At 38.0% G+C, this 57,671-nt stretch carries 49 protein-coding genes, 1 rRNA gene and 3 riboswitches; of the genes, 45 read left to right on the plus strand and 5 right to left on the minus strand.

What is annotated here, in order from left to right; all coding sequences use genetic code 11:
* Positions 1-323 precede the first annotated feature (323 nt).
* The 14 genes from rrf (at position 324) to purD (ending at position 14,543) form a co-directional block, all read left to right on the plus strand.
* A 5S ribosomal RNA gene (gene rrf, locus FC748_RS18515) occupies positions 324-439 on the plus strand.
* Positions 440-662: 223 nt separating this feature from the next.
* Complete coding sequence (locus FC748_RS18520; RefSeq protein ID WP_024364453.1) at positions 663-857, plus strand: NETI motif-containing protein; 195 nt, start codon at positions 663-665, stop codon at positions 855-857.
* A gap of 92 nt (positions 858-949) precedes the next feature.
* A riboswitch (purine riboswitch) is annotated at positions 950-1,048 on the plus strand.
* Positions 1,049-1,260: 212 nt separating this feature from the next.
* Entirely contained in the window at positions 1,261-1,749 is a 489-nt protein-coding gene (gene purE / locus FC748_RS18525) for a 5-(carboxyamino)imidazole ribonucleotide mutase (RefSeq protein WP_024364454.1), read from the plus strand.
* Entirely contained in the window at positions 1,746-2,870 is a 1,125-nt protein-coding gene (gene purK, locus FC748_RS18530) for a 5-(carboxyamino)imidazole ribonucleotide synthase (protein ID WP_024364455.1), read from the plus strand. Before purE ends, purK begins: the two co-directional genes overlap by 4 nt.
* A gap of 13 nt (positions 2,871-2,883) precedes the next feature.
* Positions 2,884-4,179 carry an adenylosuccinate lyase gene (purB, locus tag FC748_RS18535; RefSeq protein WP_024364456.1) on the plus strand — a complete coding sequence of 432 codons (1,296 nt, stop codon included), beginning with the start codon at positions 2,884-2,886 and terminating at the stop codon, positions 4,177-4,179.
* Positions 4,180-4,307: 128 nt separating this feature from the next.
* Positions 4,308-5,018, plus strand: coding sequence for a phosphoribosylaminoimidazolesuccinocarboxamide synthase (purC, locus tag FC748_RS18540; protein WP_024364457.1), 711 nt, complete (start codon positions 4,308-4,310; stop codon positions 5,016-5,018).
* Positions 5,019-5,020: 2 nt separating this feature from the next.
* Positions 5,021-5,269: a phosphoribosylformylglycinamidine synthase subunit PurS gene (gene purS, locus FC748_RS18545; RefSeq protein ID WP_024364458.1), complete on the plus strand. Its 249-nt coding sequence runs from the start codon at positions 5,021-5,023 to the stop codon at positions 5,267-5,269.
* Between the two features lie 2 nt (positions 5,270-5,271).
* Complete coding sequence (gene purQ, locus FC748_RS18550; protein WP_025220660.1) at positions 5,272-5,955, plus strand: phosphoribosylformylglycinamidine synthase subunit PurQ; 684 nt, start codon at positions 5,272-5,274, stop codon at positions 5,953-5,955.
* Positions 5,942-8,176 carry a phosphoribosylformylglycinamidine synthase subunit PurL gene (gene purL, locus FC748_RS18555; RefSeq protein WP_108031143.1) on the plus strand — a complete coding sequence of 745 codons (2,235 nt, stop codon included), beginning with the start codon at positions 5,942-5,944 and terminating at the stop codon, positions 8,174-8,176. The genes purQ and purL overlap by 14 nt, the downstream gene beginning before the upstream one ends.
* Positions 8,152-9,576 (plus strand): amidophosphoribosyltransferase, encoded by a 1,425-nt coding sequence (purF, locus tag FC748_RS18560; protein ID WP_024364461.1) that lies wholly within the window; start codon positions 8,152-8,154, stop codon positions 9,574-9,576. The genes purL and purF overlap by 25 nt, the downstream gene beginning before the upstream one ends.
* A gap of 187 nt (positions 9,577-9,763) precedes the next feature.
* A complete protein-coding gene (purM, locus tag FC748_RS18565; RefSeq protein ID WP_024364462.1) occupies positions 9,764-10,819 on the plus strand; it encodes a phosphoribosylformylglycinamidine cyclo-ligase in 1,056 nt (351 codons plus the stop codon).
* Entirely contained in the window at positions 10,819-11,388 is a 570-nt protein-coding gene (purN, locus tag FC748_RS18570; RefSeq protein WP_025220658.1) for a phosphoribosylglycinamide formyltransferase, read from the plus strand. Before purM ends, purN begins: the two co-directional genes overlap by 1 nt.
* A 187-nt stretch (positions 11,389-11,575) precedes the next feature.
* Positions 11,576-13,102, plus strand: a complete 1,527-nt coding sequence (purH, locus tag FC748_RS18575) for a bifunctional phosphoribosylaminoimidazolecarboxamide formyltransferase/IMP cyclohydrolase (protein WP_024364464.1) — start codon at positions 11,576-11,578, stop codon at positions 13,100-13,102.
* 184 nt (positions 13,103-13,286) lie between these two features.
* A complete protein-coding gene (purD, locus tag FC748_RS18580) occupies positions 13,287-14,543 on the plus strand; it encodes a phosphoribosylamine--glycine ligase (protein WP_108031142.1) in 1,257 nt (418 codons plus the stop codon).
* Positions 14,544-14,627: 84 nt separating this feature from the next.
* On the opposite strand, the gene FC748_RS18585 is transcribed toward purD, so the two are convergent.
* On the minus strand, positions 14,628-15,071 hold the full coding sequence (locus FC748_RS18585) for a YgaP-like transmembrane domain (protein WP_025220655.1): 444 nt from the start codon (positions 15,069-15,071) through the stop codon (positions 14,628-14,630).
* A gap of 311 nt (positions 15,072-15,382) precedes the next feature.
* On the opposite strand from FC748_RS18585, the gene FC748_RS18590 reads away from it, so the two are divergent.
* The 17 genes from FC748_RS18590 to FC748_RS18665 all read left to right on the plus strand — a co-directional run bounded on the left by FC748_RS18590 (position 15,383) and on the right by FC748_RS18665 (position 35,986).
* Complete coding sequence (locus FC748_RS18590) at positions 15,383-17,104, plus strand: adenine deaminase C-terminal domain-containing protein (protein WP_108031141.1); 1,722 nt, start codon at positions 15,383-15,385, stop codon at positions 17,102-17,104.
* Positions 17,105-17,190: 86 nt separating this feature from the next.
* Positions 17,191-18,243, plus strand: a complete 1,053-nt coding sequence (locus FC748_RS18595) for a DUF3048 domain-containing protein (RefSeq protein ID WP_024364468.1) — start codon at positions 17,191-17,193, stop codon at positions 18,241-18,243.
* Between the two features lie 16 nt (positions 18,244-18,259).
* Positions 18,260-18,580, plus strand: a complete 321-nt coding sequence (locus FC748_RS18600; protein WP_004225717.1) for a YerC/YecD family TrpR-related protein — start codon at positions 18,260-18,262, stop codon at positions 18,578-18,580.
* A 109-nt stretch (positions 18,581-18,689) separates the two neighbouring features.
* Entirely contained in the window at positions 18,690-19,379 is a 690-nt protein-coding gene (gene pcrB / locus FC748_RS18605; RefSeq protein WP_108031140.1) for a heptaprenylglyceryl phosphate synthase, read from the plus strand.
* Between the two features lie 31 nt (positions 19,380-19,410).
* Positions 19,411-21,663: a DNA helicase PcrA gene (pcrA, locus tag FC748_RS18610; protein ID WP_108031139.1), complete on the plus strand. Its 2,253-nt coding sequence runs from the start codon at positions 19,411-19,413 to the stop codon at positions 21,661-21,663.
* 14 nt (positions 21,664-21,677) lie between these two features.
* Complete coding sequence (gene ligA, locus FC748_RS18615) at positions 21,678-23,675, plus strand: NAD-dependent DNA ligase LigA (RefSeq protein ID WP_108031138.1); 1,998 nt, start codon at positions 21,678-21,680, stop codon at positions 23,673-23,675.
* Positions 23,676-23,805: 130 nt separating this feature from the next.
* Positions 23,806-24,942 (plus strand): CamS family sex pheromone protein, encoded by a 1,137-nt coding sequence (locus FC748_RS18620; RefSeq protein ID WP_024364472.1) that lies wholly within the window; start codon positions 23,806-23,808, stop codon positions 24,940-24,942.
* Between the two features lie 286 nt (positions 24,943-25,228).
* Positions 25,229-25,516: an Asp-tRNA(Asn)/Glu-tRNA(Gln) amidotransferase subunit GatC gene (gene gatC / locus FC748_RS18625; protein ID WP_024364473.1), complete on the plus strand. Its 288-nt coding sequence runs from the start codon at positions 25,229-25,231 to the stop codon at positions 25,514-25,516.
* A 24-nt stretch (positions 25,517-25,540) separates the two neighbouring features.
* Positions 25,541-27,004, plus strand: a complete 1,464-nt coding sequence (gatA, locus tag FC748_RS18630; protein WP_024364474.1) for an Asp-tRNA(Asn)/Glu-tRNA(Gln) amidotransferase subunit GatA — start codon at positions 25,541-25,543, stop codon at positions 27,002-27,004.
* A gap of 1 nt (position 27,005) precedes the next feature.
* Positions 27,006-28,433 carry an Asp-tRNA(Asn)/Glu-tRNA(Gln) amidotransferase subunit GatB gene (gene gatB / locus FC748_RS18635; protein WP_024364475.1) on the plus strand — a complete coding sequence of 476 codons (1,428 nt, stop codon included), beginning with the start codon at positions 27,006-27,008 and terminating at the stop codon, positions 28,431-28,433.
* A 167-nt stretch (positions 28,434-28,600) separates the two neighbouring features.
* A complete protein-coding gene (locus FC748_RS18640) occupies positions 28,601-29,164 on the plus strand; it encodes a thioredoxin family protein (protein WP_108031137.1) in 564 nt (187 codons plus the stop codon).
* A 112-nt stretch (positions 29,165-29,276) separates the two neighbouring features.
* Entirely contained in the window at positions 29,277-30,191 is a 915-nt protein-coding gene (locus FC748_RS18645; protein WP_024364477.1) for a diacylglycerol kinase, read from the plus strand.
* Between the two features lie 338 nt (positions 30,192-30,529).
* Positions 30,530-31,876: a cytochrome ubiquinol oxidase subunit I gene (locus FC748_RS18650; RefSeq protein WP_024364478.1), complete on the plus strand. Its 1,347-nt coding sequence runs from the start codon at positions 30,530-30,532 to the stop codon at positions 31,874-31,876.
* The gene (locus FC748_RS18655; RefSeq protein ID WP_024364479.1) at positions 31,873-32,898 is read left to right on the plus strand and encodes a cytochrome d ubiquinol oxidase subunit II; all 1,026 of its coding nucleotides are present in this window, start codon (positions 31,873-31,875) and stop codon (positions 32,896-32,898) included. The genes FC748_RS18650 and FC748_RS18655 overlap by 4 nt, the downstream gene beginning before the upstream one ends.
* Positions 32,899-32,910: 12 nt before the next feature.
* Positions 32,911-33,033, plus strand: coding sequence for a cytochrome bd oxidase small subunit CydS family protein (gene cydS, locus FC748_RS22490; RefSeq protein ID WP_274519755.1), 123 nt, complete (start codon positions 32,911-32,913; stop codon positions 33,031-33,033).
* A gap of 107 nt (positions 33,034-33,140) precedes the next feature.
* A complete protein-coding gene (gene rlmD / locus FC748_RS18660; protein ID WP_108031146.1) occupies positions 33,141-34,505 on the plus strand; it encodes a 23S rRNA (uracil(1939)-C(5))-methyltransferase RlmD in 1,365 nt (454 codons plus the stop codon).
* Positions 34,506-35,131: 626 nt separating this feature from the next.
* Positions 35,132-35,986 (plus strand): malate synthase, encoded by an 855-nt coding sequence (locus tag FC748_RS18665; RefSeq protein ID WP_108031136.1) that lies wholly within the window; start codon positions 35,132-35,134, stop codon positions 35,984-35,986.
* A gap of 203 nt (positions 35,987-36,189) precedes the next feature.
* Here the strand turns inward: FC748_RS18665 and FC748_RS18670 are convergent, their stop codons facing one another.
* Complete coding sequence (locus tag FC748_RS18670) at positions 36,190-36,915, minus strand: FadR/GntR family transcriptional regulator (protein ID WP_108031135.1); 726 nt, start codon at positions 36,913-36,915, stop codon at positions 36,190-36,192.
* Positions 36,916-37,145: 230 nt separating this feature from the next.
* On the opposite strand from FC748_RS18670, the gene FC748_RS18675 reads away from it, so the two are divergent.
* The 8 genes from FC748_RS18675 to FC748_RS18710 all read left to right on the plus strand — a co-directional run bounded on the left by FC748_RS18675 (position 37,146) and on the right by FC748_RS18710 (position 47,089).
* The gene (locus tag FC748_RS18675; RefSeq protein ID WP_108031145.1) at positions 37,146-38,534 is read left to right on the plus strand and encodes an FAD-binding oxidoreductase; all 1,389 of its coding nucleotides are present in this window, start codon (positions 37,146-37,148) and stop codon (positions 38,532-38,534) included.
* Between the two features lie 11 nt (positions 38,535-38,545).
* Positions 38,546-39,529, plus strand: a complete 984-nt coding sequence (locus FC748_RS18680; protein ID WP_108031134.1) for a bile acid:sodium symporter family protein — start codon at positions 38,546-38,548, stop codon at positions 39,527-39,529.
* 372 nt (positions 39,530-39,901) lie between these two features.
* On the plus strand, positions 39,902-41,854 hold the full coding sequence (ltaS, locus tag FC748_RS18685; protein WP_108031133.1) for a lipoteichoic acid synthase: 1,953 nt from the start codon (positions 39,902-39,904) through the stop codon (positions 41,852-41,854).
* A gap of 321 nt (positions 41,855-42,175) precedes the next feature.
* Positions 42,176-43,129, plus strand: a complete 954-nt coding sequence (locus FC748_RS18690) for a tRNA dihydrouridine synthase (RefSeq protein ID WP_029747424.1) — start codon at positions 42,176-42,178, stop codon at positions 43,127-43,129.
* 182 nt (positions 43,130-43,311) lie between these two features.
* Positions 43,312-43,399, plus strand: a riboswitch (cyclic di-GMP riboswitch).
* 148 nt (positions 43,400-43,547) lie between these two features.
* Positions 43,548-43,922, plus strand: a complete 375-nt coding sequence (locus FC748_RS18695; RefSeq protein WP_024364486.1) for a hypothetical protein — start codon at positions 43,548-43,550, stop codon at positions 43,920-43,922.
* Positions 43,923-43,960: 38 nt separating this feature from the next.
* Positions 43,961-44,674, plus strand: coding sequence for a hypothetical protein (locus FC748_RS18700; RefSeq protein WP_024364487.1), 714 nt, complete (start codon positions 43,961-43,963; stop codon positions 44,672-44,674).
* Between the two features lie 37 nt (positions 44,675-44,711).
* Complete coding sequence (locus FC748_RS18705) at positions 44,712-45,746, plus strand: methyl-accepting chemotaxis protein (protein ID WP_024364488.1); 1,035 nt, start codon at positions 44,712-44,714, stop codon at positions 45,744-45,746.
* A gap of 95 nt (positions 45,747-45,841) precedes the next feature.
* Positions 45,842-47,089 (plus strand): MFS transporter, encoded by a 1,248-nt coding sequence (locus FC748_RS18710; RefSeq protein ID WP_108031132.1) that lies wholly within the window; start codon positions 45,842-45,844, stop codon positions 47,087-47,089.
* Between the two features lie 402 nt (positions 47,090-47,491).
* Here FC748_RS18710 and FC748_RS18715 read toward each other — a convergent pair whose 3' ends face one another.
* Complete coding sequence (locus FC748_RS18715) at positions 47,492-47,686, minus strand: alpha/beta-type small acid-soluble spore protein (RefSeq protein ID WP_029747426.1); 195 nt, start codon at positions 47,684-47,686, stop codon at positions 47,492-47,494.
* Positions 47,687-47,880: 194 nt separating this feature from the next.
* On the opposite strand from FC748_RS18715, the gene FC748_RS18720 reads away from it, so the two are divergent.
* From FC748_RS18720 to FC748_RS18745, 6 genes are all read left to right on the plus strand, one after another.
* Entirely contained in the window at positions 47,881-48,378 is a 498-nt protein-coding gene (locus FC748_RS18720; protein WP_025220640.1) for a YehS family protein, read from the plus strand.
* 233 nt (positions 48,379-48,611) lie between these two features.
* On the plus strand, positions 48,612-48,806 hold the full coding sequence (locus FC748_RS18725; RefSeq protein ID WP_024364491.1) for a hypothetical protein: 195 nt from the start codon (positions 48,612-48,614) through the stop codon (positions 48,804-48,806).
* A 223-nt stretch (positions 48,807-49,029) separates the two neighbouring features.
* A riboswitch (cyclic di-GMP riboswitch) is annotated at positions 49,030-49,115 on the plus strand.
* Positions 49,116-49,222: 107 nt separating this feature from the next.
* The gene (locus FC748_RS18730) at positions 49,223-50,971 is read left to right on the plus strand and encodes a methyl-accepting chemotaxis protein (protein WP_024364492.1); all 1,749 of its coding nucleotides are present in this window, start codon (positions 49,223-49,225) and stop codon (positions 50,969-50,971) included.
* Positions 50,961-51,713 (plus strand): SDR family NAD(P)-dependent oxidoreductase, encoded by a 753-nt coding sequence (locus FC748_RS18735; protein WP_025220639.1) that lies wholly within the window; start codon positions 50,961-50,963, stop codon positions 51,711-51,713. Before FC748_RS18730 ends, FC748_RS18735 begins: the two co-directional genes overlap by 11 nt.
* Positions 51,714-51,737: 24 nt before the next feature.
* Positions 51,738-53,237, plus strand: coding sequence for a sodium:solute symporter family protein (locus FC748_RS18740; RefSeq protein WP_108031131.1), 1,500 nt, complete (start codon positions 51,738-51,740; stop codon positions 53,235-53,237).
* 173 nt (positions 53,238-53,410) lie between these two features.
* Entirely contained in the window at positions 53,411-54,103 is a 693-nt protein-coding gene (locus FC748_RS18745; protein ID WP_108031130.1) for a hypothetical protein, read from the plus strand.
* Between the two features lie 71 nt (positions 54,104-54,174).
* Here FC748_RS18745 and FC748_RS18750 read toward each other — a convergent pair whose 3' ends face one another.
* Positions 54,175-55,869, minus strand: coding sequence for a methyl-accepting chemotaxis protein (locus FC748_RS18750; RefSeq protein WP_108031129.1), 1,695 nt, complete (start codon positions 55,867-55,869; stop codon positions 54,175-54,177).
* Positions 55,870-56,517: 648 nt separating this feature from the next.
* Positions 56,518-57,513, minus strand: coding sequence for a M23 family metallopeptidase (locus FC748_RS18755; protein WP_108031128.1), 996 nt, complete (start codon positions 57,511-57,513; stop codon positions 56,518-56,520).
* Positions 57,514-57,671: the final 158 nt, after the last annotated feature.

Below are 57,671 nucleotides of genomic sequence, written 5' to 3' on the forward strand. Positions count from 1 at the left end.
TCGAGGACTTAACCAAAAAAGTTTGAAACATTCAATGCACTGTTTATCCAGTTTTGAAAGAACAACCTTTCATAAAAGGGTTTCAAGATACGAGTAGTTCGCGGAAGCGATTGAGAGAAGGAAGGAGCGTACGTCTGTACGTGACTGACTGAACGAATGAAGCTGACAAAGAAATACGATGTATATTGAAAGCCTTGAGAGCTTCAAGACACAAGTAGAACAAGGAAGCAAACGAGTGATTGAAGGAGCGTACCTTTGTACGTGACTGATTGAACGAGAGAAGCTGACGCAGTAATACGCCGTGTATTGGAGGTCGAATATAGTCTAGTGATGATGGCAAAGAGGTCACACCCGTTCCCATACCGAACACGGAAGTTAAGCTCTTTAGCGCCGATGGTAGTTGGGGGCTTCCCCCTGTGAGAGTAGGACGTCGCTAGGCAAGTTTAAAAGCCAAGGATATATTCCTTGGCTTTTTTTGTTTTTTGCATAATGTTTTGTGTAAAGGTACCGGATATACGATTGAGAAGCTTGAAATAGGGATATAAAACGCTGCTATCATTATGAATTGTTACAATTTCGTGCATTCTTGAAGTGCCATATCGGGTATAATGGATTACAAGTAAGGAAGAATAATCATGACATGGATTGGAAGGAAGAACATTTTGGGCAAAAAGCAAATTTGGTATGAAGTAGAAGAAAATGAAACAATCGAACAATGTTTAGAGAGAATGCGTCAAGATGGATATATGGCGATGGGACGGAAGGAAGAGCCTATTTTTCATCTAGTAAATGGCGAACCAACGTATTTGCGTCAAAAAATACAATTTAAAGCGATGTTATGTCAAGATTCTGACTAAATATGACTTAAAACCGAACGATATTTAGTGGTGAAAATAAAATGTTCGCATTTTTGCATTGACGATAGTGTTTTCACTTGTTAAAATGTGATAAGGAAAACAATTAAATCCCTCATATATGCTAGAGAATTGGCTCTAGTGTCTCTACCCGGCACCGTAAATGCTGGACTATGCGGGAAAGCAACTTTTGGCATGTTACGGGAAGGTGTGTGTACAGATGTCTAAATCTGCATATTCTTTTCATAATAAGTCCTCAAGTAAGCTGCTTTCACGTGTATGGTAGAGAGTAGCTTATTTGAGGATTTTCTTTGTTCAAAAAGTAAAGAAATGCAGTGACTATTGAATAATAGAGGCTTGCACAATAATCGATCATTTTTCTATCGTTTAAAAGGAGCGACAATTCATGAATCCGAAAATCGGTGTCATTATGGGTAGTTCAAGTGACTGGGAAACTATGAAACATGCGTGTGATATTTTAGATGAATTACAAGTACCGTACGAGAAAAAAGTAGTATCAGCACATCGTACGCCTGATTTAATGTTTGAGTACGCTGAAGCAGCACGTGGGCGAGGTATTCAAGTGATTATTGCAGGTGCTGGAGGTGCAGCACATTTACCAGGTATGGTAGCAGCTAAAACAACATTACCTGTTATTGGCGTGCCAGTACAATCTCGTGCACTTAATGGTCTTGATTCACTGTTATCAATTGTACAAATGCCAGGTGGTGTACCTGTAGCAACTGTCGCAATCGGAAAAGCAGGTGCAACAAATGCAGGCTTGCTTGCAGCGCAAATTTTGTCGACAACAGACATAGAGCTTGCTAATAAACTAGATGCTAGACGCGAGGCGACGAAGCAACAAGTATTGGAAAGCACAGGTGACTTAGTGTGACGAAAATTATTTATCCAGGACAAACGATAGGTATTATCGGAGGAGGACAGCTTGGCCGTATGATGGCACTTGCTGCAAAGGAAGCAGGATTTAAAATAGCTGTTCTTGAGCCGACAATGGATTCACCATGTGGACAGGTTGCAGATATCCGAATTGTGGCACCTTATGATGATGAAGCTGCATTAGAGGAACTTGCAGAAGTCAGTGACGTTATTACGTATGAGTTTGAAAATATCGATTACGATGGTTTAAAACGATTAACTCAAATGGCTTACGTACCACAAGGAGCTGAATTAGTACGCATTACACAAAACCGCGTGACTGAGAAGGAAGCAATTGTGAAAGCTGGCTGTCCAGTAGCTCCTTATATAGTAGCTAATACATACGAGGAATTGGTCGCGAGTATTGACAAGATCAGTTATCCGTGTATCGTAAAAACTGCAAGAGGTGGCTATGATGGCAAAGGGCAGCAGCTTCTAAATTCAGCAGCGGATTTACCATTAGCAGAAGGGCTTTTCGCTCATTCACAATGTATTGCTGAAGGGTTTGTACCTTTTGTGAAAGAAGTATCAGTTATTGTACAGCGAAACGGTGACGGAGAATTATATTGTCAGCCTGTTGGTGAAAATATTCATGTTCATCATATTTTACACGAAACAATTGTACCTGCTCGTATCGAAAAGATGACAGCACAGTCTGCTGAGCAAGAGGCTATAAAAATAGCTGATTACTTAAATTTAGTAGGGACGCTGGCGGTAGAAATGTTCGTTTTAGAAAACGGCGAAATTATTATTAATGAACTAGCACCGAGACCACATAATTCTGGTCACTATTCAATAGAGGCATGTAATATATCACAATTCCATCAGCATATCCGTGCTATTTGTGGTTGGCCATTGCGCAAACCGCAACTTTGGGCACCATCAATAATGGTGAATGTATTAGGGCAGCATGTTATGCCACTTAGTAACTCAATTGCAAAATATCCTGAATGGTCATTGCATCTTTATGGGAAAGCTGAAGCTAAGGTGAACCGTAAGATGGGCCACGTAACGATTATGACAAAAGATTTAGAAGCAACATTACAACAAATCGAAAGTTCTGGCATTTGGTCAGAATAGAAGGAGATACGCAATGATTGAACGTTACACAAGACCCGAGATGGGCGCAATTTGGACAGAACAAAATAAATACCAAGCTTGGTTAGAGGTTGAAATTTTAGCATGTGAAGCTTGGGCGGAGATTGGCGATATTCCAAAAGAAGATGTAGCTAAAATTCGTGAAAATGCTTCATTTGATGTAAATCGTATTTTAGAAATTGAGAAAGAAACACGTCATGACGTAGTGGCATTTACACGTGCTGTATCTGAAACACTTGGCGAAGAGCGTAAATGGGTGCACTACGGTTTAACTTCAACAGACGTGGTTGACACAGCCCTTTCTTATTTGATTAAACAAGCGAATGATATTTTACGAAAAGATATTGTGAATTTTATTGATATTATTGCAGCAAAAGCGAAAGAGCATAAACATACAGTTATGATGGGTCGTACACATGGTGTACATGCTGAACCAACAACGTTCGGTTTAAAATTAGGCTTATGGTATGAAGAAATGAAACGTAACTTAGAACGCTTTGAAGCAGCTGCTCAAGTGATTGAAACAGGTAAAATGTCTGGTGCAGTTGGCACATATGCAAATATCGATCCACGCGTTGAACAATACGTATGTGACAAATTAGGGCTCGCAGCATCACCTATTTCTACACAAACATTACAGCGTGACCGCCATGCACAATATTTAGGCGCTCTTGCATTAATTGCAACATCAATTGAAAAATTCGCAACTGAAATTCGTGGATTGCAAAAATCAGAAACACGAGAAGTAGAGGAAGCCTTTGCAAAAGGACAAAAAGGTTCATCTGCTATGCCGCATAAACGCAATCCAATCGGCTCTGAAAACATGGTTGGTATGTCACGTTTAATGCGTGGTTACATGGTAACAGCTTACGAAAACGTAGCACTATGGCATGAGCGTGATATTTCACATTCATCTGCGGAACGAGTTATTTTACCGGATGCAACGATTACACTGAACTATATGTTAAATCGCTTCGGTAACATCGTAAAAAATTTAACAGTATTCCCTGAAAACATGAAACGTAATATGGGTCGTACATTTGGACTGATTTACTCACAAAGAATTTTATTAGCACTAATCGATAAAGGGTTAGTACGTGAGGAAGCGTATGATACAGTTCAACCGTTAGCGATGCAGGCGTGGGACGAGCAAGTACAATTCCGTACGTTAGTTGATGCAAGTGAAAAAATCACTTCTTATTTAACGAAGGAAGAGTTAGATCATTGCTTTGATTACAACTACCACTTACAGCATGTAGATATGATTTTTGAACGTCTTGGACTTAACTAACAGTATTGAATCGATAGACAGTTAGTGCCACGACGGATGTTACGGGTTTTGAATCATACTTCAAGATTCAAAATCCATAACATCAATACGTCGAGGCGTATTTCATAATAATCTGGGGGAATGACGAAATGACGAAAGACCAACTTTTGTATGAAGGTAAAGCAAAAAAATTATATGCAACAGAAGATCCTACAATACTTTTAGTTGAATATAAGGATAGTGCAACAGCATTTAACGGTGAGAAAAAAGAGGAAATTGACGGGAAAGGCGTTTTAAATAATCGCATTACCTCATTAATTTTCGAAAAATTAAAAGCTAACGGAATTGCGTCACATTTCGTAAAACAATTGTCTGCTACAGAACAACTAGTGAAAAAGGTTGAAATCATTCCAATTGAAGTTGTTGTTCGTAACATAGCTGCAGGTAGCTTAGCAAAACGCCTTGGTTTAGAAGAAGGCACACCATTAAAACGCTCAATCGTAGAATTCTATTACAAGGATGATGCATTAGGCGATCCATTTATCACAACGGAGCATATTGATGTACTTGACCTTGCAACACCAGAAGAAGTAACAGCGATGTATGACGGTGCATTAGCTGTGAACAAAGTACTCCAACCAATTTTTGCTGATGTGGATGTCACGCTAATTGACTTTAAACTTGAATTTGGCCGTGATACGAACGGAGATGTATTATTGGCTGATGAAATCTCACCAGATACATGCAGACTTTGGGATACAAAAACAAAGCAAAAGTTGGACAAAGATGTCTTTCGTCGAGACCTTGGTAATTTAACTGAAGTATACACTATTATTCTTTCTAGACTCGGAGGCAAATAACAATGAAAAAAGTTAAAATTTACGTAACATTACGTGAGAGTATTCTAGATCCACAAGGTTCAGCAGTACAAGGTTCTTTAGCGAAAATGGGCTACGGTGAAGTAGAAGATTTACGTATCGGTAAATATCTTGAACTAACTGTCGGAGATTCTGCGCGCGATATTGATACTCTAGTAAAAGAAATGTGTGAAAAAGTTTTAACAAATGTAGTAATTGAGGACTACCGTTACGAAGTCGAGGAGGCTAACTAATCATGAAATTCGCAGTACTCGTATTCCCTGGGTCAAACTGTGACATCGATATGTATCATGCGATTAAAGACGAACTAGGTGAAGAAGTAGAATATGTATGGCACGCAGAAACAGATTTAAGTGGCTTTGACGGTATTCTAGTACCAGGCGGCTTCTCTTATGGTGACTATTTACGTTGTGGCGCTATGGCAAACCAATCCAATATTATGGCAGAAGTAAAAAAAGCAGCAGATGCGGGTAAGCCAGTCTTGGGTGTTTGTAACGGGTTCCAAATTCTAACAGAAGCAGGCTTATTACCAGGTGCTTTACTACGTAATAAAAACCTAAAATTCATGTGTCGTACAATACAGCTTAAAGTTGAAAACAACAATACATTATTCACAAATCAATATGAGCAAGGTCAAGTAATCAATATTCCAATCGCACACGGTGAAGGTAACTATTATTGTGACGAGGAAACATTACAAAAACTAAAAGATAACAATCAAATTGTGTTCACATACTCAGGAGAAAATCCAAACGGTTCTTTAGAAGATATCGCAGGGATTATTAACGAGCGCGGAAATGTATTAGGAATGATGCCTCACCCAGAACGAGCTGTCGATGCACTTGTGGGCGGAGCCGATGGTCTAGCAGTATTCAAATCAATTGTGAAGCAGTGGAGGGAAAATCATGTCAACAACTAAGTTTGAGCCAACAGCACAGCAAATTAAAGATGAAAAGCTATACGCTGGAATGGGGATGTCAGACGAAGAATTTGCAATGGTAGAAGGTATTCTAGGTCGCCTACCAAACTGGACAGAGACAGGTCTTTTCTCAGTAATGTGGTCTGAACACTGCTCATATAAAAATTCAAAACCAGTATTACGTAAATTCCCAACAAAAGGGCCACAAGTATTACAAGGTCCTGGTGAAGGTGCAGGGATTGTAGATATTGGTGATGAGCAAGCCGTTGTATTTAAAATGGAATCACATAACCACCCTTCGGCAATCGAGCCGTATCAAGGTGCAGCAACAGGTGTTGGCGGTATTATTCGCGATGTATTCTCAATGGGTGCACGTCCAATTGCGATGCTAAACTCATTACGCTTCGGAGAGTTAAAATCAGCACGTGGTAAATATTTATTCGAAGAAGTAGTTGCTGGTATTGCTGGCTATGGTAACTGTATCGGGATTCCAACTGTTGGTGGCGAAATTCAATTCGACCCTTGCTACGAAGGTAATCCATTAGTAAACGCAATGTGTGTTGGGCTAATTGATCACAAGGATATTCAACGTGGTATTGCTGCGGGTGTAGGAAATACAGTGATGTACGTAGGAGCAAAAACAGGTCGTGATGGTATCCATGGAGCGACGTTTGCCTCTGAAGAATTAACAGAGGAATCAGAAAATCAACGTCCAGCTGTGCAAGTAGGTGACCCATTTATGGAAAAACTACTACTTGAAGCTTGTTTAGAAGTTGTAAAATCTGATGCGCTAGTTGGTATTCAAGATATGGGTGCTGCGGGTCTTACTTCATCTTCAGCAGAGATGGCTTCTAAAGCTGGATCTGGTGTAGAAATGAACCTAGATTTAGTACCACAACGTGAAACAGGTATGACTGCATATGAGATGATGTTATCTGAATCTCAAGAACGTATGTTATTAGTTGTGAAAAAAGGTCGCGAAGATGAAATTAAAGCGATTTTCGATAAATATGATTTAGATGCAGTAGCAATTGGTGTTGTAACAGATGATAAAATGTTGCGTTTACTGCACAAAGGTGAAGTTGTGGCAAATGTACCAGCAGATGCATTAGCAGAAGATGCGCCAGTTTATCATAAGCCATCTGCTGAGCCTGCATACTACGCACAGTTCCAAGCAATGGACAATGCAGAACCAGTTGTAACAGATTATAAAGAAACGTTAAACGCATTGTTAAAAGCACCTACGATTGCTTCAAAAGAATGGGTTTACGATCAATACGATTATCAAGTTCGTACATCAACAGTTGTAGCACCTGGTTCAGATGCTGCAGTTATCCGTGTACGTGGCACAAATAAAGGTCTTGCGATGACTACAGACTGTAACTCTCGCTATATTTACCTTGATCCTGAAGTGGGCGGCGCGATTGCAGTAGCAGAAGCAGCGCGTAATATTGTCGCAACGGGTGGTACACCACTTGCTATTACAGACTGCTTAAACTTTGGTAATCCAGAGAAACCAGAAATTTTCTGGCAAATTGAAAAATCTGCCGATGGTATTTCAGCAGCATGTACTGCACTCAATGCACCAGTAATCGGTGGTAACGTTTCTTTATACAATGAACGTTCCGGCGAAGCCGTTTATCCAACACCAACAATCGGTATGGTAGGTCTAATCGAAGACTTAGCACATGTAACAACGCAAGATGTGAAAGCAGCTGGCGATGTAGTATTTGTTATCGGTGAAACGAATACTGAATTTGGTGGTTCAGAACTTCAAAAATTATTAAATAACGGTGTCATCTCAGGAAAAGCACCTGCTATTAACCTAGAAGTAGAAGCAGCTCGTCAACAAGCATTGTTGAAAGCAATTAAAGCTGGACTTGTACAATCTGCACATGACGTAGCAGAGGGTGGTCTTGCTGTAGCACTTGCAGAAACGACATTTGGTGCACAAGGCTTAGGCATTGATGTGACACTAACAGGCTCTGCAACAACGGCTTTATTCAGTGAAACACAATCCCGTTTCGTTGTAACAGTCAAAGAAGAAAATGCAACTGCATTTGTAGAAACTGTAAAAGATGCACAAAAAATCGGTGTCGTAACAAACGATGCGCTTGTTAAAATCAACGGTGACAACGGTGTGCTTGTAGAAGGTACAGTGGAGGAATTCCGTTCTAATTGGAAAGGAGCAATCCCATGCTTGCTGAACTCAGAGGCTTAAACGAAGAATGTGGGGTGTTTGGTATTTGGGGTAACCCAAATCCAGCACACCTTAGTTATTACGGGCTTCATGCTCTTCAACACCGTGGACAAGAAGGTGCTGGTATCGTCGTTTCTGACGGTCTACACCTGCGCGCGGTGAAAGGCGAAGGATTAGTAAATGATGTTTTCAACGAAGAGAAATTAAAAGCAGTGGACGGAAAAGCGGCAATTGCCCATGTTCGTTATACGACTGCTGGCGGTGGCGGAATCGAAAATGTACAGCCATTACTATTTCATTCATCAACAGGTAGCCTTTCAATTGCTCATAACGGTAACTTAGTCAATGCGACACACTTAAAACAGTATTTAGAGCGTCAAGGTAGTATTTTCCACTCTAGCTCAGATACAGAAGTGTTAGCGCATCTTATTAAGAAAAGCTCGCATTCACCATTCCGAGCAAAGGTGAAAAATGCCCTTTCGTTATTAAAGGGAGCATATTCATTCTTAATTATGACCAAAGATGAAATGCTTGTTGCACGTGATCCACATGGTCTACGTCCTCTATCTCTTGGAAAACTAGGAGACGGTTGGGTTGTTGCTTCTGAAACTTGTGCTTTTGATTTAATAGGAGCAGAGTTTATACGTTCTGTGGAACCAGGGGAATTATTAATAATAAACGATGAAGGTGTAAAATCAGATCGTTTTGCAGATATGGAAAATCGCGCAATGTGTGCGATGGAGTATGTATACTTAGCACGTCCTGATTCCGATATTGATGGCATTAATGTGCATATGGCACGTAAACGTATGGGGAAACAACTCGCACGTGAATGCGCACATATTGAAGCGGATGTCGTAACTGGTGTACCTGACTCAAGTATTTCAGCAGCAATTGGCTTTGCTGAAGAAAGCGGTATTCCATATGAGCTAGGGTTAATAAAAAACCGCTATGTTGGTCGTACATTTATTCAACCGACCCAAGAATTGCGTGAACGTGGTGTAAAAATGAAGCTGTCACCTGTTGTGCAAGTTGTCAAAGGGAAACGCGTTGTAATGGTGGATGATTCAATTGTTCGTGGTACAACATCACGCCGTATTGTCAAAATGCTAAAGGATGCAGGTGCAGCAGAGGTGCATGTTGTGATTTCTTCTCCACCAATGACAGATCCTTGTTATTACGGTATTGATACTTCAACACATGAAGAGTTGATTGCTTCGAGCCATAGTGTGGATGAAATAAGAGACGCAATTGGTGCTGATTCACTAACATTCCTTTCAGTTGAAGGCATGGTCGAAACGATTGCACGTCCATTTGAGGATGAAAATAAAGGTCTTTGCTTAGCATGTTTTACAAGCAAATACCCAACAGAAATCTTCCCGGATACAATCTTACCACACGAAAAAGAACTGTTACGCTAAGTGTATGTTAATCAATAAAGCCTTGTGGAGTACCCACATTCAAACGATGTTGGGTATCCTCTAAAGGTGAAAATGACATTGAGTTAGGATGGATATTCCCAGCATGATGTTGAACATAATTTTGTACGACTCTCTATATGTAAAAGTTAGGGTTTTGTGCTGAATTAATTTAAAGGAGGATCTCTGCATGTCAAAAGCATATGAACAAGCAGGTGTAAATATTGAAGCGGGCTACGAAGCTGTTAAACGAATGAAGTCTCACGTTGAACGTACGAATCGACTAGGCGTGATGGGTACATTTGGAGGCTTTGGTGGTATGTTTGACTTGTCAGAACTAAATCTTAAAGAACCTGTTTTAATTTCAGGGACAGATGGTGTTGGGACAAAATTAAAATTAGCTTTCATGGTAGACAAGCACGATACAATTGGCGTGGACTGTGTTGCTATGTGTGTAAACGATATTGTAGCGCAAGGTGCAGAACCACTTTACTTTTTAGATTACGTGGCACTTGGTAAAGCAGAACCAGCGAAAATTGAACAAATTGTCAAAGGTGTTGCAGATGGCTGTGTGCAATCTGGTGCTGCTTTAATCGGTGGTGAGACTGCGGAAATGCCAGGTCTTTATGAAGAAGATGAGTATGATTTAGCAGGATTTGCTGTAGGCGCTTGTGAAAAATCAGCAATCGTAACAGGTGAAAAAATTGTTGAAGGTGATGTGCTTATTGGATTAGCGTCAAGCGGCGTCCATTCGAACGGCTATTCATTAGTGCGTAAAATCGTGTTTGCTGACAACGGCTATGCAGTGGATGCAGTTGTTGAAGGCTTCGAAGATTTAGGCCCAATTGGTGAAGCACTGTTAGTCCCAACTAAATTATATGCAAAACCAGTTCTTGCAACATTAAAAGCGGCTGATGTGCATGGTTGTGCACATGTAACGGGTGGCGGTTTCTATGAGAACTTACCACGTATGATGCCAGAAGGCTTAGCAACAGAAATTGACCTAGGTTCTTGGCCGGTTCTTCGTATTTTCGAATTTTTAAAAGAAAAAGGTCAGCTTGAAGATAAAGATTTGTATAATGTCTTCAATATGGGCATTGGTTTCGTATTGGCTGTACCAGCAGCAGAAGCAGATAAAGTTATTGCTACAGCAGAAGCGAATGGTGAAAAAGCATACAAAATCGGTCGCGTTGTGAAAGGCGAGGGCGTTGTATTTAACGGCTCACATGATGGGAGCTTAGTGTAATGACTGCACCAGTAAAAATTGCCGTCTTTGCTTCAGGAAGCGGCAGTAATTTCCAAGCGATTCAAGAAGCGATTGAACGTGGCGAACTACATGCTAAAGTGGAGCTTGTTGTGACAGATAAGCCTGCTGCATTTGTTGTGACGCGTGCAGAAAAATTTGGTATCCCCGTCCTAGCTTTAAATCCAAAAGAATTTGCATCGAAAGCAGACTACGAAACTGCGATTATTGAAGCCTTACGTGAATGTGGTGTGCAGTGGATTGTACTTGCAGGGTATATGCGTTTAATTAGCGAAGTATTATTGGCGGCATATCCACAGCGTATTGTGAATATCCACCCTTCACTGTTACCATCCTTCCCAGGCAAAGATGCTATTGGACAAGCAATTGCACATGGTGTGAAAGTGACGGGTGTTACGGTGCATTTTGTAGATGAAGGCATGGATACAGGGCCTATTATTGCACAAGCTGCAGTTGCTGTTATCGAAGGTGATCGTGAGGCAACTGAAATGGCCATTCATCAGCAAGAGCATGTGTTATATACAAAAGCATTACAACAATTATTAAAGTAATGGATTGGTAGGTAGTTAGGTTTGGCTCATTGTAACAGGAAACGCTAATTACTCCTGTAAGATTCGCTCAAATCATGATGAACTCCGCTCAAGTAGAACGAGTCGTTCAATAAGCACCTAACGCCGCTAAATCAAGATGGATAGATAATTCGTGGCTTTACACGAGACAAATTAGGAGGATTTCGTTGTGACAAAACGTGCATTAATCAGTGTTTCCAATAAAGATGGTATTTTAGAATTTGCCAAAGAATTAGTGGCATTAGGTTATGAAATTTTATCAACTGGTGGTACAAAAAAAATGTTACAGGACAATAATGTCGCAGTAACAGCAGTGGATGAAGTAACAAAATTCCCAGAAATTTTAGATGGGCGTGTAAAAACTTTAAATCCAATGATCCACGGTGGACTATTAGGGAAATTCGATGATGCTTCTCATCAAGCGCAAATGAATGAGCATGGAATTGAACCAATTGAAATTGTTTGTGTTAATCTTTATCCGTTTGTTGAAACAATTTCAAAGCCTAATGTAACATGGGATGATGCCATCGAAAATATCGATATTGGTGGTCCAACAATGCTACGTTCAGCAGCTAAAAATCATCAATATGTAACAGTTATTGTAGATAGCAATGACTATGCAACTGTATTAGAAGAATTGAAAGCAACTGGTGCTACAACGATTGAAACACGTCGTAAGCTAGCAGCAAAGGTTTTCCGTCACACAGCAGCGTATGATTCTTATATTTCAAATCACTTAACAGAGGAAGCGTTCCCTGAAAGCCTAACGCTTACTTATGAATTAAAGCAAAACTTACGTTACGGTGAAAATCCTCATCAAAAAGCCGCGTTTTATCAAAAACGTCTTGGTTCGGATTTCTCATTAGCTTATGCTACGCAATTACACGGAAAAGAATTATCATACAATAACATTCAAGATGGTAATGCCGCACTTCAAATCGTGAAAGAATTTGAAATGCCTGCAGCAGTTGCTGTGAAGCATATGAATCCATGTGGTGTTGGTACAGGTGTAACGCTAGAAGAAGCTTTTGACAAAGCATATGCAGCCGATCCTACATCTATTTTCGGTGGAATTATTGCATTGAACATGGAAGTAGATGCGGCAACGGCAGAAAAGTTAAGCCATATTTTCTTAGAGATTATTATTGCGCCATCTTTTACGCAAGAAGCATTAGATATTCTTACACAAAAGAAAAATATTCGCTTATTAACAATTCCATTTGAGCAAGCTAAAAAAGATCAATTTAATGTTGTCTCTGTTGAAGGTGGCTTACTTGTACAAGAGCCAGACAGCTATGGCTTTGGTGATGCAGACATTAAAGTAGTGACAGATAGAGAGCCTACTGACAAAGAATGGGAAGCATTACAACTTGGCTGGGCTGTAGTTAAACATGTGAAATCAAATGCAATCGTTGTAACAGATTCTCAAATGACATTAGGCGTTGGCGCTGGTCAAATGAACCGTGTAGGTGCTGCGAAAATCGCTTTCGAACAAGCGGGTGATAAAGCAAAAGGTGCTGCTTTAGCATCTGACGCATTCTTCCCTATGAGTGATACAGTAGAAGCAGCTCATGCGGCAGGAATTACAGCCATTATTCAACCAGGTGGCTCTATTAAAGACCAAGATTCGATTGATAAAGCAAATGAGTACGGCATTGCAATGGTGTTTACAGGCGTACGTCACTTCAAGCATTAATCATCGCTATATAAAAATATACAAATAATAAAGGGTTTGTCCTAATAAGGAAAATAGTATACTGGGAGCGTTTCTAGTATACTATTTTTTCTATAAAAGCATATAAATGCTCTAACTCACATGAGGTTCGAAGGATTTAGCTTATTAGACAGCTCTTACTCTTAAAGAGGAGGATACACTAATTATGAACGTATTAGTTATAGGAAGTGGCGGTCGTGAGCATGCAATTGCCAAACAATTTAGCATTTCTCCGTCCGTAAAAAAAGTATTCGTAGCGCCAGGTAATGATGGGATGCGAGAAGATATAGAAGTTGTTGCGATTGACACAATGGATTTTGCAGGACTTGCACAATTTGCTAAAGAAAACGAAGTAGATTTAACATTTGTTGGTCCAGAGCAACCACTTGCAGAAGGGATTGTCGATTTCTTTACGCAACGTGGTTTACGCGTATTTGGTCCAACGAAGGCAGCAGCGCAAATTGAAAGCAGTAAATCATATGCCAAAGATATTATGAATAAATATCATATTCCTACCGCTGCACATGCAACATTTACAGAATCAGAAAAAGCGATTGACTATATTAAAGCCCAAGGTGCACCAATTGTTATTAAGGCAGATGGCTTAGCGGCTGGTAAAGGTGTAGTAGTAGCTATGACAGAAGAAGAAGCGATTGATGCCGTACAGGATATGATCGGGAATCAGCGTTTCGGTGAGTCTTCATCTCGTGTAGTGATTGAAGAATTCCTTGATGGTGAAGAATTCTCCTTTATGTCTTTTGTACATAAAGGACAAATTTATCCAATGGTGATTGCACAAGACCATAAACGGGCTTATGACGGCGATAAAGGACCAAACACAGGTGGCATGGGTGCATATTCTCCTGTCCCACAAATATCGCAGGATGTAGTGGATGTCGCCTATCGAACAGTAGTTGAGCCGACTGTTAAAGGAATGGAAGCAGATGGGGTATCATTTACGGGTATTTTGTATGCGGGTCTAATTTTAACAAAAACGGGTCCTAAAGTAATCGAATTCAATGCGCGCTTTGGTGATCCAGAAACGCAGGTCGTCCTTCCACGCATGCAATCCGATTTCGGTGCCTTTATGAACGCATTAATGGAGGAAAAACCATTTGATTTGCAATGGTCAAATGAAGCGATGTTAGGCGTTGTTATTGCTGCTGAAGGATATCCTGGTGATGTGGAGAAAGGAAATGCGTTACCGAACTTAGAAACACTTTCAGCTTCACATGCAGTCTACCATGCAGGTACGAAGTTTGTAGATGGAAAATATGTAGGGAATGGTGGGCGTGTTTTACTTGTCGCGGCAAAAGCATCTACCTTACAAGAAGCACAAGAAAAAGTTTATGCTGGCATTGCCACAGTTGAATGGAACAACTTCTTCTATCGCAAAGATATTGGCTGGCGTACATTTAAATAACATTTACAAATATTTTTCATAGACTTTTCATTTCTCTAAAAAGTAAGGAGCCGTCTCAAATTTGTATTGAGACGGCTTCTTTGACTAAGAAGGATTTTGTGCTTTTGTTGTAGAATTTTTACTGTCCGAGGAATGTTGGTTTGAAGTGCTGGTGTCAGATGAGTTAGAAGCACTTGCAGTTATATCTGACGAATTACCAGTAATCGCAGAGGAGAAATCCTTCATTAGCTTACCAATCTGTTCAGAGGACATTGGATTTTGTTCAGAAGACATAGAATTTTGCCCACTGAACATACTTTGCATAGAGGTGTTCATGGCAGTTTCCACATTTGTGTTTAACATTGCCTTTGCAGGACAATATTTAAAAATACCCTCAGCCATTTTCATTGCCCCTAATGCGATCATCAGTCGACTTTTCAAACAGTTAGGATTTCTTGAAACTTTAGCGATACCAAATGCCGTCATACTTGTGCCAAGGGCAAAACGGCAAAAGGCATTTTTATCACTAAGATTTGCTTGTTGCATCATATCATTTCCTCCTTTAGTCATAGTGGAAAAAATAAAGCGGGGTGCACTTTGCTTTATGAAAGTGCTGTGTTACGATTGAAACAAGATGATTGCATAAAGCATTATTTTGCTTCATGTTGCAGATAATCTGAAATGAAGATGTACATGGCTCGGTTTTTGAAAGGCGTCAACTTTTGAGTCCTATTCAAAATGCGAACGCCAATACATCCATATGCACAATGAATGCAAAAGCGTTTATGCAGTAGTAGTATGTGAATTCAAATAGGAATTACACAATGAAATTTTACGCAAATTAGGAAGGAGCGATTTACATGGATCCAGTATGGAAAATTACGGAATTGCGTCAGCATTTAGCTGTTATAGATGGCAAAAAATCGCCTAATATTGTCTTAAAAAATGCACGTTATTTACATAGCATGCTGAAACAATGGGTGATAGGGAATATTTGGATTGCAGGAGACCGTATCGTGTATGCGGGAGAAAAAATGCCTCCAGTAATAGATGGAACAGAAATAGTGGATTGTTCGGATAAAACGATTGTACCTGGCTACATTGAACCACATGTTCATCCGTTCCAGTTGTATCATCCTCAATCCTTTGCTGATTTTTGTGGGCAACTTGGGACTACAGCTTTTATATCGGATAATTTAAGCTTCGTCTTATCTTTAGAAAACAAGAAAGCGTTTTCAATATTAGATGACTTAAAGAAATTACCGTTTTCGTTTTATTGGTGGACGCGCTTTGATTCACAAACAGAAATGGAGCAAGAGGAAGAAATTTTTTCAAACACTTCGATTTTAGAATGGTTAGAACGTGGCGATGTATTGTTAGGTGGAGAGCTAACGGGCTGGCCTCGTTTACTGCATGGTGATGATTTAATGCTTTATCGCATGCAAATGGCGAAAGGATATGGTAAAAAGATTGAAGGTCATTTTCCAGGTGCATCAGAGCGCACTTTAGCGCGGATGAAATTACTTGGTGCAGATGGAGACCACGAAGCCATGACGGTGGAAGAAGTAGAACGTCGTATTATGCAAGGATTTGCCGTAACGCTTCGTCATTCTTCAATTCGTCCAGATTTACCAAATCTATTGAAAGGAATCGTAGAAAAACAACTACCGATATTCGATCATCTAATGATGACAACGGATGGCTCAACACCATCATTCCATCAGGATGGTGTGATGGATAAATGTATTCAAGTCGCATTAGATGCAGGGGTTTCACCAATCGATGCTTACCAAATGGCATCCTATAATGTTGCGCGTTATTACAATATGTCGAACTTACATGGTTTTATTGCGACGGGACGCTTTGCCTCACTAAATATTCTACAAGATGAATATCATCCAATACCGGAAAGTGTACTATCAAAAGGTGTTTGGTTAAAGCGTGATGGAGAACGGGTGCATCGTTTTGCTGACATAGATTATTCAGCAATTCCTTCTTTTGATTTGGACTTTTCGCTAACCTCTCATGATTTCCAATTTTCAATGCCATTTGGAATTGAATTAGTAAATGACGTTATAACGAAACCTTATAATTCATTGATTACACGAGAAGGGCAGCTTGCAAACCATGATGAAAGTTATTTAATGCTGATTAATCGAAGTGGTAACTGGCATGTTAATACGATGATTAAAGGTTTTGCCACAAACGTTCAAGGTTTTGCCTCCTCCTATTCAAATACTGGGGATATTTTGCTTATCGGCAAAAATAAAGACGATATGCAAAAGGCATTTGAAGAGATGAAGGCAATGCGTGGAGGCATTGTGCTTGTAGAAAAGGGAGAGGTCGTAGCATCTGTTCCGTTAACTATCGGTGGTATTCTGTATCAAGGGAATATGGAGGAACTGACAGTGAAGGAGCTTGATTTAAAACAAGCATTGGCAGAACGTGGCTATCGTTTAGGAGATGCCATTTATACTTTGCTATTTTTACAATCTACGCATTTGCCGTATATACGAATAACACCAAAAGGGATTTTTGATGTCCTGAAGAATAAATTATTATTACCAGCAGTAATGCGGTAGTTAAAGTAGTACAATTTATATAGCGCCAGAGCACCAGCAAATAGACATTACATCAGAGCGGCATTGACTAAAGGAGAGTAATGCAAGTGTTAAAATCAAAAAAACTACTAGTTGGCTTAGCATTAAGCGCCTTGTTCATCGGTGGATGTTCAAAAGATGCATCTGAATCAGATGAGGAAGCAACGAAAGTAGATGACAAGCCAGCTATTGAAGAGCCTGCAAAGCAAGAGACATTTGTGGCACCGTTAACAGGAGAGAGTGTTGAAGAAGAAGTAACACAGCGTCCAATTATAGTGACCATTAATAATCATCCTGCCGCACGCCCTCAATCAGGTTTGGCATCCGCAGATATTATTTATGAAATGCTAGCTGAAGGAGACGTTACGCGTTTACTAGCAGTCTATCAAAGTGATTTACCAGAAAACATTGGCCCAGTACGAAGTGCACGTTCATATTTTGTAGATATGGCAAAAGGTCTTGGGGCATTTTATGTCGCACATGGCTACAGCCCAGAGGCAAAAGCGATGCTTAGCAATAATGTTGTGGATAATATAAATGGTATGAATTACGATGGTACACTGTTTAAACGCTCGAATGATCGCGTAGCTCCACATAACTCTTATATTACCTCTGAAAATATATTAAAAGGTGCTGAAAAAGTAGGCGCTTCAATGAATTACAGTGAAAAAGTGCATCAGGCTTTTTATGAACCCGATGAACGTGGTAAAATAGGCGTTGAAACAAGTCAAGTTGACATTAACTATGGGAATAGTAATTATTTCCACAATACGTATGTGTACGATCATCAAACGAATCGTTATGGACGACAATCGGCAGGCGTGGAAACGAAAGATATGTTGACAGGCGAAGCATTAACATTTGCAAATGTGTTATTTTTTGAAATGAATCACCAAACAATTGATAATGTGGGTCGTCAAGATATTGATTTAACCTCTGGTGGAAATGCGTATGTATTGCAAAATGGTTATTTAAGAGAAGTAAAATGGGCTAATATCGATGGATTACCAATGGCTGTCGAAGAATCTGGTGACCTTGTAAAGCTAGTTCCAGGAAAGTCATGGGTTCATTTCGTACCAGCTTCACCAGGGTTACAAGCAATGGTGAAAACGCAGCCTTAAGAGGGAGGAAAACTGTATGCAAATCGAAAAAATTCGAGGGCATCAAACAGATCAGTTATTTAAAGCAGTACTAGAACTGAAGGACATTGAAGAATGCTATAAATTTTTTGATGATTTATGTACGATTAGTGAAATTCAATCACTAGCACAACGCTTTGAGGTAGCACATTTATTACGTTTAAAGAAAACCTATGAATCCATTAAAAAGGAGACAGGGGCAAGTACCGCAACAATTTCTCGTGTACGTCGCTGCTTTGATTATGGTAACGATACATATGATGAAATGTTAGGTCGTTTGTATCCAGATGAAAAGCCGTTTCAAGCACCAAAAGAATAGTAGGTAAGAGGCTGGGTAGAGTTTCTGCTCAGTCTTTTATATTTTTTTGTAGAGAGCCATAAGCTATACTTGTAAACGAATAGATAGAAAATGATAGGTGGTAAAATAGATGGATTATTTAGAGTGGAGACATGTGTTCAAGTTAGACCCAGCAAAGGACATATCGGATGAAGCACTAGAAAAAATTTGTGAATCTGGAACGGATGTTATTTTGGTTGGCGGCACAGATGGCGTAACATTAGATGGCGTATTAGATTTGCTTGTTCGTGTGCGTCGCTTTGAAGTACCAATAGCGCTGGAAATTTCAACAATTGATGCAGTAACGCCTGGCTATGACTATTATTTTATTCCAACGGTGTTAAATAGTGATGACCCGAAATGGATTAAAAATTTACACCATGAGGCTATTAAAGAATATGGCGATATTATGGTTTGGGATGAGTTAGTAGCTGAAGGGTATTGTATTTTAAATCCAAATTGTAAAGTTGCAGAAGTAACACAAGCGAATACCGATTTATCGACGGATGATGTAGTGGCCTATGCACGAATGGCAGAAAACTTCTTTAAATTGCCTGTATTTTATTTAGAATATAGCGGAGTATATGGCGATATTGCAATAGTACGTGCGGTGAAAAATGAATTGCAAAATACAAAGCTCTTTTACGGTGGTGGCATAACTTCTTCTAAGCAAGCTGCTGAAATGGCACAAGTTGCTGATACTGTAGTTGTGGGAAATATTATATATGAGGATTTAAAAGCTGCACTTTCGACTGTTAAGGCTGTAAAAAATGCGATATAATTAAGAACAAATGTTTGTAAGGCGGTGCGAAATGGAGCATTTAACAAAAAACTTATTAGTAGGTATGAACCCCGAACAGGAAAAAGCAGTAAAAACAACTGAAGGGCCATTGCTAATTATGGCAGGCGCTGGTTCGGGCAAAACGAGAGTACTAACACATCGTATTGCGTACTTAATCATAGAAAAAGAAGTATACCCATCAAAGATTTTAGCGATTACGTTCACGAATAAGGCTGCTCGTGAAATGAGAGAGCGGATAGATGGCATTCTCGGAAATGGAACGGGCGACAGCATGTGGGTATCAACATTTCACTCGATGTGCGTACGCATTTTGCGCCGTAATATCGAGCAACTAGGTATTTCACGCAACTTCTCGATTTTAGATTCGACAGATCAGCTATCAGTTATTAAAAATGTCTTAAAAGATGAAAATATTGACCCTAAGCGTTTTGAACCACGTGCTATTTTAAATGCGATTAGTTCAGCAAAAAATGAATGCATAACTGCAGATGAATATGCAGCGCAAATCAATGAACATAATCCGTATGAAAAAACGGTTGCCCTTGTTTATAAAGGCTATGAAAAAAGATTACGACGCAATCAGTCACTCGATTTTGATGATTTAATCATGACAACGATTACCTTATTTAAACGAGTACCTGAAGTATTAGAATACTATCAAAATAAATTTCAATATATACATGTTGACGAATATCAAGATACTAATAAATCGCAATATTTATTAGTGCAATTACTTGCGAAAAAATTTAAAAATATTTGTGTCGTAGGGGATTCCGACCAATCCATTTATCGTTGGCGAGGCGCTGATATTGGCAATATTTTATCGTTCGAAAAAGATTATCCAAATGCTAAGGTCATTATGTTAGAGCAAAATTATCGCTCTACAAAGCGCATCCTCCAAGCGGCAAATGACGTCATTCAAAATAATACAAGCCGTTATCCGAAAGAGCTGCGCACAGAAAATGCACATGGTGAAAAAATTGCTTTATATAAAGCATATAATGAGCAGGAAGAAGCGCAGTTTGTCGTGCAAACAATCCAACAGCTTATGGAGAAGGAAAATCGTTCATTTGATGATTTCGCCATCTTATACCGTACAAATGCACAGTCTCGTGTGATGGAAGAAGTGCTTGTGAAGTCCAATATGGCGTATCAAATTGTGGGTGGTACAAAATTCTATGACCGTAAAGAAATAAAGGATTTATTGGCGTATTTACGTCTAATCGCCAACAATGACGATGATTTATCGCTTGCGCGTATTATCAACGAACCGAAGCGCAGTATTGGTGCTACCTCATTTGAAAAAATGGCACGCTATGCAATTGATCAGGATCGCTCCATTTTTGATGCGATGAATGATCTAATCTTTATGGGACTAACAGGAAAAGCTGCTGCTTCAGCGGAACATTTTTATGCAATGATTAAAGGTTTTACAGAAATGCAAAATTACTTATCTGTGACGGAAATCGTGGAACAAGTAATTGAGAAATCAGGCTATCGTGCGATGTTACAAAACGAAAAGTCCATTGAAGCGGAAAGTCGTTTAGAAAATATTGAGGAATTTTTATCTGTAACAAAAGCGTTTGAAGAACGCAGTGAAGATAAGAGCTTAATCGCCTTCTTGACGGACTTAGCTCTTATTGCCGATATCGATGCGCTTGACAAGGAAGATGCATCAAAAGGAAATATTATTTTAATGACGATGCATGCTGCAAAAGGATTAGAATTCCCTGTCGTTTTCATTATTGGCATGGAAGAAAATATTTTCCCTCACTCTCGTTCTTTAGACGACAACGATGAAATGGAAGAGGAACGACGACTGGCATATGTTGGCATTACACGGGCAGAGGAACGGTTGTATTTAACATGTGCACAATCGCGTACAATTTTTGGTCGTTCAAGCTTTAACAATGCTTCCCGTTTCTTACGTGAAATTTCAGAGGACATTTTAGAGTCAATTTCCAAAGGTGGTTCAAAACCTGAAGTACCATTTGCATCAAGTAATCGCTCGTCTAGTGGGTATTCAAAACGCACACTTGGCGCGCACCAGCATACACAACCAGCAACTGCACGCCTGCAAGCAACTGGAGGCGACCAATTCGGTTGGAAGGCTGGGGATAAAGCGTTTCATAAAAAATGGGGAACAGGTATGGTTGTTAGCGTAAAAGGTGAAGGTGATAGTACAGAACTTGATATCGCATTTCCACAACCAATCGGTATTAAGCGACTATTGGCGCAATTTGCACCTATTGAAAAAGCGTAAGCGGAGGAACTTAAATGAATGAAATTGAACAGCGCATAGCGGAGTTAAATAAATTATTGCATGAATATGGGCATGCGTATTACGTGCTAGATAACCCTCTAGTTGCAGATAGTGTATATGACCAACTATTACATGAACTCATTGCATTAGAAGAGGCAAATCCTTCACTTATTTATCCTGATTCACCAACACAACGTGTAGGCGGTGCAATCGTAGAAGGATTTAAGAAAGTGACGCATGATTATCCGATGCTAAGTCTGTCAAACGCATTTAATGAAGCGGACTTACAAGAGTTTGACCGTAAAATTCGTCAAGCAATCGGCGATCACTTTTCTTATGTTTGCGAATTAAAAATAGATGGTCTTGCTATTTCATTAAAATATGAGAATGGTGTTTTTGTACAAGGAGCTACACGCGGTGATGGCGTTGTAGGAGAAGATATAACAGCGAATTTAAAAACGATTCGTGCTGTGCCACTGCGCTTAAAAGAACCAATTACGATTGAAGTACGTGGCGAAGCCTATATGCCTAAAAAATCATTTGAAAAATTGAATGCCCAGCGAGCAGAAAATGGCGAAGAATTATTTGCAAATCCTCGCAATGCCGCTGCAGGTTCATTGCGTCAATTAGATCCTAAAATTGCCGCAAGTCGTCAATTATCAACCTTTATCTATGCAATTGGGGGAGATGGTGAGGCGTACGGAATTGATGGACATGGCGAAATGCTAGATTATTTAGAAGGAATCGGCTTCCCTTCAAATAAGGAGCGTCAACGTTGCGCGTCCATTGAGGAAGTAGTGTCCTTTATTGAATATTGGACAGAAAACAGACCGAATTTAGCCTATGAAATTGATGGTATTGTTATCAAAGTCGACCGTTTTGCACAGCAGGATGAACTCGGCTATACGGCAAAAAGTCCAAGATGGGCAATTGCCTACAAATTCCCCGCTGAAGAAGTTGTCACAACATTACTTGATATTGATTTAACAGTAGGGCGCACTGGCGTTGTCACACCAACTGCGATTTTAGCACCGGTACTGGTAGCTGGAACTACAGTGCAACGCGCCTCTCTACACAATGAAGATTTAATTCGCGAGAAGGATATTCGCATTGGAGATACCGTCATTATCCGAAAAGCTGGGGATATTATTCCTCAAGTAGTCGGAGTATTATTAGAGCAACGTCCCGAAGATTCAACTCCTTACGAAATACCGCCAAATTGCCCGGTATGTGATAGTGAGCTGATTCGAATTGAGGGGGAGGTTGCCTTACGCTGTGTGAATCCAGCTTGTTTTGCCCAAATTGCAGAGAGCATCAAGTACTTTGTCTCCCGTAACGCCATGAATATTGATGGGCTTGGAGAGAAGGTTGTCGAGCAACTGTTGCGCGCTGATTTAATTCATGATGTATCCGATTTATATCAGTTAACAGTGGAGCAATTAGTAGAGTTGGAACGAATGGGTGAGAAATCAGCTACCAACCTAGTGAAAGCTATTCAAGCATCTAAGGACAATTCGATGGAACGTCTATTGATTGGGTTAGGAATACGACATGTTGGAGAGAAGGCAGCGAAAATCGTGTCAGAGGAATTTGAGACGATGGAGGCGGTGATGGCTGCATCTGAAGAACAACTTGTTGCGATTCATGAAATTGGCGATAAAATGGCCTCGTCACTCGTTGAGTATTTTGCTAATGAAGATGCCCGTGCTGTTATTAAACGACTTGCTGAAGCGGGTGTCAATATGACATATAAAGGCAAAAAGGTGGAAGTAATCGTAGGAGACAATCCATTTGCAGGGAAAACAATCGTATTAACTGGTAAACTTGAGCAATTGACACGGAACGATGCAAAGGCGAAAATAGAAGAGTTAGGTGGAATTGTCACAGGCAGTGTTAGTAAGAAAACAGACCTTGTTATTGCTGGTTCGGATGCAGGTTCCAAACTAACGAAAGCACAACAACTAGGCATTGAAATTTGGAACGAAGATGACCTAATTGAGCAACTGACTTAACTCATTTAAAGTAAAGTTTCATAACGCAAGAAAACAGTAAAGCATGAAGAATATTTGCGCCCGAAAATTAGTGGCGTCAAATATAATTTGTCCAAGACGAATCTGATATTAGTAAAGGGGTACTAACATAATGAAGTCATTTCGACTCATTCCAGCAATTGTAGCTGCTGCAATGCTAGTCGGCTGTGTGCCTTCGAATAAGAAGGAGACAGAGCTTACACAGGAAACGCAACAGGAAAAAGCGGAAACAACGATTATTCCTAGTCTACAGATTGATGAATCTTTTTATAAAACACTCATTCCATATAAAGAAAGTGCAAGCCGTGGATTAGTCGTTTCAAATATTTACACGAAGTATGATATGAAGGAAGTTGAAACAGGGTTAATGCGTCTTTCTCAAAATGAGTTTGACACAGAAAATTATTACTTCCAAGAAGGGCAATATTTAGCTGAAAGCACAGTAAGCTCCTGGTTAGCGCGTAGTTCACAAACGGAGGATGGTTTAAATCCTCCGACAACAGACGCTATGACGCCAGAAGAACGTGCAACAAAAGCGCCGGTTTATTTGGCCCATATTGTCGAGCAAAACTACTTAAAGAAAACGGATGATAACAAAGTAAAACTAGGTGGTATTTCAATCGGGCTCGCTTTGAATTCTATTTATTATTATCAGAAAGAACAATATGGGGAGTATTACGAGGAGCCTATTCCGGAGTCTGCTCTTATTGAACAAGGCAAAAAGATGGCGGCTGAAATCGTTTCCCGTATGCGTACACGTGATGAACTAAAAGATGTACCGATTGTCGTAGGGCTATTTAAACAGCGAGCGCGCAATGAAATAATTCCAGGTACGTATTTTACTTATGGTGTTGCCAAAGAAGGGCAAAATGATATTGGCGATTGGCAGGCGCTAGATGAAGAATATGTGATGTTCCCTACAGATGACACACATGATGCATATCGAGATGTAAGTAATAATTTTAAAAACTTCAAACAAGATGTTGATAAATATTTTTCTAACTATACGAGTGTCATCGGCACTGGCTTCTATCAAAATAAAAAAATACAAAAGCTCTCAATTGAAATTCCAATCCAATTTTTCGGCACGGCTGAAATTATTGGTTTCACACAATATTTGACGGGCGTCCTTATCAATCAATTTGATAATATTAATGTCGAAGTGAGCATTACATCGGTTAATGGTCCAGAAGCTTTAATTATGAAAGAAGCGAATGATAAAGACCCATATGTACACGTGTATGAGTAAACAATAGTCAGCCTTGTGCTGGCTATTTTTTAATGAAATGAGAACAAGACATAGTATGTAATAAGCCTCAAAGTACGGAAATGCGCTATGGATGATGTTGTCCATTTCAACAATAGAAGACATCATAAGACAACACTTTGTCATAGTAGTGAAAGTTTCTATATTTTTGGTGAAAGTTGTGATTTTTAGTAGGAAAAATGTTATGATAATGGGCATGGTTAACTTTATTCAACCCTATTGTTATCGATAAAAACAATGAATTGGATAGTATTCGGAGGTGTGAACAATGGCAAAATTAACAAAAGAAGAGGTTAAGCACGTTGCGAATTTAGCACGTCTTGCAATTACAGAAGAAGAAGCGGAAAAATTTGCTGAGCAACTTGGGAAAATTACTGACTTTGCAGAGCAGTTAAACGAGTTAGATACTACAAATGTTGAACCAACAACACACGTTTTACCATTAGTAAACGTAATGCGTGAAGACGTGGCTACTAAAGGTTTAGACCGCGATGTAATGATGTTAAATGTAAAAGAACAAGAAGATGGTCAAGTAAAAGTACCAGCTATCATGTAATACTAAAACATAGGAGGATTCCTCATGACGTTATTTGAACGTTCAGCAAAGGAGCTACAAGCTGATATTAAAGCTGGTAAGCTAACAATCGCTGACTTAACAAAAGAAGCATATGAACGAGTGGCAAAGCTTGACGGCGATGTACAAGCTTTCCTTGCTTCAAACGAAGAAAAAGCAACTGCACAAGCAGCTGAAATGGACAAAGTACCATTTGAAAAACGTGGACCACTTTTTGGTCTTCCTATTGGCGTGAAAGACAATATCGTAACAGAAGGCTTAGAAACAACATGTGCTTCTAAAATTCTTGAAGGATTTATGCCAATATACGATGCAACTGTTGTAAATAAGCTACGCGAAGCTGGCATGATTACAATCGGAAAATTAAACATGGATGAGTTTGCAATGGGTTCTTCAAATGAAAACTCATACTATAAAACAACAAAAAATCCATGGAACTTGAACCACGTACCAGGTGGCTCATCAGGTGCATCTGCAGCAGCAGTAGCAGCAGGAGAAGTGCCATTTTCACTTGGTTCAGATACAGGTGGCTCAATCCGCCAACCTGCAGCATATTGCGGTGTCGTAGGGATGAAACCTACATATGGTCGTGTATCTCGTTTTGGACTAGTAGCATTTGCTTCTTCATTAGACCAAATCGGACCAATTACACGTAATGTTGAAGACAATGCGCTTCTATTAGAAGCCATTTCAGGCTTAGACCCTAACGATTCAACTTCAGCAAATGTAGAAGTACCAAACTTCGCAGCAGCACTAACTGGCGATGTCAAAGGCTTACGTATTGCTGTACCAAAAGAATTTTTAGGTGAAGGTGTTGGCGAAGCAGCACGTCAATCTGTACTGGATGCATTAGAAGTACTAAAAGGCTTAGGTGCAACAGTAGAAGAAGTATCACTTCCTCATTCTAAATATGCACTTGCAGCTTACTATATCCTATCTTCTTCTGAAGCTTCATCAAACCTTTCTCGTTTCGATGGGATCCGTTACGGCTTCCGTGCTGAAAACGTGACGAATTTAATGGACCTTTACAAAGAAACACGTGCGCAAGGCTTTGGTGATGAAGTAAAACGTCGTATCATGCTAGGAACATATTCTCTTAGCGCAGGTACTTATGACGCTTACTACAAAAAAGCGCAACAAGCACGTACACTTATCAAAGCAGACTACGACAAAGTATTCGAAGACTTTGATGTAATCATTGGACCTACTGCACCAACACCAGCATTTAAAATTGGTGAAAATGTAGATGATCCGATGACGATGTATGCCAACGATATTTTAACAATTCCTATGAACTTAGCAGGTGTGCCAGCCATTTCAATTCCATGTGGTTTTGAAAATGGTCTACCATTAGGCTTGCAAATTATCGGTAAATACTTCGATGAAGCAACAATTTACCGTGTAGCGCATGCATTCGAGCAAGCTACTGCGTTCCATAAAGAAGTTCCTCAAATTTGGGAGGGAAAATAACATGAACTTTGAAACAGTCATTGGTTTAGAAGTACACGTTGAGTTAAAAACAAACTCAAAAATCTTCTCGCCAGCGCCAGCTCACTTCGGTGCTGAACCAAATACAAACACAACAGTAATCGACCTAGGCTACCCTGGTGTCCTACCTGTCTTAAATAAAAATGTTGTAGATTTCGCAATGCGTGCAGCACTTGCATTAAACATGGAAATCGAACAAGAAACAAAATTTGACCGTAAAAACTACTTCTATCCAGATAATCCGAAAGCTTATCAAATTTCGCAATTCGATAAGCCGATCGGTAAAAACGGTTGGATTGATATTGAAGTAGATGGTTATACAAAACGTATCGGTATTACACGTCTTCATATGGAAGAAGATGCTGGTAAACTAACGCATGCTGGTGACCACTCACTTGTGGACTTTAACCGTCAAGGGACGCCGCTTGTAGAAATCGTGTCTGAGCCAGATATTCGCACAGCAAATGAAGCGTATGCCTACCTTGAAAAATTAAAATCCATTATCCAATATACAGATGTTTCAGACTGTAAAATGGAAGAAGGTTCACTGCGCTGTGATGCCAACATTTCGATTCGCCCATATGGCCAAGAGGAATTCGGTACAAAAACAGAGCTTAAAAACCTGAACTCATTCAACTACGTACGTCGTGGGATTGAGCACGAAGAGTTACGCCAAGCGGACGTATTACTTTCAGGTGGCGTGATTGATCAAGAAACGCGTCGCTTTGATGAAAAAACAGGTAAAACAATTTTAATGCGCGTGAAAGAAGGAACAGATGATTATCGTTACTTCCCAGAGCCTGACTTGGTGCGTCTGTCAATCGACGATGAATGGTTAGAGCGCGTTAAATCAGAAATTCCTGAACTGCCAGATGCTCGTAAAAAACGCTATGTTGAAGAATTAGGCTTAACACCTTATGACGCGGGCGTGCTTGTTATTTCTAAAGAAATTTCGGATTTCTTTGAAGCGATGGTAGCTGATGGTGCAGATGCAAAACTTTCAGCTAACTGGTTAATGGGCGATGTTTCAGCTTATTTAAATGCTGAACAAAAAGATTTAAAAGATACAGCATTAACACCAGAAAACCTTGCTGGTATGGTGAAGTTAATTACGGACGGTACAATTTCTTCTAAAATCGGTAAAAAAGTATTTGCTGAATTAGTAGAAAATGGCGGTTCAGCTGAAGACATTGTAAAAGCAAAAGGTTTAGTTCAAATTTCAGATGAGAGTGCCTTATTAGCAATTGTTACAGAAGTATTAGATAACAATGCACAATCAATAGAGGACTTTAAAAATGGTAAGGATCGTGCAATTGGCTTCTTAGTCGGTCAAATTATGAAAGCGACAAAAGGCCAAGCGAACCCACCAATGGTTAATAAATTATTACAACAAGAAATTGCTAAACGCTAATTTTTTGCTATTACAACGAGTCAAGAAAGTGTCTTCACTTTCTTGGCTTTTTAAATGTAAAGACTGTACATACTAACAAAAAGTAGCACTTAATAGTTGTCTAAAAAGAGTATTCATAGCAAAATATAGAATAGAAACAATCACATCACTTAAAAAGGGGATAGTATATGAAAACTGAGCAACAATATTTTGAAGAAGCCATTTCAATTCAACAATATATGGATCAGATGACGACGCTAAAAGAAGATAGCTTTCTAATTTATGATGGTTTTGAAGTGCCAACAAACGATGGTTTTGTAACGTTACTGAAGGACAAGCAACCAAAAATTTTAACCATTACAGAAGATTGGTGCGGCGATGCAATGCTAAATAATCCAATTATTCGCCGTGTTGCTGAAGCAGCTGGATTAGATATGCGTACAGTTTTCCGTGATGCAGATACAGATTTAATCGACCGTTATTTAACAAATGGTGGACGCGCGATTCCGATGTATATTTTATTAAATGATTCGGGACAAGTGATAGGTAAATGGGGACCACGTGCGCCAGAGTTACAGGATATTGTTGTGAACAAAAGAGCGACGTTGCCAGATAAAGAAGACCCGAATTTTGAGGAAGCACAAAAATCGCTTTACGCTGAAATTCGTGAAGACAATATTACTAACAAAACAAATTGGACTTATGTATATGAAGATTTCAAAAAACATGTAACAGCAGCATTACAAAAATAAAACACTTTGTTTAGCGCCAGAGGTGTTTGCACTGGCGTAGTAATAGTAGTGCAACATTTCAACGAAAAATTCGTTGAAAGTATTAGAATCTTATGAAGCAGGAAGGTATGTTATGAAACGAGCAAGAATCATTTATAATCCTACATCTGGGCGAGAAGTGTTTAAAAAGCATCTACCAGAAGTATTGGAGAAACTAGAGGTAGCAGGCTATGAGACATCTTGTCACGCAACAACTTGTGAAGGTGATGCAATAGAGGCAGCAAAAAATGCAGTAGAACGTGGATTTGATATTATCATAGCAGTTGGTGGCGATGGGACGTTAAATGAAGTTGTTTCTGGTGTAGGCCAATTCGAAAAACGTCCGAAAATTGGTCTAATTCCTATGGGGACAACGAACGATTTTGCACGTGCTGTCCATATACCACGAAATATTGATGAAGCCGTTGATATTATTATTAAAGGCGATACCTTACCAGTTGATGTTGGATTGTTAAATGGAGAACGCTATTTCATCAATATTGCTGCTGGAGGACGTATTACTGAGCTAACGTACGAAGTACCTAGCAAAATGAAAACAATGCTTGGACAGCTTGCCTACTATTTAAAAGCAGTTGAAATGATTCCATCTATTAAGGCATCACATATGCGTATTGAATATGATGGTGAAGTATTCGATGGCGATGCCATGATGTTTTTATGTGGCTTAACGAATTCAGTAGGAGGCTTTGAAAAGCTTGCACCAGATGCGAGCATAAACGATGGCTACTTCACATTAATAGTATTAAAAAAAGTAAGCTTGCCAGAATTTATTCAACTTGCAGCAATGGCTTTACGAGGCGAGCATTTAAAGGATGATCGCGTTATTTATAAAAAAGCAAGTGTCGTAAAAGTAACGACGGATAGTGAAGTTCATTTAAATTTAGATGGTGAATATGGTGGAGATGCGCCTGCGACTTTTGAAAACTTAAAACGCCATATTGAAATTTTTGTACCAATTGAAGATATTCGTGAGGAAGACCGTATTTAGATTAACAAAAAGCGTAAATTTTATTTTATAAATTTACGCTTTTTGTATTTTATTTCCATATAATAAAGGGTTGTGAACGAATTAAGAAAAATGTTTGGCAAATGTGCGTATATTACTTGAACAAAATTTGAAACCTTTATAATAGGCCGAAATATCGGACCATTATAAAGGTTTTTTTCGTTGGAATAGTGGAAAATATGGGTATGGGAAAGGGAAAGGAAGTGGTGCAGTTGTATAAGTCACAGGAAAAAAAGCTTATTTGGTTAAGTTTTGGTGTTGCAATTATCATGCTACTTTCCATACTTGGAAGAATATTTGGAAGTTAGGAGGGCAATGAGATGATTAATGAATCAGCAGTCTTTTGGAGTCGTGCGTTAACGGAGCTTACGTTATCATTCCACATCATTTATGCAACGATTGGTGTCGGTGTGCCGTTAATGATCATGATTGCACAATGGACTGGATATAAAAAGAATGATGAACATTATATTTTGATGGCGCGACGTTGGGCACGAGGTTTCGTCATTACCGTTGCTGTAGGAGTCGTAACAGGAACAGCTATTGGATTGCAATTATCGTTACTATGGCCGAATTTTATGCAACTTGCAGGGCAAACGATAGCATTACCGCTCTTTATGGAAACCTTTGCATTTTTCTTTGAAGCCATTTTCTTAGGAATTTATTTATATACATGGGATCGCTTTGATAGCCAGAAAAAGCATATGTTACTCCTAATACCTGTTGCAGTTGGTGCATCCATGTCAGCTGTCTTTATCACAATGGTAAATGCCTTTATGAACGCACCTCAAGGCTTTGATATTGTGGACGGACAGCTTGTAAATATTCAACCATTTCTAGCAATGTTTAACCCGGCTATGCCAACAAAAGTTGCGCATGTTCTCGTTACAGCCTATATGACATCAGCATTCGTCTTGGCAGCCATTGCAGGTTACCGTATGCTCAAAGGCTCAGATCATGTTTACCATAAAAAGTCTCTATTTTTACTGATGAAAATCGGTTTAGTTTCATCAATTGCAGCAGCAATTATAGGCGATTTCTCAGGTAAATACTTAGCGGAATACCAACCAGAAAAATTAGCAGCGGCTGAATGGCATTTTGAAACAACAGATAAAGCTTCATTGGTTTTATTCGGTGTATTGGATGGCGAGGAAGTTAAGTATGCCATCAAGGTTCCTTATGCTTTAAGTATACTAGCACGCAATAATCCAAATGCAGAAGTTATTGGTTTAGATCAATATGCGGAGGAAGACAGACCACCACTTTATATACACTATCTTTTTAATATTATGGTCTTTATCGGCATGTTTATGGTATTAGTGTCTTTCCTTTACGTAGTAGGGAAACCACGAGGTTGGCGCTTTATTCATGCACGATGGTTTAGATGGATTATTGTAGCAGGTGCTCCACTGTCAATTATTGCGATTGAAGCCGGTTGGTGGCTTGCGGAAGTTGGACGTCAACCGTGGATATTATACGGTATTATGCGCACACCAGAAGGCGCTACAACGAGCGATCATGTAGATTTAATGATGCTGTTATTCACAGGTGTGTATACTGTACTTGGAATAGGAAGTACAGTCGTATTAGTTCGTATGTTTAAAAAGAATCCGATTGAACGTGAAATTGAAGATCGGCATACAGAAAAGGGCGGTGACATCATATGACATTAGAAGTGCTAGGAATTTCAGTTTTATGGATATTCCTTTTCGGTTATGTGATGGTGGCATCTATTGATTTTGGGGCAGGATTTTTCAATGCTTACAGTTTACTTATTGGAAAAAATCATGTCATAACTAATATTATTAAGCGTTATTTATCGCCTGTATGGGAAGTAACAAATGTCTTTTTAGTATTTTTCTTTGTAGGGATTGTAGGATTCTTTCCACAAACCGCCTTCTATTATGGAACGATTTTGCTTGTTCCAGTCAGCATTTCTTTAGTGTTGTTGGCAATTCGAGGGTCGTATTATGCATTTGAGGCGTACGGGGCACGCGGACATATTGGTTACACGCTGACATATGGCGTATCAGGTTTATTGATTCCAGCTTCGCTCTCTGTTGTCTTTGCTATTGCAGGTGGCGGTTATGTAGACATTGTGGAAGGGCAACCTGTATTGAATTATTGGACATTATATACAAGTACATTTGCTTGGAGTATTGTCGTATTAAGTATAGCGGCTGTTCTTTATATATCTGCAGTATTTTTAACGTGGTATGCACATAAAGCAACCGATGTAGAGGCTACAAATTTAATGCGAAAATACGCCCTTATTTGGGCAGCACCTTTAATGATTAGTGCACTTGGTATTATGTATGAGATGAAATCCATTAACCCTGAAAGCTATCAGCATATGGTTAATTTATGGTGGATGTTTGCTATTTCTGCCGTATTATTTATCATTACAGTGATATTACTATGGATGCGAAAAAATTACGGTCTTGCAGTAGGATTATTAATCGCTCAGTTCGCGGTAGCATTTTTCGCCTATGGCATCGCACAATATCCATATTTACTGTATCCGTATTTAACAATTTACGATAGCTTCACAAGCACGCAAATGGCCATTGCATTAGTCATCGTCTTTATTTTAGGATTATGCTTACTTCTGCCTTCGCTTTATTTATTGTTGAAATTATTCCTATTCAACAAAAATTACGTGACAGGAAAAGAAGACCATCATGCATAGGGGGATATAGGTATGGAAAAAATCGAAATATTTTATGCGCCGTTTATAGTCGTCATTATTAGTATCATCATTATGTTTTGGTGGGCACCAAAGGATGATTATGTAAGAAAAAATAACAAAGAGAGTCGCGAATAGCGGCTCTTTTTTAGCAAAATTAGCACAACCTGATAAATTCAAGCCTTGTTCTTTTTTCCTCCGCTATCACATGCTACAATAAGGAGATTGAAATGGAGGATGTACGAATGTCAGCACCCGTAAAAAAGAATGACCAACTTACAGTTTATATAGAAGATTTAACACATGATGGCAATGGTGTCGCAAAAGTGGACGGCTATCCATTATTTATCCAAGGGGCTTTACCGAATGAAACAGCAGAAGTCCATGTTTTAAAAACATTAAAAAATTATGGCTTTGCAAAAGTCTTGGATATTTTAAAGCCTTCACCTGATCGAGTAGAAGCACCTTGTGATTATTTCAAGCAATGTGGGGGCTGTCAGTTACAGCACTTATCGTATGAAGGTCAGTTAAAGTGGAAGGAAAATATGGTGCGTAATGTTATGCAACGTCTAGGCAAAATCGACGCACCCGTTTTACCAGTGAAAGGGATGGAGGAACCATGGCAATATCGTAATAAGGCCCAAATTCCATTTTCCACAAATGACGCCGGTCAAGTGATTGCTGGTTTTTACAAAACAAAATCCCATACCATTGTCGATATGGATCGCTGTCTCATTCAAACGGGCGAGGCAGACGCAATTCTTTCTGGTCTTAAAAAAGAATTAACAGCTATCGGCATGCAACCATACAATGAGGCATCACATGAAGGCATGCTACGTCACGTCGTAATCCGTACAGCACGTGCAACAGGTGAGGTCATGGTTGTACTTGTGACGAAAAAGAAAAAATTCCCGCAAAAAGATGCCGCTGTAGCGAGCATACTAAAGCTAGTACCAAATGTTACATCCATTATGCAAAACATCAATAGCGATAAAACAAACGTTATTTTTGGTGATGAAACGATTAACCTTTGGGGCAAAGACGTCATTATTGACGCTATCGGCGATGTACGCTTTGAAATTTCAGCACGTTCTTTCTATCAGGTAAATCCACAGCAAACCGAAGTGCTTTACAAGCAAGCGCTTGACTATGCTGATTTACAAGGACATGAACGTGTCATTGATGCCTATTGCGGCATCGGTACCATCTCTTTATTCCTAGCACAAAAAGCAAAAGCGGTGATGGGTGTTGAAATTGTACCCCAAGCTATTGAAGATGCAAAACGCAATGCAGAGCTAAACGGCTTTACCAATACGTACTTCGAGGCAGGCCCAGCAGAGGAAGTCATTCCACGCTGGTATAAGGAAGGCAAGGAAGCGGATGTCCTAGTTGTCGACCCACCACGTAAAGGATGCGACGAAGCCCTTTTACAAACGATTTTAGAGCAGCGTCCTAAACGCGTAGTATACGTATCATGTAACCCAGCCACACTCGCACGCGACCTACGCATCTTGGAAGATGGCGGATACAAAACACAAGAAATACAACCAGTTGATATGTTCCCGCATTCTACACATTGTGAGGCTGTTGCGTGGTTGGCGTTAGTTTAATATACAGGGGACACATATATTATTGATTGATTCGAAAAATTTAACAGCATTCCTATAAAACTTGAAAAAGTAGATATTTTCAATACAGACCTTGATTTTGCAAATAACTTTTGCGAAATTGGGGTCTTTTCATATGGAACTTAATTGGAAAATAAGAATGTTCAGCCTATAGGATTAGTACATAGATTTCCATCCGTTCTTTCTAGGAAAGGAACTACTTATATAATCTATTTTATGAAGATTTCCTATCTTAACACCGGAAATCAGTTGCATTTTATAGGGGCTTTTCAGAAGCTTTGTGATTTGTTATAAGGCTCTAATTTCATGAGGATTTAGAGAATAATTTTTAATTTTACCTCATAATAAAATATGTTGTCAACAATAAGTTTGTGATTTTTATAAAAAATGTTATAATAGTCTTATAATTGTTTTTTTAAATCGTATTTCGAATTCCGCTGACCTTTTTTGCAGATAGAATTTGGATACGTTTTTTTAATATCCCTTATTAAGACGAAGAAAAAAATTAAAACAGTTATGTGGGCTTTTTGAGGTAGGTAGTTGAATTAAATGATTAATTGACTATCTAATAGTAACCGAGGTTTTATTCCATAAGGAGGACTAGAATAATGAATCTAATTAATAAAAAAGTTACACATAAGCGTTTTGGCATGGGTAGTATCGTTAAACATAATGAGTCCATTATTGAAATACATTTTGCAACAGAAAATAAAATGTTTGTTTTTCCTGATGTATTTGGAAAGTACTTAAAATTACATGATAAAAGTGATGCTCAGTTAATTGAAAAAATAATACAAAAAAAGGAAATTGAACGTAAGGAAGAAGAAATGAGGAAGGAAGAAGAAAAAAAACTGCAACGAAGAAACCAAAAACTTCGCTTAGAACACGAAAAACTGATGAAACATCATAAACTGCATCCAGAATCTCAAATGGTTTTTAAATGTGACACAGAAGAACAGACTAGTTCTTTGTTAGAGTGGAAGGTTTTTTCAGGCGCTATAAAAAGTGGTAATAACAAAGGAAAGCCAAACAAACCTAACCGCATGCACCAAAATAGCGCTGTCCTATTAACAGCATTAGATTCCGGCATGTCTGAAAAAGACAGACGTATTTTAGGTGTCTATATGGTGAATGAAGATTTTATCGGTAAGCTGTGTGAAGATGGGAATATTCCGGCCCATTCAAAATACAGACTCCAACTTACAGAACAGGAATCGAATCAGCTACTTTTTTGGAAATATTATATAGATAAAAAATACCCTAACAAAATGACATGGAATACAGGTAAATACCGTTATTTTGATAATTTATGGATGGCTCAAATTTTACTTGATATCGTTTCATTGAAAAGTGAACCAACAGAACGAGAGCTTGCACAACAATTTTTAAAACATTTTTGTAAAATGAATCAGATAACAGTTCATGATTTACCAAAGCCGAATGGGGCATTATTGCGTATTTAGACGTTATCCCAAAGATAATAAGAATGACAGGGAACTGACATGTTTCTATACAATCATTTATCAAAAACGAATTCTTATTAATGGGATTCGTTTTTTTGTATGAAATATAAATAAGATCTACTGATTTATGTATTTTTAGTTTTTGTCAAAAAAGCCAAGGATTTAATATCAATCCGTGGCTTTTTTTATTGAGTAGATGCAGTTTATTTATGTTGTTCGCCAATATGATTGAAAAGGGAGGCGGTCAATTCTCTTCGGATTTGCTTAATATGCTTTTCCATTAGTTGTTTGGCTTGCGTGGCATCACCGGCTGCGATGGCCAAGTAAATTTCTTTATGTTCATCTATAGTTTCTTGCGTACGGTCTAAGTCTTTCAAGCGCTGTGTTCGGGTCACACGGATTGTATCTTGCATATGTTCGCTAAGGGTTTGAAATAATTGCGAGAAGATTGAATTATGAGCAGCGAGAACGATATTAATATGGAAGCTTAAATCAGCTTGAATACCTAGTTCCACGTCATTTTTTACTTGATTCATCATTTCCAATGCTTGCCCAATTCGTTCTAAATCTTCAGAAGTGGCTCGTTGTGAAGCTAAAAAGGCACATTCTACTTCAAGTGTTTGGCGAAGCTCTAGCATTTCATAAATAAGTTTTTTTTCTGTTTTTAAAATGGTAGAGGAAAGCTCTTGTCCTAATGAATGGCATTCAGGTGATTTCAGAAAACTGCCACTGCCTTGTTTAATGTCTATAATTCCTTTTATTTCAAGCTTTCGCAGTGCCTCTCTAACCGATGTTCGACTTACATTAAAGCGACTCGCTAATTCTCTTTCCGTCGGTAGTTTTTCTCCAGGCTGTAATTCTCCATTTAAAAAATATTCCTGTATTTGATCTACAATAACTTGATAAGCTTTTTTCTTTGGTTGCAGCATTTCCTATGTCCTTCCCCTCAATTACATAGTAAAAGTATAAACGCTTTAATCATACAGAATTCCCACCTCGTTAGCAATGAAAGAAAATTATTAATTATTGATATTTTCTGAATATTAAGTATAATAAAAATGGTTGGACCAATTTTAATATTTATGAAGATTGGTACAACCTATTCATTTATCATTCATGACTTTGGGAAAATGGGAGAAAAAAAGGGGAGAATAAAATGATGGCAAGTGTAACAAATGAACAATTGGTGAGCGCGCTACAAGGTGTTCTGTCAGAAAGCCAAGTAACAATCAATCAAACAATTTTAGAACAACATAGTAGTGATGAATCTTATCATCAAGCTAGTTTGCCGGATATCGTTGTGTTTCCAACAACAACTGAACAAGTGAGTCACATACTAACTATTGCAAATCAATATAAATTTCCAATTGTCCCATTTGGCAGAGGAACAAGCTTGGAAGGACATGTAATTCCTTATGAACAAGGGATTACCATTGATTTTTCAGACATGAACAACATAGTAGAAGTGAGAGAGAAGGACTTTCTCGTAAAAGTTCAACCAGGGGTAACGCGTTCGCAGTTAAATAAAGAGTTAAAAAAATACGGTTTGTTTTTTTCAGTGGACCCTGGGGCAGATGCAACACTAGGTGGAATGGCCGCGACAAATGCGAGTGGCACAACGTCTGTTAAATATGGAGTAATGCGCGATCAAGTTCGAGATTTAGAAGTTGTGCTGTCAGATGGTACGGTTATTCATACCGGTAATTTAGCGGAAAAATCATCATCTGGCTTTCATTTGAACGGTCTTTTTGTAGGGTCTGAAGGAACGCTCGGTTGCTTTACGGAATTGACGCTAAAAGTTTATGGACTTCCTGAATATGTAATGGCTGCTCGAGCATCTTTCAAAACAGTCAATGATGCAGTCGAAGCAGTCGTTAGTATTTTACAGGCCGGAATTCCAATCGCAAGAGTCGAACTGGTTGATGAACCTTCTATGAAACAAGTGAACTTGCATAGTAAAACAGCTTATGAGGAGCAACCAACGTTATTTTTAGAGTTTCATGGAAATGAAGCTGGTTTAAAGCAAGACGTTGATTTTATGAAAGAAATTGTAGCAGAGCATAATTGTCAAAATATAGTTTTTGAGACTGACAATGCAGCGCGAAATCAGCTATGGGAAGCTCGCCATAATTTAGCTTACGCCTATGTCCATGGACATCCAGGAAAAAAACTGATGGTGACAGATGTTTGTTTACCGATTTCTGAGTTAGCAGGGGCTATTGAACATGCAAGAAAAACACTGAATATGTTTGCTCTTACAGGGGGGATTGTTGGACATGTCGGTGATGGCAATTTCCATGTTCTTTTAATGATTGATATGCAGGATGCTAATGACATAGCAAAGGCGGATGAATTTAATGAATTAATTGTTATGTATGCGCTTGAACGAGGGGGAACTTGTACAGGAGAGCATGGTGTCGGTATAGGGAAACAGAAATACCAAGAGAAAGAACATGGGAAAGCACTGCTTGTGATGGAAAAGATTAAACAAGCGCTTGATCCGGATGCACTGTTGAATCCAAATAAAATATTAAAAATAAAGAAATAGGGAGTGGGAATATGAAAATATTAGAAGCGATTAGTACGATAGCTGGAAAATACTTTGCGCTATGGGTCATCTGCATAGCTGTTATTGCTTTTATCATTCCCGACCCATTTTTACTATTTGGGGGCTATATTACAATTTTGCTCGGCATCGTTATGTTTGGTATGGGACTAACGTTGAAAGCGGTTGATTTCAAATTAATTTTAACGAATCCAGTGCCCGTTATTATTGGTGTTTGTGCTCAATATCTTATTATGCCGCTGACTGCTTTTTCCATTGCCTATATCATGAACTTACCCGCAGAATTAGCGGCAGGGCTTGTTCTTCTCGGTTCAGTTCCAGGGGGTACTGCTTCGAACGTCATGGTGTATTTAGCGAAGGGCAATGTCCCATTATCCATTACGATGACTTCCTTTTCAACGTTATTAGCGCCAATTGCCACACCATTCATACTACTATTACTTGCAGGTAAATGGATGCCGGTCGATCCAATGGCAATGTTTACTTCTATTATTCAAGTGATTATTTTGCCGATTATTTTGGGCATCGTCATACGAAAATTTGCTCCACAGATTGTAGAAAAGAGCATTAACGTCATTCCTCTTATCTCAGTAGTGGCTATTATCATTATTGTCTCTGCGGTTGTTGCTGGCAATGTTGATAGCATAGCATCGGCAGGATTTATTATTTTTACGGCAGTAATGCTTCATAATGCATTTGGACTGCTGCTTGGCTATTTAACAGCGCTGCTATTAGGACTTGATGAAAGTAATCGGAGAGCGATTTCCATTGAAGTGGGGATGCAAAACTCTGGTCTTGGGGTAGCATTAGCCACTGCCCATTTTGGTCCGTTAGCTGCCTTACCGAGTGTTCTTGGTGCAGTGTGGCATAATATTTCCGGTCCAATTCTTGCCACTTATTGGTCGAAAAAAACGGAAAACATTGAACATCAGCTTAGTGAAAAAATACAAGAAAGCAACGTCGAAACACAAGTATAAGAGATGGTAGACGTTATCAATATAAATAAGACAAGAACGAATTCCAATTTTGCTGGATTCGTTCTTCTTTTTGCTCGTTATAGGTATGTTACGATCGATTTCTTTTAGGATAAATCTTTTCACAAATAAATGTATTGTCAAAGGTTAGTAAAACTAATGTTTGTAGGATGTTTTTATGGCAAGCATAGCAGCAGTAGTGAGAAACGAAACTTATTCTCTTGCAATATCGTCTACAACTTGACAGAAGTGCGAAAACGGGAGTATTATACATTAGCTACCGAAAAAAAGCTATAGTGAAGTAATAATTTTCCGAAATTTATACGAACAATCTAACATTAGATTTCTATTAATAAGTAATAGGTAGGTGCAGAAATGAAAAGTCTAATAAGTAAAAAAAGTGACTTATTAAACAGTTTTTTAGGGATATATATAGTAGCTGTAGTCATGTTATGGATGAAAACATACATCACGCAAACAGCACAATTTGATCTAGGTGTAGAAGGAGCACTTCAACATTTCCTTTTACTCTTAAATCCACTAGGTTCAGCAATGCTATTTTTAGGGATTGCTTTTTTAATTAGAGGAAAGAGAAGATATACATTACTGCTTGCTATTTACACGCTGATGTCAATTCTTTTATATGCTAATGTAGTGTATTACAGATTTTTTAGTGATTTTATTACATTACCGACCATTTTCCAAACGCAAAACTTTGGCGATTTAGGTGGTAGTATTCTTTCATTATTAAAACCTTATGATATTTTGTTCTTTGTGGATGTCGTTGTCATGTTTTATTTACGATTCTCAAGCAAAGTTCGAAAAGAAACAAAATCATTTGGATATAAAAAAGCAATGACGATTATTGCTTTTGCATTAATCGTATCAGTTGTCAATTTAGGATTAGCTGAGGCTAGTCGCCCTCAACTATTAACGCGAGGGTTTGATAGAAACTATATTGTGAAATATTTAGGTATGTATAACTATACGATTTATGACTCAGTAGAAACGATGAAAGCTTCCTCACAAAGAGCGTTGGCTGATAGTAGTGATATTACCGAAGTAATTAACTATACAAAATCGAACTACGCTAATCCGAATGCAAAATATTTTGGTGCAGCAAAAGGAATGAACGTAATTTATTTACACTTAGAATCATTCCAAAACTTCCTAATCGACTATAAATTAAACGGTCAAGAAGTTACACCATTTTTAAATTCATTAGCAAAAGATAATCATACATTGTATTTCGATAATTTCTTCCATCAAACAGGTCAAGGTAAAACGTCTGATGCAGAATTTATGTTAGAAAACTCTTTATTCGGATTACCACAAGGTTCTGCTTATATTACAAAAGCACAAAATACGTATCAAGCAGCACCAAGTATTTTAAAAGATTATGGTTATACATCGGCTGTCTTCCACGGTAACAACGGAAGCTTCTGGAACCGAAATGTTATATATAAATCATTTGGATTTGATAAGTTTTATGATGCAAGTTATTATGACACAGCCTCTTCAGATAACATGGCTGAATATGGTTTGTTAGATAAACCGTTCTTTGAACAATCGCAAAGCTTTTTAAATTCTTTACCACAACCGTTTTATACTAAATTAATTACGGTAGGGAACCATTATCCATATAAAATGAATCAAGACTTAGTAACAATCGATAAAGCGAATACAGGCGATGCAAGTGTAGATAATTATTTCCAAACAGCACGCTATGCCGACGAAGCAATTGAACAAATGTTTAATCAACTAAAAGAATCAGGTTTATATGATAATTCAATGATTGTTCTTTATGGTGACCATTATGGTATTTCAGACAATCATAATGCAGCAATGGAACAAGTTTTGGGGAAAGAAATTACACCATATGAAAGTGCTAATTTACAACGTGTCCCATTATTTATTCATGTTCCAGGTATGCAAGGTGGTATCAACCATACGTATGGTGGTCAAACAGACTTGCTTCCAACACTTTTACATTTACTAGGAATTGATACGCAAAACTTTATTCAATTCGGTTCAGATTTATTATCAGATGAGCATAATGAAATTGTGCCATTTAGAAATGGCGATTTTGTGAGTCCAGAGATTTATTCAATTAATGAAAAATTTTATGATAATAAAACTGGATTACTACTAGATGATAGTCAACTAGAGGCAGCACAAGCTATTAAAAAAGAAGTAGATTTTAAATTAGGCTTATCTGACAAAGTAGTGAATGGTGATTTACTGCGATTTTATAAACCAACAGGTTATACGCCAGTAGATCCTTCAAAGTACAATTACAACAAAGATGACAGTATAGAAGCTAAATAATAATTAGTAGGCAGTTCAAGATGATGAGTTTGATATCACGAAGTTTATGATATTGTACCGTTAGCTAGGACTGCCTTTTCGCTTTTTAACACGAGCTGCTAGTGCATAGTATTTCCTGATTTTAGAAGTTAGAAATCTAATTAAAGTAGGAACTGTATGAAGATAAATAACAAAAGCTAGGTTATACTATAATAATGACTTTATTGCTGAAACTAGCATTACGGTGTTAAGGACGATTCGTTTTTAGAAGTAGAAGCAATGAAGTTTTAGGGGATAAGTGAATAACCGAATATCCTATAATGAGAGGGTTTGAAGTAAAATATGACGAATAATTTTTGGCGGGATTTACCGCGACCATTTTTTGTACTTGCTCCAATGGAAGATGTGACGGATGTTGTGTTTCGTCATGTCGTAAGTAAAGCAGGTAGACCAGATGTATTTTTTACCGAGTTTACAAATTCAGATAGCTATTGTCATCCAGAGGGTCAGAAAAGTGTGCGAGGACGTTTGCTTTTTACTGAAGATGAACAGCCTATGGTTGCTCACATATGGGGAGATAATCCTGAATATTTTAGACAAATGAGTATTGGTATGGCGGAGCTTGGTTTTAAAGGTGTTGATATTAATATGGGCTGTCCTGTACCGAATGTGGCTTCACGAGGCAAGGGAAGCGGTCTTATTTTACGTCCTGATGTTGCTGCGGAACTTATTCAAGCAGCGAAAGCGGGTGGACTGCCTGTCAGTGTGAAAACAAGACTTGGCTTCACAGAAGTGGATGAGTGGCAGGAATGGCTTACACATATTTTAAAACAAGATATCGCTAACTTATCAATCCATTTGCGTACGAGAAAAGAAATGAGCCAAGTAGAAGCACACTGGGAGCTAATTCCGGAAATTAAAAAATTACGAGATCAAATTGCACCAAATACGCTATTAACAATCAATGGAGACATCCCTGACCGTGCAACAGGTATGAAGCTAGTTGAACAATATGGTGTGGATGGCGTGATGATTGGACGAGGTATTTTTAAAAACCCATTTGCTTTTGAAAAAGAGCCAAAGGAACATAGTAGTAAAGAATATCTTGATCTTTTAAGATTACAGCTTGATCTTCAAGATCAATATGCTGAGGAGCTACCACGCTCAGTTACTGCGCTGCATCGCTTTTTCAAAATCTATGTTAAAGGATTCCGCGGGGCAAGTGAATTAAGAAATCAGTTAATGAATACAAAGACAACGGATGAAGTACGCGAATTGCTCAATCAATTTGAATAGGTGCCAGTCACTCAAACAATTCTAAATTGTTTGAGTGACTGGCACGTACTACATTCTTACTACGTAGTATCTTAATATTACTTATATTTACCTAATATTCTTTAGATAATACTACTAGTGTCGACAAAAATTGACATGTAATTTATAATGTAAAATTGTAATAATGTTAGTATTATTTTAAGAAAATGAAAAGGCAAACTTACTGAAAGGTAAGGACGCAAAGCTACGAGTCTAAAATCCTATTGGGATTATGATAGTCGGGTTGCCAAAATAATAAACGATTATTTGGCTATCCTTAATTTTTATAATAAGGGTAGTTTTTATTTTCCTAAAAGGAGACAAATTAAAGAACTATAGCGTTAATAAAGTCTTGTTAGTATAGGATAGTAAAAAAACTATATGAAAAAGGAGATTAAAAATGTTAGTCGTTGATAAACCGAAATATAATATGGCGATTTATGAAGCAAAAAAAGAAGTACACGTTCAAGTTCATGGGTTTATTAAAACAGAGCTTGTAGAGGAATATATAAAAGATTTGGAAGAGACTGTGGCGAAAGTACCAAAAAAATCCTATACCTTTGTAGTTGATGCAACGTATCAATCACCTGTTCCATCTAAAGTTTCAGCGGAACTAGGGCAAACATTAATGTTTTACGCATCACTTGGCTTCAAAGATATCTATATTGTCAATCCAGCCTCTAAAATTGCCTATGTGCAAGTGAGAAATGCTTTAGAGGGAGTGAATTTCCCAGGAACAGTAGTTGACAATGTATCACAATTAGCAACACGATAGTTTTTAAATCACTAGAAGCATATTTGGAGGAATTTATGATGCCAACATTACAAGATGTATATACATATGAAATCATTACAAAAGACCAACCAGACTTAATTGAAAAAGCGGCAACATGTTTAGCAAAAACATTTGTTGGAGTAGATGTAGCCGGTAAATGGGTGCAAGAACCGATAATCGGGTACTCCTTAAAATTACCTTATGATGATTTCTACCAATTCACGAAAGAATACATTGAAGACAATGTGCATCAAGGATACTGTGTTGTTGCGCTCGATGCAGAGCGTAATGTAGTAGGCGCTTTAGTTGGAGATACAAACGCACTGGAAATACATGAAGGTCCTATTTTTAGTGGCACGTTTTCTGATATGAATATAGTGATGGATGTATTAGAGGATATCGATGTTCGTTTCTTAAATGACTATAAACAACGTTATGGAAAAGAAATGGAAGATAATGAAGTGCTGCATTTATTTTTATTAGGTGTCATCGCTGAGCACAATCGCCATGAAATTGTACAAACGTTAGGTGATATTTTAGTTCAAAAAGCATCTGAAGAAGGGTTAAGACTGGTGTTAGCTGAAGCAACAAATCCGAAGTCAATGAGCTTGTTACAGAAGTATCATGGATTTGAAAAGTATGTAAATGTTGAAGGGGATTTCATTGTTCATAAATACGAAAGCAATGAGCATTTAAACGATATCCCAGCGACTGTAGCTGATGGAATTTATATTATTGTAAAAGAGTTATAAAACATCATAGGTAGAGAGAATAGGAGATTTTTATATCATGGATGCTATTATGCTAGTGATTATAGTATTTTTATTATGCACGTCCTTGTATTTTGCTTACAGATATTTTTCGCTTAAACGTCAGGCTGATAGTCAGAGTGAAGTGACAAACGGGGCAGAGGAATTATCTGCAAGTCAATTAAAAGAGCAATTTCATCTATACGAAAAAAATATAAATGAAAAAGGTCAAAATCTTGTTGAACATGGAGAGTATGCAGCGGAGAAGGCTGATATCGTTAGAGCAGCCATTGATGAGGTAGGAAAAGGGTTAAAAAAACAATTAGTAGCTACTGAGGAAAGTTCAACTTCGATTGAAGACATCACAGTGGCTATCGAAGAACTGTCTATAAGATCAAACCAAATTTCAGAACAATCGAATACGACGTTAGAATTGACGCAAGAAGGTAACGAAAAGCTAAAAGATTCGATGGTGAAAATGGAGCAATTTGATCAAACGATTAATACAACTTTTGATGCAATCAATATCCTTGGAGAAAAATCACATGAGATTGGCAAGATTGTCAAAGTAATTACAGGGATTTCAGAGCAAATCAATCTATTAGCATTGAACGCAGCTATTGAAGCAGCTCGTGCAGGTGAACATGGAAAAGGGTTTGCTGTCGTTGCGGATGAAGTTCGTAAATTAGCAGAACAATCACAACAATCCGCTGCTGAAGTATCGAATATTGTAAAAAATATTCAAGAAGAGACGGATCGAGTGGTTACATCCATGAAGCAAGGAACGGAAGAGTTTGCACAAACGAATACTACCATTTTAGAAATTGGTACGATGTTCGAAAGAATTGTAGAAACGACAAAAATTATTGCTGAAAATAATGCCAATTCATCTGCAAGTACAGAAGAATTATCTTCAAGCTCTCAGCAAATCATGGTGGCAATGAGAGACATTTCGTTCATCTCACGTGAATCTGTGGAAATGTTTGAGGAGCTAGTTGAAATTAGCGATGACGAATTAAGTACAATGGATAAATTAGTGCAAGAAGCAGGCAACCTTGTCAGCTTAAAAATATAGAGAAATCGGTGCCAGACACTAAAACAATTCAAAATTGTTTTAGTGTCTGGCACTCTTTCATATATTCTAGTAAAAGCTAATAGGGGTAGATATCCATGGACAAACAAAATAGCAAATACAGATGGGTAGTATTTGTTGTTGTATTGTTAACTTATTTGTTAATGGCGAGCCAACGCACAGCGCCAGGATTAATTACAGACCAATTAATGAGTGATTTTCAGGTCACGGCAGCAACGATTGGCTTATTAACAAGTATCCAATTTTTTGTATATACAAGCTTACAAGTACCAATGGGGATTTTGGCTGATCGTTACGGCCCAAATGCTTTTTTAATTTTAGGGGCGACACTTACAGGGATCGGTACAATCATTTATAGTCTTAGTACACATGCACTTATGCTATTTTTTTCGAGAATATTGACTGGAGTAGGGGATGCAACAATTTGGGTTAATATGGTGCTTATTTTGGCACAATGGTTTCATCGCAAGGAGTTTGTACGTTTAATTGGTCTGGCAGGTATGACTGGAAGTCTAGGGTTTTTATTGGCGACAGTCCCCTTCTCCACGTGGATTGATTTACTAGGTTGGAGGATGGCCTTTTGTAGCGCAGGACTACTATTGACCCTGTGTGGCCTAGTCCTTTATTTTGTACTTGTAAAAAAGCCTAAAACACGCTTTATCAATGAGCAAATTTTTGTAACCGATGAAGAACAACGTGATAAAACATCCGTATTACTGAAAAGAATATTTACCAATCCCCAAGCATGGGCTCTATTTTTTTGCCATTTTGGTGTAGTAGGAGGTTATGTAGGATTTATCAGTTCCTGGGCTGTACCATACGGAATGAGTTTATATGAAATGACACGTTCGGATGCAAGCCAATTGATTATGGTTGGTCTTATTGGGGCACTAATCGGAGCTCCTCTAACTAGTTGGCTGGCTAGCAGGCTAGATACGATTAAAAGGCCATATATTGTCGTGCATAGTATTGTTTTACTTAGTTGGTTTACGTTTCTTATATGCAATGGACATCCAGCTTTTTTCTTGCTGTTGGTACTATTTTTTATCATCGGCTTTGGGTATGGAGCAAGTGCATTAACATTTGCGGCTGTACGGCAATCATTCCCTTTACACGAAGCTGGTGTAGTTTCGGGATTTGCCAATACAGGAGGCTTTTTAAGTGCCGTTTTGTTGCCCATTATTTTTGGTTATTTATTAGATCATTTTCAAGCTGTTTCAGGTTATGTAGATGATGGCTACTACTATGGTTTTATAGTGCCAGTTCTTTTCTCCATCATTGGTTTGTTTGGTGTGCTGTACTTTAAGGAAAAGCGTAGTATCTAAAGGTGTGGAATTGAAAATGAGAGCCACAATCTAAAAATAAAAGTTTATAAATTGTGTTTATCGGAAAAAATGAAATTACTGTGAATGAATAGAAAGCTCTAGTTGTTAAATTTATTATACTAATAGAGCAGTTTAGTTGAAGAAATAGAAGTAGAAGGGTATTTTAAATAGGTAAACTAAAGTGGAAATATAGCGGTACTATATTGGTAAATTTTTTGTTCCACTTTATGTATGGAAGGAGTATTAGTGTTTTGGGAATAACAAGTATGGTCGGATACGTAATTATAGGTGCATTACTTATTCTTTTATTAGTATTCATCTTCGTCATGATAAAAGGGGCAAGAAAGTAAGTGCCAGGTACTAAAACAATTCTGAATTGTTTTAGTGCCTGGCACCTTTTATTTATTTTTGTCTTTTTTCAGCCATTTCTACAAGTCGTTTCGTGATTTCTCCACCTACGGAACCGTTCGCGCGAGAAGAAGCATCTGGCCCAAGTTGTACGCCGAATTCTTGTGCGATTTCATATTTCATTTGATTAACAGCTTCCTGTACACCAGGAACTTGAAGTTTATTGGAACTTCGATTTTTATTAGCCATTTTTCTCACCTCCTTGTGCTATTAGAATGGTCGGCAGTTTGATTTTCATACATTTAAAAACAAGGAAATGTGCAATCTACATACTATAGGCGAGGAATAATTGCAAAGCTAGCTAAAAATACAATTTACTCTGTTATAATAAAGCCTGGCTCTTATAAATTCAGATTTTGCAAGGAAATCAAGGAGGTTTTGCTATGACGAATAATGATATTTTGATTCGTTTACGATATGCACTAGATATTAAAAATACGGATATGGTAGAAATTTTTAAGCTTGGTGGCATGAAATACACTAAAGAGGATGTATTAAACATGCTTATCAAAATTAAAGAAGATGAAGAAGATATCCCAGAGAATTACATTAAATGTAATAACAAAATGGTAGAGGCATTTTTAAATGGTTTAATTACTTTTAAACGTGGCCCTCAACAATCAAAACAAGGTCAACAGGAAGGGCCACCACCGGTTACAGGGAAAGAAAGCCCAAATAATATGCTTTTGAAAAAAGTGAAAATTGCCATGGCTTTAACAACGGAAGATATGCTTGATATTTTATATGAAGGTGGCGTAACAGTATCGAAAGGTGAGTTAGGCGCGATTTTAAGAAATCCTAGTCATCGTAATTACAAAGAATGTGGCGATCGCTTTGTGAGAAACTTTTTAAAAGGTTTAACATATAAATATAGAGATTAAGTATTAAATTGTTAAAGTGAATTGTGGTCGGATGCTTACCTACAGTAAGCGTCCCGCCTTTGTTTGTATTGGATGAAGTACATAATAACAATAAAAGCAATAAAAAATAAATTGAAAAATCACCATTATTTTCTTTGAACAGTTGATAAATGTGACGGAATTGTGTACAATGAAATTGACACAAAGTTGTCACAAAGGGAAAAGAAATGTTCATGAATAGAGGGGTGCTTTTTATGATATTTTTTGATTTTATTTTAATTGCTATTTCTTGCATTAGTATTCCATTAATAGTTGCTGTTATGTTAGACATTTTTTATGCAGAACGTAAAAAAGTTCGTTTTTCATTACGCCGTACTTCTGTATGGTATATGTGCGTTTTTGCATTATCCTTTATTCCAGCTGTCTTACTCGTAACACAACTTGCATAATTGAATAAACATTTAGGGGTAAGTGTTTATCAGAAATTTAAGCAGCAATAACGTGTTTACGTTGTCGCTGCTTATTTTTTGTAAGGACTTTTTACAATAAAGAAGAATATTTTTACATAGTAATTATTTCATTGTTTGTACATAAGTAGTAAAATAAGAGCATGGACTAAATAGTAATTTTGGAAGCTGTATTGATTATTTTTTACTATTATGTTAATTTGAGGAGAAATAAGGGCAAATCTACTGAAAGGTAGAGACGCAAAGCTACAGGTCTAAGGCAGATAACGCTATGATGGCTGGGTTGCAAAAGATTAGTAGTTATTGGGATTTATTATTTTTTTATCTTTAATAACCTATTTCTTTTGAAATAGGTTATTTTTTTTTGACCTATAAAATATAAAGAGGAGGAATTATCTATGCAATTTTTAAAAAATGTTTCATTGAAAAACAAATTATTACTTACAGTTTCAATTATTGTTTTAATGTTGATTTCTATCGTCACAACGCAAAGTATTAGTGAGCTTAACAAAAGAATGAATGTAGATTTGGAACAAGAGTTAAAAAGTGTTGGTATATTGACAGCTATGAATCTCGATAGTGATCAGATAAAACATTTATTAAATGAAAAAGGGGAAAGTAATCCCGATTTTAAAAATCTCCAAAAACAGCTAGATATGATTCAGGAAGAACAGGGGATAATGAGCTGGAGTTATATTTGGGATATGAAAGATAAAGGTGTTAATCCGATAGGGTATACATCCAACCTGAATGAGGTTTATGAAGCTGGTGAGATTTTCGAAGATTTAGCAGATGAACATGTAGCAACAGCTAAGCGTGCAATTGACAGTAATCAGTCTGAAGTGACGAACGTATTCGAAGATCAATTTGGTGCTTGGAGAACAGTATTTACCCCTATTAAAGATGATAATGGCAAAATGATTGCCTTATTAGGTATTGATTATTCCGCAGATTACATAAATACAATCATTAAAACAAGTATGACAAAACAAATTGCAATCGCAGTTGTTGGTTTGATTATTTTACTAATTTTACTTTACATAATTATCGATCGACTATTAAAACCTCTTAAGAAAGTAGTCGATGTTGCAAATCAAGTGGCAAATGGTGAATTGCAACAAGTTGAATTAGAAATTACAAAAGATGAAATAGGGAACTTATCGCAATCTATTCAAACGATGGTTACCAATTTGCAACATATTATTTTAAATATTAGAAATACATCTAATCATGTTTCTTCTGCTGCAAGTCAGTTAACTGTCAATGCAGGAGAGTCGTTTAATAGTTCTACCGATATTGCAAAGGATATGAAACGTATAAATGAGAATGCGGAAGCATCTATGGTGATGACAGAAGAAACTGCTGCAGCTATGGAAGAAACAGCAACAGGTATTCAACAAATAGCTGACTCAGCAAATACTGCTGCCGAATCATCTATAGCAGCATCTCTTGCTTCTGAACGTGGAGATAAAGTCGTGCAACAAGTTATATCCCAAATGGAGCTAATTAATGGTTCAGTAGAACAAATTGGCAAAACCATTAATGGCTTACATGTTAATACGAATAAAATTAGCGATATTGTGAGTCTTATTACAGCAATTGCGGATCAAACTAACTTACTTGCTTTAAATGCAGCTATTGAAGCAGCAAGAGCAGGAGAACATGGTAAAGGTTTTGCAGTGGTAGCAGATGAAGTGAGAAGGTTGGCAGAGCAATCCTCGCAATCAGCAACAGAAATATACAATCTAATTAGTACGATTCAATCCGATTCAAATGCTTCCATTGTCGTGATGGAAAAAGGAAAAGCAGATGTAAAAGCAGGTATGGAATATACAGATGAAGTAGGGGAAATCTTTAAAGAAATTCTTACATCATCGGAAGAAGTCGCTAGTCAAATTCGTGAAATTTCAGCAGCCTCTCAGCAAATTTCTGCTTCGTCAGAGGAAGTTGCAGCGTCTGTCAATAACATTAAACAATCAGCGGAGCTTTCATCAGAGTTTTCATCTAATGTGTCAAAAGCGACACAGGAACAATTAACGACGATGCAAGAAGTGAAAGAGGCTTCTTCTTCTTTAGGAATAACAGCACAAGAATTACAAGCGCTTGTAGCAAAATTCAAATTGGAGAATGATGAAAATGGAAAATAATTTAGCACAAAAAAATGTTCTGATTACTGGTTCTAGTAAGGGCATCGGAAAAGCAATTGCACTTGCATTCGCAAAACAAGGTGCCAATGTATTGATTAACTTTATTGGTGACGATCATGAAGCAGAAGAAGTGCGAGCACAGGCTGAAAAGCTAGGTGTACGAGCTTATAAATACCGTGCTGATGTATCAGACTCTCATCAAGTACAGGACATGTTCCGATACATGGATAGTCATCTAGGACAGATTGATATTCTTGTAAATAATGCAGGATTTGCACAAGCTTCTAGCGTGCTAGATTTAACAGACGAACAATGGGACAGAATGATTAAAGTACATCTTTATGGATGTTTTTATAATTGCCGAGAAGCAGCGAAACGAATGAAGGAACGAAACAAAGGCAAGATTATTAATATTTCTTCAGATATTGGTAGTCTAGGTTGTGAAGAGTTTACGCATTACTCAGCTGCAAAAGGCGGCATTAATGCATTTACGAAAGCTTTGGCAAGAGAATTAGCGCCCAACATCTTAGTAAACGCTGTAGCTCCTAGTGGGACACTCACAGATATCCTACAAGAATTTGGAGAGAACTATATTGAAGAGGAATCTGCAAAGTATCCATTAAAACGCTTGGCACAACCTGAGGAAATCGCAAAAAGTGTACTTTTTTTAGCCTCTGACAACGCTGATTTCTATACAGGTCAGATTTTAACGCCTAATGGTGGAGTAGTGATGAACGGATAATGTAAGAACTAAGGAGCAATAAAAATGTTGAATATTTTAATCTTTAGCGTGTACTTAATTTTTATTTATTATATTGGTTATAAGGGGTATAAACGCGTTAATACGGCAGAAGATTTAATCGTAGCCGGATGGAGCATGCCTCTCTCAGTTGTGACGGGAAGTTTAATTGCGGCTTTATTAGCCGCTCCGTTCTTTTTTGCAGCTGTCGGTTCTGGTTATACGAGTGGCGGCTTTGAGGGATCAGCGACGATGGGTGGTTTAGGGACCTGTATGATTCTTGGTGCGCTTATATGGACCAAACCGCTTAGAAGATTAAAAGGATGGACATTAGCAGACTACTATGGCTTAAGATATGGTAGTAAAAAGTTAGGAGCTTACACAGGGATTGTAATGGCTATCGCCTTTGGAATCTTTAATGCAGCAGCTTTAACGGTTGGTGGAACGTATATTATCCAGCAATTGCTACAAATAGATTTTGTTCCAGCAGCATTATTATTTGTATCGTTAACAGCACTGTATTCTGTAATTGGCGGTTTATGGGCTGTAGCCTACACAGAAATCGTACAAGGTGCGCTAGCAGTAGCTGGTATTTTAGGTATTACCATTTTTGTGTTTATTTATTATCCTGATGTGACGTTTAATCCGGAGTGGTGGAATATAAGTGAATTGTTTAATAAGGCAGGAGCTGAATTTTGGACGTTATATCTTGTATTAGCGCTTGGTGATATCCCTGCTGTTGACTTAGGTCAAAGGGTAGCCGCCGCGAAAAGTCCAAAAGTAGCACAACGCAGTATGATTATAGCTGGTATCGTTATTATAGCGATTAGTTGGATTCCTGGCATGTTAGGTGAAGCTTTTAAAACAATTTATCCTAATAGCACAAATCCAGAAACGTTAATGCTAGCCTTTGCACAAGGATACTTTCCACCTCTTTTAGCTGCAATCTTTTTAACAGCAATGGCAGCGATGGGAATGTCGACTGTTGCCGCATGTTATGTTGCAACTTCTGGTATTATCACAAAGAATATTTATTTAGACTTTATTAATCGTAATCCTAATCCTAATCCTAAAAATTTATTGAGATTTTCAAGACTTGTGATTTTAAGCAGTGCAGTATTAGGCTTAATCTTGGCTGTTAGCTTTCAAAAAGTAATTGATTTAGCTTACTTAGCTTGGGACGTAATATTCGTGACGATTTTTTGGCCAATTGTCTTAGGTCCATTTTGGAAGCGGGTCAGTACGCCAGCTGTCTGGGCAAGTATATCGGTCGGGCTGATCTATTATATAATCACAACACTAACTTTTGTACCTAGTTTATCCATACAGTCTGAAGGCTTTATAGGTTTAATAAACGAATTATGGCAGGCACCTGTTTTCTCTGGAGTAGTCATTTCAGGTATAACGATAGTGATTGTCAGTTTGCTTGTGCCACCTTCACAACATGTGCTAGATATGCATAAAATTGAAAAAGATAAAACATTAGATAATGTAGGCAGTAAGGACGAGCTAGTGAAACAACAATAAGCTGTGTGTTAGCTTAAAAAGACTTGTTCAACAACACGAAACACTTGAGGATACCAGTGTTTCGTGTTTTTTATTATCCAAAAATGAAGCATGAAAAGAGAGATAGCTGAATAAGATTTCTACTATAGAGATGTATTTTCCCTATCTATTATTTTGTTGAAAGTGGGATAATAATGAAAACAATCTTTCTAGTATTGTTAGGTATGATATATTTGTTTTTAGCAATGGCAATGGATGCTGAATTCATAAAAAAATTGTACTTTTTAATTGGCATAACCTTAGTCATCATTGGCGTAATACGTTTTATTAAATGGAAATATCATACTTTTAGAATAATGGCGGAGCGTAAAAGTGCAAGTGAAGAAGAGTTAAAGAATATCCCTCATACCCATGGCATCATTGCAAGTGATGCTTTACATGCATTATTACTGAATGAGCAATCCAAAACACTTATACTGGCAGTTAAAGAAGATTGGGAAGCAGAAGTAGTAAAGAAAGAAGTCCGTTTTAATGAAATTTATGAGGTAGCGATTGTAGAGGACGGTCATATTGTGGCAAGAACTAGTAATGGTTTGTTTAGTGACTCTTTACTAGCGGGGGACCACCATGTTTTAGTAGAAGAAGCGGAGATTGAGGAAGAAGCATGTGAGGAACAGGAAGTGTCCCAATTAGCTTTAAAAATGGTGGTAGACAATCTAAGCGATCCAATTATAGAGTATATCTTTTTAGAACAAGAGGATGGCATTTCAATAGAAGATGATACGTATATCGAAGCAATGGCGTTGTGTGAACAATGGTATCAAAAGGTCAGTATTATTATCAAGCACTATGAATTAGAGCGAGTACCTATCCGACATTGGCAATAATCCTATACTAGATGTCATCTAGCCTAATAAAAAAGCTATCACGAAGACATTCGGATAGCTTTTTCCTTGTATTAAAGTGTGAATTTTTGTAGTTGTGTGTTTAGCTCTTCAGCCATTTCAGCTAATTGATTGGCACTCTTTGAAATTTCATCCATTGTTGCAGCCGTTTCTTCAACAGTGGCCGTTGTTTGCTCAACACCAGCAGCGGATTCTTGTGAAATAGAAGCCATTTCATCAATCGAGCCATTAATCGCTTCGGAATGTTGGGAAATTTTTGTTAAGTTATTTGAAATCACATTAATATTGTTATTCATATCCTCGATCGCTTGAGAAATTTGATCGAATGTATGATTCGTTTGATTTAATTGTGCTGTTCCTTTTTTTACTTCTTCATAACCAGATTGAAGTGAATTTGTGACATTGCCTGTTTCGCTTTGAATGCGATGAACGATTGTTGAAATATCTGTCACAGAGAATTGTACTTGTTCTGCCAGCTTACGCACTTCATCGGCAACTACTGCAAAGCCTTTGCCATGTTCTCCTGCACGTGCCGCTTCGATGGCAGCATTTAAAGCAAGCAAATTCGTTTGGTTAGAAATTTCATCGATTACAGAAACCAATTTTGAAATTTCAGCAGACTGTTCGTTTAAACCTTCTACCTTTTTTACGGAATCTAACACAATGTCATTAATAGTTGCCATTTGTTGTGTAGATTGAACCATTAATGTTTTCCCTGTGTTTGTTAAATCATGTACTTGCCCCGAATGCTCTTTCAACTCAATGCCTTCTTGCGTTGTTTCATAAATATGGCGTTGGAACGTTGTCATAGTTTCAGCTAAATCGCTAGCTGTAGAGGCTTGTGTTTCTGTTCCAGTCGCAAGCTCTTGCATGGTATAGGAAATTTGTTCCGTACCAGTCTGAACTTCATTAGAAGATTGCGCTAATTCCTCACTGCTTGCAGCTACCGTTTCAGATACATTATGAATAGAGCTAATCGTATCTTTTAATTTTTCATTCAGGTCATTGGCACAAAGCATTAGGTGACCAATTTCATCTTGACGGGTAACGGAGAACTTTTCATTGCGTAAATTCCCATCAGCTAATTCCCTCATATGATTGGAAACTATAGAAATAGGCTTAGAGATTCTACTTGCTGTGAAAATAGCTATAAGAATTCCTAAAATTGATAAGATGATACTTGCAATGACCCCAATTGTTTTATTGCTTGAACTTGTTGATACGACATCATTGCCGACCTTTGTAATGGCTTCAGCGCGTTTATTAGCTACTTCTTCATAGCCAGCACGCACTTCAGTAACAAGATGATTGATAGCTGTTAAATTTTCTAACGCTAATTGTTTATCACCTTGCTTATATACTTCAAATACTTCACTATTTACTCGGTTGCTCCATTCACGGGCCATTTCTACGAGTTTTTCCCGTTCGGGCGTATTTTCATACTTTTCGACGATAAGGTTATTATCTTCAGCAATTTTACGGTATTCATTAAACGTCTCTATGTATTTTTCATCACCGGATACAACATAACTTAAGGCGGCAGATAATCGGACGCTCGTAGACATTGCTAGATTTTTACTTGCAGTTAACACAATTAAATCTTCTTCAACGAGGACTTTAGCCTGTTTCTCCATGTTTGTATTAGAAAAATAAGTATACGTAGTAAAACAAGCAAATAATACTAATAACATAATAAATGTACTTAATAAACGTGCTTTAATTGTTTTAAATTGAAATAAACGATTCATTTTTTCCATCCTTTAGCTTTTTCTTTAAAACTTATCCTACTCTATTTATTCTATTACTATTTCAAAAGAAAAGTAGAATTTTTTTGTTGAAAATACTAAAAAAGGTTTTTTGGCATAATTTAATTCATATTTTTCAAATATTTTTGTCTGTTTGCTAAAGGTGTGTATCTAATTACCTATTGTCATGGTGTTTTTAGAAAAAATAAATTTGACAATACTATACAATTTTTCACAAGTTCTATAGAGGATATCAAAAAACTGCAAGAGGCTGGGATAAAACTAAAAAAATTTAAGGAACAGAGGAAAGGTGTTCATAAATTTTGGCTATATGGAGAACTTAGCTAACTTAGCTATTCTTGCTTTTGCAATTTAAAAAATTAGAAGTGTTCACTAGTTGTTGGTAGCGAAGGCGGTGACTCCAGCGGGAACAGCACATAATGTTAGACGCAACAGACCGCGCGTTAGCGAGGGTTGCGGCTTACTGTGCTGAGCGGAAAGCACCGCTGTAGCGGACAACAACGGCATAGCAAAAAAGTGTTAGATTGATGGCAGTCAATCTAACACTTCTTCTCTTTTGTCCCAGCCTCTTGCCTTGTCTTTAGAGGTATCCATCTGATTTCGCTGTGAATGGAGCAGTTGCCTAGTTCTTTACTGCTTATCTTTTTTTGCTTGACGTTCCCATTGCAATAAAGATGGATATGGATCAAATGCCCATTCTGTTCGACCATTAAATTTGTAAATGCCGTAATGAAGATGTGGAGGGAATTTTCCAGATGTGCCTTCTTTTCCATAACCCGAGCTGCCTACATAACCGAGTACTTGCCCTGGTTCTACAACATCTCCAACCTTTATGTCCTTATGATAGCTCCCAAGATGGGCATAATAGTGATAAGAATTATGGTTATCGCGAATGCCAATTCGCCAACCTCCGAATTGATTCCAGCCTTTGACTTCGACTACACCATAGGAAGTGGACAGTACAGGTGTCCCGTAGCCAGCAAAAATGTCAGTTCCCTCGTGGATTCGTCTGCCTCCCCAACCTCTATTATCACCCCAAGTACCTCTATAGCTGTAATCGGAGCGTGTTGGAATCGGGAATGTATGGGCATCCAGCTCAGTCGTTTTAAAATGTTTATACAAAGTGGAAATCGTGACGATTTGATTAACGGCTTCTTCACTTCTGTAGTATTCCCATAAAGCAAGTTTAAAGTCTTCATCTGTAGAACCAAATTGACTTATATAACTGGCCATGGAGAAGATCACATCTACATCATCTGAAGGGCTTGCAATACCATCACCGTTGCCATCCAGTCCCATTCCACCAAAATAACTGATTGTTTCAGGTATCGTATCTTCCTTGACAGGATTTAATGCACCTGACCAATATTCATCAGAAAATTGAATGGCGATGAAGCCATCTCGTTTCGGGATATCTTTACGAACGGATTGAAGATTGCGCTCATATTGATCGATAGCCGCTAAAAAGTGCCATGGAATTAGTAATTCATCGAATTGTACGTAATAGGACATACGTTGCTGTAAAATTTCTTCATTACTCGGTCCTTCATTTGCCAGTGTAACCGTTGGGGGAAAATAACTCCACAGCAGCATACATGTCAGAAGGAAAATTAAATAACGATTCAAAATTGGACCTCCTTTCTACAGATTAGAATAACCGAAATTTTATATTTCATAAGTCCACTTTAAATGCAGTAAATCCCTTTTATGTAGCGAGAAAAAAACTTGAACAATAAGAAGAAACTAATTCAATGAAAAAGTAATGGGTATCATAATGTATCTAA

Origin of the sequence: Lysinibacillus sphaericus (genome assembly GCF_005217585.1) — a bacterium.
Taxonomy (GTDB): Bacteria; Bacillota; Bacilli; order Bacillales_A; family Planococcaceae; genus Lysinibacillus; species Lysinibacillus sphaericus.

What these genes read in the sequence shown, in the direction of transcription:
- FC748_RS18720 (WP_025220640.1), top strand. Translation starts at nt 47,881, where the DNA reads ATGACGAATAATGATATTTTGATTCGTTTACGATATGCACTAGATATT.
- FC748_RS18655 (WP_024364479.1), top strand. Translation starts at nt 31,873, where the DNA reads ATGACATTAGAAGTGCTAGGAATTTCAGTTTTATGGATATTCCTTTTC.
- FC748_RS18670 (WP_108031135.1), bottom strand. Translation starts at nt 36,915, where the DNA reads ATGCTGCAACCAAAGAAAAAAGCTTATCAAGTTATTGTAGATCAAATA.
- ltaS (WP_108031133.1), top strand. Translation starts at nt 39,902, where the DNA reads ATGAAAAGTCTAATAAGTAAAAAAAGTGACTTATTAAACAGTTTTTTA.
- FC748_RS18590 (WP_108031141.1), top strand. Translation starts at nt 15,383, where the DNA reads ATGGATCCAGTATGGAAAATTACGGAATTGCGTCAGCATTTAGCTGTT.
- ligA (WP_108031138.1), top strand. Translation starts at nt 21,678, where the DNA reads ATGAATGAAATTGAACAGCGCATAGCGGAGTTAAATAAATTATTGCAT.
- FC748_RS18695 (WP_024364486.1), top strand. Translation starts at nt 43,548, where the DNA reads ATGTTAGTCGTTGATAAACCGAAATATAATATGGCGATTTATGAAGCA.
- FC748_RS18710 (WP_108031132.1), top strand. Translation starts at nt 45,842, where the DNA reads ATGGACAAACAAAATAGCAAATACAGATGGGTAGTATTTGTTGTTGTA.
- purE (WP_024364454.1), top strand. Translation starts at nt 1,261, where the DNA reads ATGAATCCGAAAATCGGTGTCATTATGGGTAGTTCAAGTGACTGGGAA.
- purD (WP_108031142.1), top strand. Translation starts at nt 13,287, where the DNA reads ATGAACGTATTAGTTATAGGAAGTGGCGGTCGTGAGCATGCAATTGCC.
- FC748_RS18690 (WP_029747424.1), top strand. Translation starts at nt 42,176, where the DNA reads ATGACGAATAATTTTTGGCGGGATTTACCGCGACCATTTTTTGTACTT.
- FC748_RS18675 (WP_108031145.1), top strand. Translation starts at nt 37,146, where the DNA reads ATGGCAAGTGTAACAAATGAACAATTGGTGAGCGCGCTACAAGGTGTT.
- purC (WP_024364457.1), top strand. Translation starts at nt 4,308, where the DNA reads ATGACGAAAGACCAACTTTTGTATGAAGGTAAAGCAAAAAAATTATAT.
- FC748_RS18585 (WP_025220655.1), bottom strand. Translation starts at nt 15,071, where the DNA reads ATGATGCAACAAGCAAATCTTAGTGATAAAAATGCCTTTTGCCGTTTT.
- FC748_RS18730 (WP_024364492.1), top strand. Translation starts at nt 49,223, where the DNA reads ATGCAATTTTTAAAAAATGTTTCATTGAAAAACAAATTATTACTTACA.
- purQ (WP_025220660.1), top strand. Translation starts at nt 5,272, where the DNA reads ATGAAATTCGCAGTACTCGTATTCCCTGGGTCAAACTGTGACATCGAT.
- FC748_RS18620 (WP_024364472.1), top strand. Translation starts at nt 23,806, where the DNA reads ATGAAGTCATTTCGACTCATTCCAGCAATTGTAGCTGCTGCAATGCTA.
- FC748_RS18735 (WP_025220639.1), top strand. Translation starts at nt 50,961, where the DNA reads ATGGAAAATAATTTAGCACAAAAAAATGTTCTGATTACTGGTTCTAGT.
- FC748_RS18650 (WP_024364478.1), top strand. Translation starts at nt 30,530, where the DNA reads ATGATTAATGAATCAGCAGTCTTTTGGAGTCGTGCGTTAACGGAGCTT.
- FC748_RS18665 (WP_108031136.1), top strand. Translation starts at nt 35,132, where the DNA reads ATGAATCTAATTAATAAAAAAGTTACACATAAGCGTTTTGGCATGGGT.
- FC748_RS18680 (WP_108031134.1), top strand. Translation starts at nt 38,546, where the DNA reads ATGAAAATATTAGAAGCGATTAGTACGATAGCTGGAAAATACTTTGCG.
- purF (WP_024364461.1), top strand. Translation starts at nt 8,152, where the DNA reads ATGCTTGCTGAACTCAGAGGCTTAAACGAAGAATGTGGGGTGTTTGGT.
- purL (WP_108031143.1), top strand. Translation starts at nt 5,942, where the DNA reads ATGTCAACAACTAAGTTTGAGCCAACAGCACAGCAAATTAAAGATGAA.
- purN (WP_025220658.1), top strand. Translation starts at nt 10,819, where the DNA reads ATGACTGCACCAGTAAAAATTGCCGTCTTTGCTTCAGGAAGCGGCAGT.
- pcrA (WP_108031139.1), top strand. Translation starts at nt 19,411, where the DNA reads ATGGAGCATTTAACAAAAAACTTATTAGTAGGTATGAACCCCGAACAG.
- FC748_RS18645 (WP_024364477.1), top strand. Translation starts at nt 29,277, where the DNA reads ATGAAACGAGCAAGAATCATTTATAATCCTACATCTGGGCGAGAAGTG.
- FC748_RS18705 (WP_024364488.1), top strand. Translation starts at nt 44,712, where the DNA reads ATGGATGCTATTATGCTAGTGATTATAGTATTTTTATTATGCACGTCC.
- gatC (WP_024364473.1), top strand. Translation starts at nt 25,229, where the DNA reads ATGGCAAAATTAACAAAAGAAGAGGTTAAGCACGTTGCGAATTTAGCA.
- FC748_RS18740 (WP_108031131.1), top strand. Translation starts at nt 51,738, where the DNA reads ATGTTGAATATTTTAATCTTTAGCGTGTACTTAATTTTTATTTATTAT.
- cydS (WP_274519755.1), top strand. Translation starts at nt 32,911, where the DNA reads ATGGAAAAAATCGAAATATTTTATGCGCCGTTTATAGTCGTCATTATT.
- gatB (WP_024364475.1), top strand. Translation starts at nt 27,006, where the DNA reads ATGAACTTTGAAACAGTCATTGGTTTAGAAGTACACGTTGAGTTAAAA.
- FC748_RS18745 (WP_108031130.1), top strand. Translation starts at nt 53,411, where the DNA reads ATGAAAACAATCTTTCTAGTATTGTTAGGTATGATATATTTGTTTTTA.
- FC748_RS18715 (WP_029747426.1), bottom strand. Translation starts at nt 47,686, where the DNA reads ATGGCTAATAAAAATCGAAGTTCCAATAAACTTCAAGTTCCTGGTGTA.
- FC748_RS18600 (WP_004225717.1), top strand. Translation starts at nt 18,260, where the DNA reads ATGCAAATCGAAAAAATTCGAGGGCATCAAACAGATCAGTTATTTAAA.
- gatA (WP_024364474.1), top strand. Translation starts at nt 25,541, where the DNA reads ATGACGTTATTTGAACGTTCAGCAAAGGAGCTACAAGCTGATATTAAA.
- FC748_RS18640 (WP_108031137.1), top strand. Translation starts at nt 28,601, where the DNA reads ATGAAAACTGAGCAACAATATTTTGAAGAAGCCATTTCAATTCAACAA.
- purM (WP_024364462.1), top strand. Translation starts at nt 9,764, where the DNA reads ATGTCAAAAGCATATGAACAAGCAGGTGTAAATATTGAAGCGGGCTAC.
- FC748_RS18700 (WP_024364487.1), top strand. Translation starts at nt 43,961, where the DNA reads ATGCCAACATTACAAGATGTATATACATATGAAATCATTACAAAAGAC.
- purB (WP_024364456.1), top strand. Translation starts at nt 2,884, where the DNA reads ATGATTGAACGTTACACAAGACCCGAGATGGGCGCAATTTGGACAGAA.
- purS (WP_024364458.1), top strand. Translation starts at nt 5,021, where the DNA reads ATGAAAAAAGTTAAAATTTACGTAACATTACGTGAGAGTATTCTAGAT.
- FC748_RS18725 (WP_024364491.1), top strand. Translation starts at nt 48,612, where the DNA reads ATGATATTTTTTGATTTTATTTTAATTGCTATTTCTTGCATTAGTATT.
- pcrB (WP_108031140.1), top strand. Translation starts at nt 18,690, where the DNA reads ATGGATTATTTAGAGTGGAGACATGTGTTCAAGTTAGACCCAGCAAAG.
- FC748_RS18750 (WP_108031129.1), bottom strand. Translation starts at nt 55,869, where the DNA reads ATGAATCGTTTATTTCAATTTAAAACAATTAAAGCACGTTTATTAAGT.
- rlmD (WP_108031146.1), top strand. Translation starts at nt 33,141, where the DNA reads ATGTCAGCACCCGTAAAAAAGAATGACCAACTTACAGTTTATATAGAA.